This window comes from Micromonospora sp. DT15, from assembly GCF_049841475.1.
GTDB lineage: Bacteria > Actinomycetota > Actinomycetes > Mycobacteriales > Micromonosporaceae > Micromonospora.
Genome location: NZ_JBNCKJ010000011.1, coordinates 226,454 through 283,157, shown reverse-complemented (window position 1 = coordinate 283,157; position 56,704 = coordinate 226,454). Strand labels below are relative to the sequence as shown.

The following is a 56,704-nucleotide window of genomic DNA, read 5'->3' as shown; positions in this document are numbered from 1 at the left end:
GACCGCAGCGGTCGGCAAGCGCCTCGCCTGGGCCACTGCGGTCGGAGTGGGGCCGAACGTGCGCGCCATCGTCTCCGGCGACCGGGTGCTCTTCGACCCGGACGAGCGCTCCGAGGTCGAGCTGCACGGTCGCGGTTACGTGCTGCTGCGGGAGCGGGACGTGCACGCCGTGGCCGCCGAGCGGATCGAGAACGACTCGACCGGCCTCTACCTCTGACGCACCTCCCCCGGCCACCAGGCCCCGTCGCGCACCGTTTGCCCAGCCGCACGACGGGAAGCCATCCGGCGACCGTGGCCCTGGGGAGGGACGATGCCGGTATTCGTGAAGAAGCTGTTGACCTGGGGCAGTGTCGCGTTCCTGATCTACTTCATGGCCTTTCGGCCGGACGGCGCCGCGCAGATGTTCCGGGCGATCGGCGCCGCGCTGATCGCAATGTTCCAGGGCCTCGGCGACTTCCTAACCTCGCTGATGACCTGACGCCCAGCGAGGCCACGTCGACGCCACGCCACGCCGATCATGGAGTTGTGGTGCCGGACAAAGTCCACAAGTAGTGCCAAGCCAGGCACCACAACTCCATGATCGACCGGAGTCGGCCGCGATCTTGCACTTACTGTCGCGGCGTAGAGGGCATTCCACGCTTTTCGACGACCGAAACTGCAAGATCGGCGCGGGCGCGGGCGCGGGCGGGGGCGGGGGCGGGGGCGGGGGCTTGGCGGCGGTGTCAGGGGTGCGTTGGCGGCCAGGGGGAGGCCGGGCGCAGGCTGGGCCGGCCGGGCGGGGCGTAACCCATGGGAGCCGGGGCGGGAGCCAGCACCACCGGGATCGGCACCACCGGCTCGTCCGGCGCGTCCACCGCGCGCTCGGTGCCGTCCGGGAAGCGCAGGTGGTAGCGGCTGCCGTCCCAGACCCCCGCCGGGGCCTGCGGGTCCCGACCCACGAAGAACGACCGGTATCCGGTGATCGCGTCCAGCAGTTCCCGCTCCTCGCGGGCGGTCCGCTCCTGGTCGGCGGGTTTGCGGTCCAGGCCGCGCAGCGCCCCGTCGCGCAGCAGGGCCAGCCGGGTGGCGGCGGACTGGTAACCCCGCATCGCCCGCACCCCGGCGTCGCCGGCCACCCGCCGCGCCCAACTGCGGGCTGCGTGCCGCCGGCCGAGACTGCTCAGGGCGGCCACCTCGGGCGGGCTGAGCCAGCCGGCGCGTACGTAGTCGGGCAGGACCCGCTCGGTGAGTCGCCCCTCCCAGGCGCGCAGCCACAGCGCCAGCCCCACGGTGCCGAAGAAGACCGGCACCATGAGGCCCAGGAAGCCGTACAGCATGATCATGGCCTCGCCGGTGGCCTGGGTCAGCGTGGGCAGCAGGTTCCACGTGCCGTGCAGCATCATCGCCAGCAGCAGGCCGGCGATCGGGGCGAGCACCCGGATGCGCCGGTCCGCCGTCCGGGAGGCGATACCCAACCCGACACCGGTCATCGAGGTGAAAAGGGGATGGGCGAAACCGAACAGCAGGATCCGCAGGATGAAGATCGCGATGACCTGCTGGATGCCGGTGGCCGGGCCGTACCGGTCGGCGCCGGACGCGTAGCCCAAGCCGCCCAGGTAGAGGATGTTCTCCACCATCGCGAAGCCGACCGCGGCGAGCCCGCAGTAGACCAGGCCGTCGGTGATCCCCGACCACTCGCGGCGGCGGAACACCAGCAGCAGGATCGGGCCCAGCGCCTTGGTCAGCTCTTCGATGAACGGCGCCACCAGCACCCCGGTGAGCGCCGACGGCAGGCCCCAGTCGGCGAAGCGGTTGGCCGCGAAGTCGTTCACGGTGAGCGAGGCGGCGGTGGAGACGAACGCCCCCCAGGCGAAGCAGAAGATCAGATACTTCAGCGGCTCCGGTTCGTACCGGTCCAGCCAGAGGAAGCAGCCGACCAGCACCGGCACCGGCAGAATGGCGGCGACCACCCCGATCAGCAGGGCCTGCGCACCGAGCGACTGGCCGAGCGTGAAGACCATGAAGACCGCGCACGCCGCGATCAACAGCACCACCCCGGCCAGCACCAGGAACCGCCGCCAGCCCAGTCGGCGCAGCGGCATTCGCGGCGTCTCACCCATGGGCGGGCCGGCGGGCGCGGGCGGGGAGGCGGGCGCAGGCGGCAGCGGTGAACCGGGCGGGGTGTCGGCCATGCGGTCAGCGTAGCCATCCGCCGCCGGCTGGTTCGGTCGCATCGGCAGCCGCTATGCTGCCGGCAGGTCACGAGCGCCAGCGTCAAGCCCCGGCTTGCTGGCCGGCAACCCTCGTCGAGTTCGCGGTGGGGTGCCCCGGGTGATGACCGGGCCCAGCCCGATCGGTGTGCTGGGCAAGCGCGGACCCCGTCCCGATGTCGCACCCGGGGTCCCTGACCCCGGAGGTTCCGGCGTGTCCGTCACTCTCGTACCCTCGCTGCCCAGCCTGCCCACCGTGCCGTCCGCGTCGCTCGACGTCCTCGGTGTGCCCGGCGAGATCAACCTGGACTACGCGGCCAGTGCGCCGTGCGCGCGGGTCGCCGCCGACGCGGTGGCAGAGCTGCTGCCCTGGTACGCCAGCGTGCATCGCGGGGCGGGAGCGCTGTCGCGGCGCTGCACCCTCGCGTACGAGCAGGCCCGGCAGACGATCGGGGACTTCTTCGGCGCTCGCGCCGACGATCATGTGATCTTCACCCGCAACACCACCGACGCGCTCAACCTGCTGGCACGGGCCGTGCCGGCCGGCACCACAGTGGTCACGTTCGCTGGCGAACACCACGCCAACCTGCTGCCCTGGCCGCGCGGGTCGGTGCGGCTGCCGGTGCCCAGCGACCCCGACGGGGCGGTACGCGATCTCGCCGCCGCCCTCACCGAGCTGCGCCGGGGCAGCAGCCCGGCGTTGCCGGTGCTGGTAGCGGTTACCGGTGCGAGCAACGTGACGGGTGAGCGGTGGCCGGTCGCCGAACTGGCGCGGGTGGCGCACCGGCACGGTGCCCGGATCGTGCTCGACGCCGCGCAGCTCGCCCCGCACGCCCCGGTCGACCTGCTCGCGCTGGACGTCGACTACCTGGCCGTGTCCGGCCATAAGCTGTACGCGCCGTTCGGCGCGGGCGTGCTGATCGGTCGCGGCGACTGGCTGGACGCCGCCCCGCCCTACCTGGCCGGCGGTGGTGCCACCAGCCACGTCGGGCCGGCTACCCACGACGTGACCTGGGCGACCGGCCCGGCCCGACACGAGGGCGGCACCCCGAATCTGCTCGGAGCGGTCGCGCTGGCGGCGGTGTGCAGGGCGCTCGACGAGGCGGACCAGAGCGCGCTGGCCGCCCACGAGCAGGCCCTGCTGGCCCGGCTCCGGACCGGCCTCGCCGCCCTGCCGCACGTCGTCGAGCTGCGCACCTTCGGCCCGGACGCGCCCCGGGTCGGCATCGTCTCATTCGTGGTCGCCGGCTGGGACTCCACCGAGGTGGCCACCCGGCTGGCCGCCGAGCACCACATCGGCGTACGGGACGGGTTGTTCTGTGCCCACCCGCTGGCCCGGCGTCTGCTCGGCGAGGCGGCGGGGCGTACCGGCCGCCGGGACCTGCCGCCCACCGCGCTGCGGGCCAGCATCGGGTTGGGCAGCACGGCCGCCGAGGTGGACCGGCTGCTCGCGGCCCTGGCCGAGCTGGCCTGAGGTCCGCCCGGCGGTCGTTTCCGCTCAGCCGACCGGCGGGGCGGTGGGTGGCTTCGGCGTCTCGCCGGGCTCGGCGGGCTCACCGACCGGGCGCTCCTGCTCCCCGAAGGCGGTGCGGATCCACCGGTTCGCCTCCTCCTGCTCGATGCCGGAGGCGACAAGCAGGTCGCTCGCTGTCGTCCGGATCTGGGCGATCACCACGCTTCCGGAGAACCCCACCCCTGCGCCGTACGCCCGGCCGGCCTCGCTGACCGCCCGCAGCGACCGCTCCCGGGCCTCCTCCGGCTCCTCACCGGCGGCGAACTCGTGCTTGAGCAGCCGGACCGACTCGGCGAGGTGACCGATCGCGTCCGGCATCGGATCGGGTACCGGTTCCTCGTCCTCGACCAGCGTGACGGACCGGCGGATCAGGGTGCCGCTGTTGCGCATCGCCCGGTCGATCGGGTCGGCCGCCTCGGCGTAGTGGGTCAGTTCGTCGCGGCGGTGCCAGCGGGCCGGGGAGAGAGTGGCGGTCTCCTTCGCCCCCTCGATCGCCTCGCCCAGCGTGGCCAGCTCCTCCTTGTTGTTGCGCAGCCTCTCCAGTGCGGCCTGGATGGTGGCGCGGTCCCGGTTGCGCAGCCCGTCGGCGGTGGCGTCGAGCTGGGCGGCGAGCAGGTCCAGGGCGGGGCGGGCCGCCCGGTTGATCACCCGGAGTGGGTTCAGTGGCAGCAGCACCGCCGTGACCAGCAGCGCGATCCCACCGCCGAGGAACGCGTCGACGAAGCGGGGGATCTCCAGGTTCTGGGTCGACGGGCTCAGCGTCACGATCAGCACCGCCGTGGCCGCCGCCTGGATGACGATGGCCACGCTCGCTCCGGCGAAGATGGTGAGCAGGATCGCCACGGTGACCACCAGGCCGAGCTGCCACGCCCCGGTGCCGAGCAGGTAGATCAGGAGGTCGCCGACGAAAACCCCAACCCCCACCCCGACGATCAGCTCCACCGTCCGGCGGAACCGCTGACCGACCGACGCGGCCAGGGTGCCGACCGCGGAGATCGGGGCGAAGACCGGTTGCGGGTTGCCGAGCACCTTGTGCGAGATCAGGTACGCGAGCCCGGCGGCCAGCCCGGCCTGCACCGCGAGTCCGCCGGCCATCCGTACCCGGTGCAGCCGATCGTGCAGGGTGGCCCGGCTGCGGTGGCGCAGTTGCTCGGTGGCCTCGGCGATCCGTGCGCCGTCGATGTCCACCAAACCGTCGCGCAGCGCGGTACGTCGCACCATCGGCTGTCGCTTGTCCCGGGCCACGGCCATGGGCGCGACTACCCGTGGTGGCCCCGCTGAACCCTCCCTACCCGCGCGTCGCGGGCGGATGCGGCAGACTCGGGCGGTGGTTGATCTGTTGGACCGGTGGCGGGCGGCGGCCCGGGGTGCCGGCGCGAGGCCCGATCCGGAGACCACCAGGGCCGGCGAGCAGTTGATCGCCCGCTGGCGGGAGCCGCACCGGCACTACCACACGGTGGCCCACCTGACGGCGGTGCTCGATGTGGTGGACCAGCACGCCGACCTGGCCGCCCGGGCCGATGCGGTCCGGCTGGCGGCCTGGTTCCACGACGCGGTCTACGACCCCCGTGCCAGCGGCGACGCCAACGAACGGGACAGCGCCGCGCTGGCCGAGAGCGTGCTCACCGGGCTCGGGGTGCCGGAGCCCACGGTGGCCGAGGTGCGCCGGCTGGTGCTGCTCACCGCCGGGCACGCTCTGACGCCGGGCGACCGGGACGGCGTGCTGCTCTGCGACGCGGACCTGGCCGTGCTGGCCGCGCCGCCGGCCAGCTACGAGCGTTACGCGGCGGCGATCCGCCGGGAGTACGCCCACGTGCCGGAGCCGGCCTTCCGGGCTGGGCGGGCCGCCGTGCTGACCGGCCTGCTGTCGCTGCCGGCGCTGTTCCGGTCGCCACCGCTGGCGAGCCGGTGGGAAGAGCCCGCCCGGGACAATGTGCGCCGCGAGCTGGCCACCCTCACCGGGGCACCGGAGAACGCGGGTTGACCAGGTGCTTCGGCCGACGCAGGTCGGCGGCGCGGAGCAACCGGACCAGCTCCCGGCTCGGCACCACCTGGGCACCGAGCCACACCGCCGCCGCGAACCGGTCCGCGGGGATGTCGTAGTGGTCCCGGTCGAAGCCCCGCCGGGGCGCGCCGAGCGCCTCGGCGAAGGCGTGCAGCTCGGCGTACGAGACGTCACTGATCAGGTGCGACCAGAGCCGGCCGCGCCACGGCCAGGCCGGCCGGTCCAGGTAGAGCACGGTGCCACGTTAACCCGCTCAGTCGATCATGTTGATGATCGCCCGGTACCGCCCTAACCTCGGCTGCATGGCCCCCACCGCGCTCCTCGACGACCTGCGCGCCGCGCTCGGTGACGACGCCGTGCTCACCGACCCGGACCTGCTGCGCCTGCACCAGCGGGACGAGGCCGACCTGTGCGCCGCCGGCGTCCCGCTGGTGGTGACCCGCCCACGCGACACCGAACAGGTGGTCGCCGTGATCCAGGCGGCGGCGCGGCACGGCGTACCGGTGGTGCCGCAGGGCGCGCGGACCGGGCTGGCCGGCGCGGCGAACGCGGTGGACGGCGCGGTGGTGCTCAGCACCGTCGCGATGAACGAGATCCGGGAGATCGACCCGGTGAGCCGGATCGCCGTGGTCCAACCGGGGGTGGTCAACGCGGCCCTGGCCGGGGCGGTGGCGAAACAGGGCCTCTGGTACCCGCCGGACCCCGGCTCCTGGGAGTCGTCCACGATCGGCGGCAACGTGGCCACCAACGCGGGCGGCATGTGCTGTGTGAAGTACGGAGTGACCACCGAGTACGTGCTCGGCCTGGAGGTGGTGCTCGCCTCCGGTGAGGTGCTGCGCACCGGCCGGCGTACGGCCAAGGGGGTGGCCGGCTACGACCTGACCCGACTGTTCGTCGGTTCGGAGGGCACCCTCGGCGTGATCACCGAGGTGACAGTGGCGCTGCGCCCCGCCCCGGCCGACTCACTGACCCTGGTGGCGGTCTTCGGATCCACCGCCACGGCCGGCGCGGCGGTGGCCGAGATCGCGGCTCGCGGGCTCACCCCCAGCCTGCTGGAGTTGCTGGACCAGACCCACCTCCGGGCGATCGAGGCGTACCAACCGATGGGGTTGCGGACCGACGCGCAGGCCCTGTTGCTGGCCGCCGCCGACACCGGCTCCCGGGCGGCGGACGACCTGGCCGTGCTGGCGGAGGTGTGCGAGGCCGTCGGCGCCGACGAGGTCTACGCGGCCACCGACGCGGTGGAGGCGGCGGCGCTGCTCCAGGCTCGCCGGCTGGCCCACCCGGCCATGGAGAAGTTCGCGGCGGACGCCTACCCGGGCGGCATCGGTGGTCTGGTGATCGACGACGTGGCGGTGCCGCGCGGCGCGCTCGCCGCGCTCCTGGACGGGGTCGCCCGGATCGCGGCCGAGTGTGAGGTGCCGATCGGCGTGGTGGGGCACGCCGGGGACGGCAACATGCACCCGAACATCGTTGTCGACCGGGCCGACCCGGCGAGCGTGGAGCGGGGTCGGCGGGCCTTCGACGAGATCATGCGGCTCGGCCTGGACCTGGGCGGCACGTGTACCGGTGAGCACGGGGTGGGGCTGCTCAAGCGGGACTGGCTGGCCCGGGAGATCGGGCCGGTCGGTGTCCGGGTGCATCAGGCGATCAAGTCGGCGCTCGACCCGGCCGGTTTGCTCAACCCGGGCAAGGTGCTCTGAGCGGCTGCGGTCAGCCCTTGACCTCGGCCGGGGTCGCCTGGGTGAGCAGCAGCAGGATCTCCCCGGCGACCGGCGTGAGCTCCTCGCCCGGGCAGTCCTGCGAGGTGATCAGCCCGGCCGAAGTGATGAGGCTGGACGTCAGCGCGTCGATGCAGGTTGTCCGGTACCGCCGGGCCTGATCGGTCTCGTCGGCCAGCTTCGGGTTGGCGAGCAGCACCTGGAGCCGTTCGGTCAGCTCCGGTGCGAGGGTGCCCCGGGAGGTCACGCCGTCGCCGGCGCAGTCGACGCACTGCCACCCGCCGTTCCGTTCGACGCTCAGGGTGCGCATCGGCCCGTCCTCGCCGAGCCGCTGGAGCAGGCTGACCTGACCGGCGGCGACGGTGGTGGGGATCTCCAGCTGCGAGCCGCCACCCGCCGTGCCGGGGGTCGGCTGCGCCACCGGGGTGCTCGGCTTGTCTCCGTCGAACAGGGAGCACCCGGTCAGGGCACCGGCGAGCGCGACGGCGAGCAAGGGTAGGAGCAGACGAGGGCGCGCGCGGGCTAGCACGCGCGGAAACCTACCCCACCGTAGGTAGCGTCCGAAACCACCATCCGGGCCGGTATCGATGGTTACCCATCGGTAACGTCGCAATTCGTCATCGAGCGGACGAGCGCAGCTCCGCCTGGTTGTCGTCGCCCCGGTCGGCCGCGTAACCCCTGACGTCCGGAGCGCCGAGGCGGGCCGCGTCCGCCGCCGCGTCGTCCGGCATCAACTGGGACTGCCGCTCCGCCTCCACCCGAACCCGGTAGTGCTCGACCTCGCGCGCCCGGGTGGCCGCGTCCCAACCGAGCACCGCCCCCATCAACTCGGCGGTGTGCTCCGCCGACTCCAGCCCTCGGTGGCTGGTCTCGAACGAGATGCGGGTCCGCCGGGTCAGCACGTCCTCCAGGTGCAACGCGCCCTCGGCCCGCGCCGCGTACGCGACCTCGGCCGCCAGATACTCCGGAGCACCAGCCAGCGGGGACGCCAGCAGAGGATCGGCGTCGACCAGCGCCAGCAGGTCCAGGGTGAGGGTGCCGTACCGCTCCAGCAGGTGCTCCACCACGCCCACCGGCACGCCGTGCCGGCGGGCCAGGTCGGCCCGGTCCCGCCACATGGCCGGGTAGCCGTCGGCGCCGAGCAGCGGCAGGTCGGCGGTGCGCGACGAGCGAGCGCCACCGAGTCGGCGAGCGGCCCGGTCGACAACGTCGGACGCCATCACCCGGTACGTCGTGTACTTGCCGCCGGCGACCAGCAGCAGCCCGAGCATCGGCTCGAAGACCGCGTGCTCCCGGGAGAGCTTCGAGGTCGAGTCGGCCTCGCCGGCCAGCAGCGGGCGCAGCCCGGCGTACACCCCCTCGATGTCGGCGGTGGTCAGCGGCCGTTCCAGCACGGTGTTGACCTGCTGGAGGAGGTAGTCGATGTCGCGGGCCGAGGCGGCCGGGTGGGAACGGTCCAGCCGCCAGTCGGTGTCAGTGGTGCCGATGATCCAGTGCCCGCCCCACGGGATGACGAAGAGCACCGAACTCGCCGTACGCAGGATGAGCCCCGTCTCGCCGGTGATCGCCGAGCGGGGCACCACCAGGTGCACCCCCTTGGAGGCGCGCACCCGGATGCCGGGTCGCAGGCCGACGTCGTTCAGCATCCGGGACATGTCGTCGCTCCACACGCCGGTGGCGGCGATGACGGTGCGGGCCTGCACCTCGAACTCCGCGTCCGGCGAGCCCGGTGGCGCCTCCAGGTCCCGGACGCGGACGCCGGTCACCTCGCGGGCCTGCCGGATCAACCCGACGGCACGGGCACTGCTCACCACTGTGGCGCCGAGGCTGGCAGCGGTGCGGGCCAGTGTGACAACCAGCCGCGCGTCGTCGACCTGCCCGTCGTAGTAGCGGATCGCCCCGGCCAGCGCGTCGGCCCGCAGACTCGGGAAGATCCGCCGGGCGCCTTCCCGGGTCAGGTGACGGTGCAGGGGCATTCCCCGACCCCCGCCGAAAATCCCGGCGAAGGCGTCGTACGCGGCCACCCCGGCGCCGTAGTACGAGCGCCGGAAGACCCTGGCCGGCAGGTCCCGCAGGCCCCGGCCGGCCGGCAGCGGCACCATGATCGGCACCGGGCGTACCAGGTGCGGCGCGAGCCGGGTGGCCAGCAGGCCGCGCTCGGTGAGCGCCTCGTGGACCAGGTGGAACTCCAACTGCTCCAGATACCGCAGGCCACCGTGGATGAGTTTGCTGGACCGGCTGGAGGTCCCGGCGGCAAGGTCACGTGCCTCGACCAGCGCCACCTTCAGGCCACGGGACGCAGCGTCCAGGGCGGCACCGGCTCCGGTCACCCCGCCCCCGATGACCAGCACGTCGAAGCGTTCGGCACGCAGTCGACGCAGGTCGGACGCACGGCGGACCGGTGAGAGCTGACCGGCGACTGATCGGGAGACATTGGGGTCGCGCACCTGTCCACCGTAACCGTCGAGCCACCGTGTCGACATTCGCCGCCCGCCCCGCACCGCGCCTACCTGCTCCGGAGCGCACGACACGTTCCGCCACCCGATCCCGGCCGACCCATTGCAGATCTTGGACAGTTTCCGTCATCGCGTGACGGAAACTGTCCAAGATCTGCACGCTTCCTCGACGCCTCGGAACCCGACGGTCGGGTCGAAACCCTTCCTCGTAGTCGTAAGGTTCTCGGATGCAAGGTCAACCTGCGTACCAGGGCCCCAGCGGCCGCAGTTCCCCGTGGCCGGTGGTCGCGGCCGTGCTGGTCGGCTGCTGGACGGTTGCGGTCACCGTTGGCACCCAGACCGGGGGCTGGCTCACCGATCAGGTGCTGCTGGGCTTCGGACGGGACCGGCTCGGCTGGCTCTGGCCGGTGCTCGGCCTGGCCACCGTCGTGCTGGTCGGCACGCCCGCCCTCCTGCTTGCCGTCCTGCCCCGGTCGGGCGCGGTCCGGGCCACCGGGCGGGCCTGGTTGATCGGGGCGATCGCGCTCGGCGTGTTCACACTGCTGCGGGCCGTGCCACCGGTGCACCACGAGGCGTACCTCGCCGCGCTGGCCGGCGCCGCATTGCTCAGCGCGCTCGCCGTGCGCTGGTCGGCGCGCCGATGGGCGTACCCCGGGCTGGTCGGCTCGGTCGGCGGCCCGGCACCCACCGGAGGCGGCGACACCACGCGGCCCGAGGCCACCGCAGGCGGCGACGCCCGACGACCCGAAGGCGCCGGAGGCGGCGACGTCACGCCGCCCGAGGCCGCCAGAGACAGCGACGCCACGCCGCCCGAGGCCACCGGAGGCGCGGAGTCGGTCGGACGGCGCGTGCGCCGTGTCGGCCCGGTGCCGCTGCTCGCGATGGCCGCCGGGTTGGCGCTGCTGCTGCCGTGGGCGTGGCTTGGCGCGCTCGGTGGCCTCTTGGAGACCGCTCTCGCGCTGGTGGCGGCCGCCGCGCTCGGGGTGCTCGCCGCGACTCTGCTGGACGCCCCCTTCTGGGCCCAGTTCGCTGTTGGGCGACCACCCCGGCCGGCTCGGCTGGTGCTGGTCGGCGGTCTTGTCGCCGGGGTGGCGCTGCTGCTGCTCGCGGCCGGGACCGGGCAGTCCGGCGCGCAGTTGCCCGCGCTGCTGACCCTGCCGCCGGTGGGTTTCGCGCTGGCCGCGCTCTGGGCCGCGACCCGGCGGCCCACCGCCAACCCGGCCGAGGCCGAGCCCCGGGCCGCGACCCGGCGGCCCACCGCCAACCCGGCCGAGGCCGCGCTCTGGGCCGCGACCCGGCGGCCCACCGCCGACCCGGCCGAGGCCGTGCGCGCCGGCCGAGCGGCGACCGGTTGGCTCGTGGGCCTGGCCGCGCTCGGCCCGCTGGCCTTCACCGACCCGGAAGAGATCAGCCTGCTGCTGGTCGGCACCCGGGACATCCCGTTCTGGGTGGCGGCTGCCGCCGGCGTCGGGCTCGCCGTCGCGGTCCTGGTCGCCATCGGGTACGCGGTGCTGCTCGCCCGGCCGACGGCACGCACCCCGAGCAGGCGGATGGCAGCGGTGGCGGCCGTGGTGCTGCTGGTGGCGTTCGGGGCTGTCGACCTGGGCCCCGGCCAGCCGGGCCTGTACGGCGAGCGGCTGTTCGTGGTGCTGCGCACGCAGGCCGACCTGAGCGGTCTCCCGGCCGCCGCGCCGGGCCGGGCCGGACGGGACGCCCGCGCGGCGGAGGTCTACCGGCGGCTGGTGACGACCGCCGAGCAGAGCCAGGGCGACCTGCTCCGGGGGTTGAACCGGCTGCGGCTCGACCCGGTGTCGTACTACCTGGTCAACGCGGTCGAGGTGAACGGCGGCCCGGCGGTGCGGGCCTGGCTCGCCCGCCGGCCGGAGGTGGCGCGGGTGCTGGTCAGCCAGCGCCTGCGACCGTTGCCGGCCCCGGCCGGGCAGAGCCGCGGCACCCTGCCCAAGCCCAGCGGCCCGGAGTGGAACATCCGTCAGATCGGCGCCGACCGGGTGTGGTCCCAACTTCGGGTCACCGGCGCGGGCATCGTGGTCGGCAGCTCCGACTCGGGAGTGGACGGCGGCCATCCGGCGCTACGCGCCGGGTTCCGTGGTGGGGACGACTCCTGGTTCGACCCGTGGGACGACACCCGGAGCCCGACCGACCAGGGCGGGCACGGCACCCACACGGTGGGCAGCGCGGTCGGGCGGGACGGCATCGGGGTGGCCCCGGACGCGCAGTGGGTGGGCTGCGTCAACCTGGATCGCAACCTCGGCAGCCCCGCGCACTACCTGGACTGTCTCCAGTTCATGTTGGCGCCCTTCCCGGCCGGCGGCGACCCGTTCACCGACGGCCGTCCGGAGCGCGCCCCGCAGGTGCTGACCAACTCGTGGGGCTGCCCGCCCATCGAGGGTTGCGACCAACGCGTTCTGCGGCCGGCCACCGCCGCCCTCGACGCCGCCGGGATCTTCGTGGTCGCCGCGGCCGGGAACACCGGCCCGTGGTGCGCGTCGATCGACGATCCGCCCGCCCCCTACCCGGACGTGCTGACAGTGGGCGCGGTGGACGACCAGCGGCGCGTCGCCGAGTTCTCGTCGCGCGGACCGGTGCCGGGCGGCTCGGGTAAACCGGACGTGCTGGCACCGGGGGTGGGTGTGGTGTCGGCCATGCCGGGCGGCACCTACGCCAAGCTGGACGGCACGTCGATGGCGACCCCGCAGGTGGCCGGGGTGGTCGCGCTGATGTGGTCGGCGAACCCGGCGCTGGTCGGCGACGTGACCCGGACCCGGCAGATCCTGCGGGACACCGCCACTGAGGTGACGCCCACCTATCGCTCCGACAGTCCCTCCGACGCCTGCGGCGCTCCGGCGAACGTCACCGGCGCCGGCCAGGTCGACGCCTACGCCGCCGTTCGCGCCGCCCAGGGGTGATCGTCGCCCCACGGGCGGGGGGTGCGGCTCGACATCCGGTGATCTAGGGTCGGCGACCATGGACGCCGAGATCACCGTCACCGAGCTGACCGCCGACCTGGTCACCAGCGTCGTACAGCTCTGCCAGCAGGCGCTCGACCTGCCCGAGGACTCCGCCGAGGCGGCTTCCATAGTGGACGTGCTCTGGACCCGGGCCGCCGCCGCCGACCGGCCCGTGGTCGGGCTGGGCGCGTACCGAGGTGCGGACCTGGTGGGGGTGCTGATCTGCTCGGTGTCGTCAATCGAGACGGGGATCGGGCACGTCGACCTGGTCGCGGTCCTTGCGGATCAGCGGCGTCGGGGGGTCGGCCGGGCGCTGCTCCAGCGGGCCGAGCAGGTGCTCGCCGACCGTGGGGCGACCGAGGTGCTGCTGGCCGGGAACCCGCCGTACTACGCGTGGCCGGGGATCGACGTCCGCTACACGCCGGCGGTCTGCGCTGCCCTCGCACTCGGCTACCAGCAGGACCGGACCGCTTGGAACATGACCGCGGACCTGTCGTACGACGGGTCGCCGGCACTGCGGTCCACCGAGGCGACGGAGCGGCGGCTGGCCGACCAGGGCGTCACGGTACGCCGGGCGGAGCCGGCGGACCTTCCGGCGCTGACCGCGTTCGCCCGGTCCACCTTCGGCGGAACGTGGGACGGCGAGCTGGCCGGTTCGGTGGGGCGCCCCGACGCCGGTTGCCACCTGGCGGAGCGGGACGGCGAGGTGCTCGGCTTCGCCGCGTACGGGTCGTCCCGGCCGAGTTGGTTCGGGCCGATGGGCACCGCACCGGCCGCGGAGGGGTCGGGCATCGGTGGGGTGCTGTTGCGGCGCTGCCTGCGCGACCAGCGGGCGGCTGGGCTGGACCGGGCACAGATCGGCTGGGTAGGACCGGTGCCGTTCTACTCGGGCAGCGCGGGTGCGCGGATCGAGCGGGTCTTCTTCCTGTACCGGCGGACCCTGTCCGGGGGATAAACGGGCAAACAGGACATAGATCCATTCGCCCGCATCGGCCAACGACGCCCCCTACCGTTTCGGTAGAGGAGGCAGCCATGACCACGGATGACAACCAGACCGAGGACGGCCCGCCGATCACCTGGAAACCGGTGGGTGAACTCCCCGGCCAACTGCCGTTCGACAGGCTCGACTACGGCGACGCCGAGCAACTGGCCGAGATGACCACCGACGGCGAGCCGCCGGTGGCCGAGGAACCGCAGGAGATGGTGGACGCGCCGATCCAGCTGCTCCCGCCGTACAACCGGGCACAGAAACGGCGCAACCAGCGCCCACTGCCGACCTGACGACGAACGGGGCGGACCGCGTCAGCGGCCCGCCCCGTTCGGTGTCGGAACTGGACTCAGAAGTCCATGTCCCCGCCACCCGGGCCAGCCGGGGCAGCCGGGGTCTTCTCCGGCTTGTCCGCGACAACAGCCTCGGTGGTGAGGAAGAGCGCCGCGATGGAAGCGGCGTTCTGCAGCGCCGAACGCGTCACCTTGGCCGGGTCGATGATGCCCGCGGCCAGCAGGTCGACGTACTCGCCGTTGGCGGCGTTCAGACCGTGACCGGCCTCGATGTTGCGGACCTTCTCCACCACGACGCCGCCCTCAAGGCCGGCGTTGACGGCGATCTGCCGCAGCGGGGCGTCCAGCGCGACCTTGACGATGTTCGCACCGGTCGCCTCGTCGCCGACCAGGTCGAGCTTGTCGAAGGCGGTCTTGCCGGCCTGCACCAGCGCGACGCCACCACCCGGGACGATGCCCTCTTCGACGGCCGCCTTCGCGTTGCGAACGGCGTCCTCGATGCGGTGCTTGCGCTCCTTGAGCTCGACCTCGGTGGCCGCGCCGACCTTGATGACCGCGACGCCGCCGGCCAGCTTGGCCAGCCGCTCCTGCAGCTTCTCGCGGTCGTAGTCGGAGTCGCTCTTGTCGATCTCGGCCCGGATCTGGTTGACCCGGCCCTGGATCTGCTCGGCGTCACCGGCACCGTCGACGATGGTGGTCTCGTCCTTGGTCACCACGACCTTGCGGGCGCGGCCCAGCATGTCGACGCTGGCGGCGTCGAGCTTGAGGCCGACCTCCTCGCTGATGACCTGGCCACCGGCGAGGATGGCGATGTCGGTCAGCATGGCCTTGCGACGGTCACCGAAGCCCGGCGCCTTGACGGCGACCGACTTGAAGGTGCCACGGACCTTGTTGACCACCAGGGTGGCGAGAGCCTCGCCCTCCAGGTCCTCGGCGATGATCAGCAGCGGCTTGCCCGACTGCATGACCTTCTCCAGGATCGGGAGCAGGTCCTTCACCGACGAGATCTTGCTGTTGGCGATCAGGATGTACGGGTCGTCGAAGACGGCCTCCATACGCTCCGGGTCGGTCATGAAGTAGGCCGAGATGTAGCCCTTGTCGAAGCGCATACCCTCGGTGAGCTCCAGCTCCAGCCCGAAGGTGTTGCTCTCCTCGACGGTGATGACGCCTTCCTTGCCGACCTTGTCCATCGCCTCGGCGATGATCTCGCCGACGGTGCTGTCGCCAGCGGAGATGGAGGCGGTGGAGGCGATCTGCTCCTTGGTCTCGACGTCCTTGGCGAGCTTGGACAGCTCCTCCGAGACGCTCGCGACCGCGGCCTCGATGCCCCGCTTCAGGGCCATCGGGTTGGCACCGGCGGCCACGTTGCGCAGGCCCTCGCGAACCAGGGCCTGGGCCAGGACGGTCGCCGTCGTCGTGCCGTCACCGGCAACGTCGTCGGTCTTCTTGGCGACCTCCTTGACCAGCTCAGCGCCGATCTTCTCGTACGGGTCCTCGAGCTCGATCTCCTTGGCGATGCTCACACCATCGTTGGTGATGGTGGGGGCACCCCACTTCTTCTCGAGCACGACGTTGCGGCCCTTGGGGCCGAGGGTCACCTTTACGGCGTCGGCGAGCTGGTTCATGCCCCGCTCGAGGCCGCGGCGAGCCTCTTCGTCGAAAGCGATCATCTTGGCCATACGGCGTTGTCCTCCTGGACACTCACGGGCCACCCGAGATGTGTGCCCCGGATGGGCCGCCTGGTGTGCGCACCTAGGGACGTCGCCACCTGGCGACGACGACGTCCTTCGGCCGGGCCGGATAGCCCGCGACGACCGGCCATGTGCTGCCCCGGTGTCTCCACACCGGCACAACCTGGCCCCACCGTCCCGACCGTTGGCACTCACGGTATGCGAGTGCCAATGACTTGTTTAGCACTCTCCCCTGCCGAGTGCAAGCACGATGCCGCCGCTCAGCCGAGTTCCGCGGCCAGTCCAGCGCTGTTCACCGGCGCCTCATGGGCACGCTGCTCGACGTACGTCACCAGCAGACCGACCATCTGCGCGAGATGGGCCGGCAGGGCCAGCACGGCGGTGATCCCGATCACCACCACCGCCCCGGCTGCGGTACCCGCCGAGGAGAACGGGTCCGTTCCGAGCGCGCCGGTGCCGATCCCTTCCAGGGCACCGGGGATCAACGTGCCGACGATCACCGCCACGGCCACCAGGGCCACCCGTCCGAGCAGCAGGCCGAGTCGGTCGTGGAACATCCGGAACGATCGACCGATCGGGTTGTGCCGTTCGAAGAGATAGACCGGGCCGGCCATGCTCAGCGCGAAGGCCAGGTAGATGCCCGGCAGCACGCAGAAGCAGACACCGACCCCGATGAGCAGACTGACGAGCAGGGTCCAGGCCCACAGCCCGAGTGCCCGGCGCGAGCCGTAGCGCAACGCGGACTCCAGGCTGGCCGGCTGACCGGCCGCCTGCTGGGTGATCACCCAGGTGCCGGCGGCCCACCCGACGGCCTGCACCAACCCGACGACGAGGCTGCCGCCGAGCAACAGGACCAGGAGGCTCAGCAGTTCGGCGACGAAATTGTCCGGCAGCGCGGGGGTCGACGTCGATCCGGCCTGGGCGGACCACTTCGCCGACGGGTCCAGCCCGAGGGAGACCACCGAGAGCACCGCCGCGGGCAGCACCTGGGTGAGCAGCATGATCGGCACCAACTGCCGCCAGCCCCGGCGCAGCGCTCCCCCGCACCGGTTGAACCAGCCGCCGATACCCGCGCCGGGCGGCGTGACCAGGGCATCGTTCGGGTCAACCCCGTACCCCGGCGGATACCAGCCGACCGGCGGCCCCGGGTACCACGGCTGCCCGCCGTAGGGACCCGACCCGGGCGGGTAGCCCCCGGTGGGCGGGAACGCCCAGCCCTGCGGTGGCGGGGCCGCACCCCAGGCACCCTGCGCGGGATCCCAGCCGGGCTGCGGACCGGCGGGGCCGGAGGACGGGCCGGCCGGGGGCGTGCCCGGCCCCCAGCCGGGCGGCGGGCCGGCGTGACCGGGGCTGCCGGCGGGCGAGGACGGGTCCGGCTCCCCCGACCCGGAGGACGGAGTGTGCGGGGGTGGCTGGTCGGTCATGAACGCTCCTCAGCATCGGCTGGAACGGTTCACGATCTTCCCGGGTACGCGCCAGTGCCGCAGCCCCGACTCACGGGGCCGATCGGCCAGGAAGCTCAGTCGATGACGCGTACGTGCTCTGCCTGTGGGCCCTTCTGGCCCTGGGTGATCTCGAACTCGACCCGCTGACCGTCGTCCAGCGCCTTGTAACCGTCCATCTCGATCGCGGAGAAGTGGACAAAAACGTCCTGCCCGCCGTCGACGGCGATGAAGCCGTAGCCCTTTTCGGCGTTGAACCACTTCACGGAGCCCTGTGCCACTGTGCACTTCCCTCACTCTGCCCGGCGTTGCCTGACTCGGCGCACGGCACAGCCGGACGCCCCGGACCACCGACTCAGCGATCGATGACCGCCATTGAAGAAGGTGACCGAAATCGCACGCTACACGAGGACTGACGGCCGCGCACTGCCACAAAACAGACACACTCCGAGGCGCACCGGCCGCGCTGATCGGCCGGATTCCCGAGCCACCGGATTCGCCCGCGTCATTGCCGAAATGGAGGGACGGTCGCCGGGCGGCCCCGAGATGAGGGCGATCGGCCCCAGCTCGCGAAACGCCATCCCTGCCCTGTGGTAGGCATGCGGACATGACCACCGACATGGGCCCGCCGGCAGTGCGGCTCGCGGAGATCCGCCGGGTCCGGCCGGAGGACGCCGCCCGGATGCGGGCGCTGCGCCTGGAGATGCTGGCCGACGCGCCGTTGGCCTTCCTGGAGACCCTGGCGGACGCGGCGGCCCGACCGCACAACGAGTTCGCCGCCCGGGTCGCGTACACCTCGGCCGGTGCCGGTAACGCGCAGTTCGTCGCCGACCCGGGCGGCCGGCTGGTCGGGCACGCCGGTGGTACGACCCACCCGAACGAACCGGGACTGACCGTGATCTACGCCGTGTACGTCACGCCGACCTGGCGCGGCAGTGGCCTGCTCGGCGAGCTGATCGACGGGGTGGCCGCCTGGTCGCGGGCCTGTGGCCGGCCGGAACTGCTGCTGGAGGTGGTGGTCGGCAACGACCGCGCCTACCGCGCCTATCAGCGCCTGGGCTTCAAGGACACCGGGGTACGGGTCCCCCACCCGAACATCCCAGCCCTAACCGAGCTACAGATGCGCCGAACAGCCTAGAACCAAGACTCATCCCAAGGCAGAACCACTGAGATGCCCTAAAGAAGCCGGCAGCGACGCCACCGCCGTGCCCACAACGGGTTTCCGGGGCAGCCCGACCCGCGCAGGGATCAAGCCTGACCGCCCGAAGCGGGTCGGGCTGCCCCGGAAACCCCAACCGCAACCACCTACACGTGACGCCGCGACTGAACAATCCGGAACCGGTTCGCCACGTACGCCCCGTCGGTCAGCGCCGAGTTGGCCGCCGCGTTGGCTCCACTGCCATGGAAGTCGGAGAACGCCGCCGACTGGTTCACGAAGACACCGCCGGTGAGGTTGCAGGACAGGTGCACCCCGACCTCGACCGCCACCGCCTCGGTTGCGTCCAGCACTGCCTCGTCGGTCGAGTAGACACCGGCGGTGAGCGCGCCCTTCTCGCCGACCGTCCGGCGCAGCAGTTCCAGGCTGTGCGTGGTCGAGTCGGTAGCGATGGCGAACGAGATCGGCCCGAACCATTCCCGGCCGTACGTCTCCGAGTCGTCAGCGGTCAGCTTCACGATCATCGGGGTACGCACCACCGCGTCGGCGTACGACGGGTGGGCCACGGCCCGCGACTCCAGCACCGGCTCGCCGACCTTGGTCACCTCGGCCAGCCGCTCCAGAACCCCGTCGTTGACGATGGCGCCGGTCAGCTCCACACCCCGGGCCGGGTCGGCGGTGAGCTTGCCGACGGCGGCGGCGATCCCGCCGGCCACCTCGTCGAAGCTCTTGTGCCCCTGGTCGGTCTCGATGCCCCCGGCCGGGATGAGGATGTTCTGTGAGGTGGTGCACATCTGCCCGCTGTAGAGGGTCAGCGTGAACCCGAGGTTGCGGCACATGCCGGCGAAGTCGTCGGTGGAGTCGACGACGACGGTGTTGAGGCCGGCCTTCTCGGTGTAGACCGATGCCTGCCGGGCATGCGTCTCCAGCCAGTCGCCGTACTCGGTGGAGCCGGTGAAGTCGACGATCCGGATGGCCCGGTGCAGGGCCAGGTCACTGGCGAGCTTCTCACCGGGCGCCTCGGCCGCCAGCATGATCAGGTTCGGGTCGAACCCGGCCTCGGCGAGCACCTCCCGGGCGTACCTCACGGTGATGGCCAGCGGCAGCACCGCGCGCGGGTGCGGCTTGACGATCACCGGGTTGCCGGTGACCAGCGAGGCGAACAGCCCGGGGTACGAGTTCCAGGTCGGGAAGGTATTGCAGCCGATCACCAGCGCCACCCCACGCGGCACCACGTGGAACGTCTTGGTCATCCGCAGCGGGTCACCCTTGCCGGCGGCCTTCTCCCAGCCCGCCGTGCCCGGGTGCCGGGTCATCTCGGCGTACGCGTACGCCAGCGCCTCCAGCGCCCGGTCCAGCGCGTGCGCGCCACCGGCCTGGAAGGCCATCACGAACGCCTGCCCGCTGGTGAACTGCACAGCGTTGGCCAGCTCGAAGATGTGCTTGTGCAGCCGGTCGAGGATCTCCAGGCAGACGCCCACCCGGGCCTGCGGGCCGGCGTCGCGCCACGCCGGCAGCGCGGCGGAGGCCGCGTCGATCAGCTCACCGGGGCCGGCGTGTGGGTAACGCACCGCCAACTCCACCCCGAACGGGCTCGTCTCGGTGGCGACCCGAACGCCAGTGCCGGGCTGGTCGAGCGGGAAGTCACCGCCGAGGTACGCCTCGAAGGCGGCCTTACCGTCCGCGGCGGCGGTCTCGCCGTACACCCGGGGGCTGGGGGATTCGGGATAGGCGGACCAGTAGCCCCGCTCCGTGATCGCGGTCAGCGCACGGTTGAGGGTGTCGGCGTGCCTGTCGTACAGGGGATGCGGGGTCTCCGTCATGCCCGCCATCATGCCTGAGTCCCCACCGCGAGCAGTAGCGCGAATGCCCGGCAGCGGTTCGTGCCTGAGTCAGGTCCGCGAGCAGTAGCGCCGATACCCGTCAGAGGGTGAGCTGCCAGTCGGTCCACCGGTCCACCGCGCGGAAGCCGAGCTGTTCGTTGATCGCCACCATGTAGCTGTTGCTGGCCGCGTTGAAAGTGTCGATCACCTGTACCGCCGGCTCGTGGGTGAGCAGGTGGTGCAGGTTCTCGGCCTTGGCGATGAGGCCGAGCCGGTGCCCACGGTGGGCCGGGTCGACGATGGTGATCTGCTGGAACGCGTGCCAACCGGCGGCGGCGCCCACGTCCAGCAGGGTCCAGGCGACCAGCCGGCCGGACCCCTCGTGTCGCATCCCGAGGTGGTAGCGCCGCCGGCCCCGGGCGTCCAGCGCCCGTTCGTTGCCGCGGATCCGCTCGGCGTCCACCTGCTCCGGTTCCCACTGCACGTCGCCCATGGGCGCGTCCATCAGCAACCGGCCATCCAGGTAGGCGATGTCGGCGACGTACTCCGGTGGGGTGGAGCCCTGCCAGCAGACCGAGTGATAGCCCTTGGCTCGGGGTTGTGCCTCGGCGAGCGCCGCGCGCAGAGCGACCCGGTCGATGTCGCCGACGTCGAGCCGTCGGCGTACCTCGGCGAGAGCGGGCTGGGCTCCGGTCGCGGCGGCGAACGCGTCACCGGCCACGCTTCGGGCCGGCCCGCCGGGCAGCGCGGAGACGGTCATCGCCACCACCCGCTTACGGCCGTGCTCGCGGAGCAGGCGCAGCCCGTACTCGTGCAGGGCCCGGCCGACGCCCCGGCGCCGCAGCTGCGGATGCACCAGCAGCTCAGCGGTGGCGTTGTCGGTGTTGTCGAGCTGCGGCAGGTCCAGTTGGAGGTAGCCGGCCGGCACGCCGTCCAGACGGGCCAGCGCCCAGAGCGACCGGGTACCGGGCATCGGCGTGTGGAACAACGCGTCGAAGCGGCGCCGGCAGGAGGGCGGGAAGTCCGGCACATCGGCGTCGTTGGCCGCCGACCCGATCCGGTACGCCTCGTCGACCGAAGTCCGGTCAGCGCCGTCGAACGACGCGATGGTGATGCTCATGCCGGTGAGCGTGCACCGTACAAAAGCGATCGGGCCAGCGAATTACTCGCTGGCCCGATCGAACGTTGGTCGGGAGGGACACTCGCACAACGCCTCCGGCGTTGGGTCGCAAGAACTTCAAAAGTCTTCGGCGAAATGCCCTCCCGCACGGAGCATCTTGCGCCGTCCGGTTCCTGCCGTCAAGTCCGTAGGGGCGGGTTTTCCACACTCACAGCGAAAACCCAGTTACCGACTGATCCACCCGGCCCCGGTGCCGGGCGGGCCGTTCAGCCCAGGAGGCCGGCGTCGCGGGCCGCCCGCAGCGAGGGCTTGATGTGGTGGGTCGGCCCGACCTGGCCGGCCACCGCGTCGATGGTCTTCAGACCCTCACCGGTGTTGAACACGACGGTCTCGGCCGTCGGGTCGAGCCGACCGGACTCGACCAGTTTGCGCAGCACCGCCACTGTGACCCCACCGGCGGTTTCCGCGAAGACCCCGGTGGTACGGGCCAGATCGCGGATGCCCGCGCGGATCTCGTCGTCGTCGACGTACTCCATCCAGCCGCCGGTACGGCGGACCGCCTCCAGGGCGTAGAGGCCGGCCGCCGGGTCGCCGATGTTGAGTGACTTGGCGATGCCGGTGGGCTTGACCGGGACGATCGTGTCGGTCTCGGCGTGCAGTGCGACGGCGATCGGGTTGCAGCCGGCGGACTGCGCCCCGAAGACCTTCCAGCCGTCGGCGGGCGCCTCGACCAGGCCGATCTCCACCAGCTCGGAGAACGCCTTGTCAATCTTGGTGAGCAGCTCGCCGCTGGCCATCGGGATGACCACCTGCGCCGGGATCCGCCAGCCGAGCTGCTCGGCCACCTCGTAGCCGAGGGTCTTGGAGCCCTCCGCGTAGTACGGCCGGACGTTCACGTTGACGAACGCGGTGTCCTCGAATTCGTCGGTCTCCACCAGCTCACCGCAGAGCCGGTTGACATCGTCGTACGAGCCGTCGATGGCGACCAGCTCGCCGCCGTAGACGGCGGTGGTGATGACCTTGCCCTGTTCCAGGTCGCTGGGGATGAAGACCACCGAGGGCACCCCGGCGCGGGCCGCGTGGGCGGCCACCGAGTTGGCCAGGTTGCCGGTCGACGCGCAGGCGAACCGGCTGAAGCCGAGGGCCTTGGCGGCGGTGAGCGCCACCGAGACGACCCGGTCCTTGAACGAGTGGGTGGGGTTGGCGCTGTCGTCCTTGACCCAGAGCGGCGCGGTGATGCCCAGCTCGGCGGCGAGGTGCGGGGCCGCCACCAGTGGGGTCAGGCCCGGGTCGAGGGTGACCCGGGTGGCCGGGTCCTGACCGGCGGGGAGCAGGGCGGCGTACCGCCAGATGTTGTTCGGGCCGGCCTCGATCTGCTCGCGGGTGACCGTGGCCAGCGCGGCGGTGTCGTAGTCGACTTCCAGCGGGCCGAAACACTCGTAACAGGCGTGCTGGGCGGCGAGCGGGTAGCGGGCCGAACAGGCACGGCAGACCAGGGCGCGGGCGGGGCTGGCAGCGGTGTCGATGCCGGAGGCGACGAGCGTCGACGTCATGTCGAGAGTCCTCTCATCTTTCCCCGCATCGCACGGTGCGGCGGGGACGGAATTGGCACCTGCCCCGCGGGTCGCTCAGCGGTGAGCGCGCGGGGTGGTTGCCGGGGCGTCGTCGGGCCGTATCCCTCAGCCCCTCTGGATGAGGTATTCAGTTGTGCCGTCGAGTCTAGGACAACGCTGTCGGCCGCTGCTACCACTGATCCCAGGTATTGGGTCAGCGGAAACTCACCGCGACGGGGTCGGTCACCGCGATCGGGTCCGTCACCGCGCTCGGCCGGGGCAGCGCCGTGGCCCGGGGCCGGGCGGCGAGGTTCGCGGCGATCAGGGCGGCGATCGTGATGGCGGCCCCGACCAGCTCGACGGGCTCCGGGCGGTAGCCGCGGGCGATCTGCACCGCGAAGGTGGTCACCGGGACCAGGTTCATGAACAGCGCGGCGTTGGCGGCGCCGAGTCGCTGCACGCCGGTGTTCCAGGCCAGGACCGCGATCACGGCACCCACCAGCACGGCGTACGCCAGTTGCGGGGCGACCGCCACGAGGTCGGCGGCGGCCGGCGCGTGCTGCCAGCCGACGGCGTCGGCGCCGATGCTCAGGACGAGCATGGCGGCCGTGCCGGCGAGCGCGGTCAGTGTGGTGAAGCGCAGCGGCGACCACTCGCCGAACCGGCTGGCGCCGTGGGTGTAGATGCCCCAACCCAGCACCGCGCCGATCATCATGAGCCCACCGAGACCGAACTGGCCGAGCCCGGCCAGGCTCCCGCGCGTGATCACCAGACCGACGCCGACGAGCGCCACGAGGGAGAGGGCCAGCAGGAGCGGCTTCGGGCGTACGCCGTCGCGAGCCCAGCGGACCAGCTGGGTGATCACCGGGGTGGTGGCCACGAAGAGGGAGATCTGCTGCGGGGCGGCGTGTTCCAGCGCCAGGTTGGTGAGCAGGTTGAAGCCCGCGAAGCCGACCACTCCGAGCACCACCACCTCCAGCGCCCGGCCGCCGTGGCGGAGCGCGCCGGCACCCTCGCGGAGCAGCAGGATGGCGACCAGGACGACGGCGGCCAGCAGGTAGCGCGCGGTGGTCAGGTTGAGCGGGTCGACGCGGTGAAGCGCGCTGGCCAGGATCGGGAACATCACGCCCCAGCCGAGCACGGCGACCAGTGGGTACGCGGTGGCGCGGGATCGCATTGGCAACTCCAATGTTCGAGTATCGTCGAACCAACGACACTGACCATAGGGCGTCGTTCGATGGTTGTCGAACAAGGGTTACACTGGTCACATGGAGCCGCAGGAGCCCGACCTGACCGCCGTACCGGTCACCAACGTGTTGGCCGCACTCGCCGACGACGTGCGGCTGCAGATCGTCCGGGCGCTCGCCGAGGGCGGCGAGTCCGCCTGCGGCAGTTTCGACTTCGGCGTCTCCAAGGCGACCCGCAGCCACCACCTCAAGGTGCTGCGCGAGGCGGGGCTGACCCGGACCCGGGCGGCCGGCACCAGCCGACTGGTCCGGCTCCGCCGGGACGAGCTGGACAAGCTCTACCCCGGCCTGCTGGACGCGGTCCTCACCCAGCGCCCGCCGGCCTGACCCCGCCCCGCCTTCGCTCGCCGGCTGCGGTCCGCGTGGCCGCACCAACCGGTTGGCGGCGGCACGTGACCTCGGCGGTCGGGACATGTCCCCGACGCTCGCTGTGGAGCTGAGTCGTCTACGACATCAACGAAGAGGTGGCACCACGACCGGGAGTGTCGGGCGGCCCCGGGCCGGGGCACATCGGCCGACAGTGACCGGGCGCGCCGCCGAAGCCGCCTCGTCGAGGCTTCGGCGGCGCGCGGTTCGGGTCTGATCAGACGGACACCCTGCCGGGCTCGGCCGCCGAAGCCGAGACCGAAGGACTGTCGGCACGACGCCGGGCGAGCAGCGTGTCGAGGGCCCAGGCACCCGGGCCGAGCGCCGCGACCAGCAGGAACGCCCAGCAGAAGAGAGCCGCCAGCTCGCCTCCGTTGTGCAGCGGCAGCAGGGCATCCGGCTGGTGCACAACGAAGTAGGCGTACGCCATCGAGCCGGAGGCGAGCAGCGCGGCGGGTCGAGCGAAGAGCCCGACCAGCACCAGTACGCCGCAGACCAACTGGATCAGGGCGGCCCACCAGCCCGGCCAGGTGCCGAACGGTACCGCCTTGCCAGTCATCGGGTTGCCGCCGAACAACCCGAACACCGAGGACAGGCCGTGCAACGTGAACAGCAGACCGATCACGATGCGGAACAGGGACAGGGTCGGCCCGCCGAGCCGAGAGACGTTCATAGCACCTCCATCGAGGAGATTGAATGGGTCTCAATGATCCTGAGGCAGGCGGGCATCGAAAGTCATAACTTCCTTGCTGGTGGGAAAATCGACGGTGAAAAGGGTGTGAAAGAGGACGCTCGCACCTCCCCGGGTGATGTCACAAACGATTCAACTCCAAAGGCGCACCAGGAGAGGCTCCTCGCCAGCTCCCGTGTCGGCGCACGGCGAGCCGGCAAGGACCGAGGCCGGGCAGCGGTGCGCCGCGCACGTGGGCGAGGATCAACGGATGATCTCCCGCGACACGGCAGCACTGCGACGCATCGCCGCGACTGTTGCAACTGTCGCAACTGTCGCGACGACTCTCGTGCTCGGCGGCTGCACTCGTGACCATGAAGGCCAGGGTGGGGACCCGAGCGGACCGCCGCCCGCCGCGTCCAGGTCGGAAGCAGGCCCGACAGCCAGCACCGAGCCGCCGGCCGGGTGCCCGGCCAGCGGTGTCCGGATCCGGTCGACCGGCGGGGACGCCGCAATGGGCCTGCGCGCCCTCGGTCTGGAACTGGTCAACTGCGGCGAGCACCCCTACCAGCTCAACGGGTACCCGGTGCTGCACGTCTTCGACGAGGAGCGCGAGCCGGTCCTGCTGCGGGTGGTCAACGGTGCCAAGGAGATCACCTCGGGCTTCGACCAACCACCCCGGCAGGTCACCCTCGCCGCCGGGGAGCGGGCCACCGCCGTAATGCTCTGGCGCAACCTGGTCACCGACTCGACGGTGGTGGCCACCAACGGCGAGTTCCTGACTGTGGCGCCCGCCGCCGGGCAGCCGGCCGAGGAGGTCGACCCGGACGGGCCGATCGACCTCGGCAACACCGGCCGGATCGGCGTCAGCGCCTGGAAGAAGGCTACGACGTGATGTCCTTGCGGGTGAAGCGCCAGAACGCCAGCCCCCAGAACAGCGTCGCGTAGCTGACCGCCGATATGCAGCCGCGCACCACGTCGTCGGTCTGCACCGGCGTCGACAGCAGGCCCAGCCAGGCGGTGCTGAAGTGGGTCGGCAGGAAGTCACGCAGCGCGCCCAGGGCGGTGATCTGGTCCAGGATGCTGGACAGGATCCAGAGCAGGACCGCACCACCCACCGCGCCCAGCGCGGCGTCAGTGATCACCGACAGCAGGAACGCCAGACCGGCCACCACCAGCAGGACGACCGCCAGGTAGCCCAGCACGGCCAGCAGGCGGAGCAACCCCTCGGTCGGTTCCAGCTCGGCGGCGACAGTGCTGCGCAGCGGCGACCAGCCGTAGCGCAGGGTGCCGGCCAGCAACGCGGTGCCGGCCAACAGCAGCAGGGCCAGCCCCGAGTACGCGAGCGCGACCACCAGCTTCACCGTCAACAACCGCGCCCGGGGCACCGGGATCGCCAACAGATACCGCAGGCTGCCCCAGCTCGCCTCACTGGCCACCGTGTCGCCGCAGAACAGCGCGACGACCACCACCAGGAGGAACGACGCCGACACGAAGATCGAGAACAGGGTGAAGTTGAGACCGCCCGAGGTGGCCAGGTCGACCAGGCTGGCGAACTCGTTGTTGCCGTTGTCGTCGTCGCCACCGGAGTTGAACTGGAACGCGATCAGGATGATCAGCGGCAGCAGCACCATGAACCCGAGCGCCAACTGGGTCCGCCGCCGGGACGCCTGCCGGCGGAACTCCGCCCCGAACGGCATGGTGGCCGACGGCCGGTAGCCACGGGCCTCACCCGCGTCAGTAACAACCATCACCGGTCACCGCTTCCCCGAGAGTTCTCGCCCACCAGGGCGAGGAACGCGTCCTCCAGGCGTCGCCGGGGCACCACCCGGTCCACCCCGATGCCGGCGCGCACCAGCTCCGCCACCACCTCGCTGCGGGCCGTGCCGTTGGTGTCGACAACCAGTTGGCCGTCGCTCTCCGGCAACACGCGGACCCCGTGCAGCCGGTCCAGCACCGCCCGCGCCGCCACCGGGTCGGTGACGTCGAAGAGCACGCTCGGCGACTCGCCCACGATCTCCTCCACCGGCCCGGACGCCACGATCCGACCCTTGTTCACCACCACCGCGTGCGTGCACGTCTGCTCCACCTCGGCCAGCAGGTGACTGGAGACCAGCACCGCGCGGCCGTCCGTGGCGTACCGCTGGAGCACCCGGCGCATCTCGGCGATCTGCGGCGGGTCGAGCCCGTCGGTCGGCTCGTCCAACACCAGCAGTTCGGGGAGACCGAGCATGGCCTGGGCGATGGCGAGCCGCTGGCGCATACCGTGGCTGTAGTTCTTGATCCGCCGGTGCACCGAGTCACCCAGCCCGGCGATCTCCAGCGCCGCGTCGAACTGCGCGTCCTCCCACGGCCGCCCGGTGGCCCGCCAGTACGCCTTCAGGTTGTCCAGGCCCGACAGGTGCGGCAGGAAGCCCGGCCCCTCCACCAGCGCCCCGATCCGGGACAGCACCGGCGACCCGGGGACCAGCCGACGACCGAAGACGTAGATCTCCCCGGCGGTCGGCTGGGTCAGCCCCATCAACACCCGCAGGGTGGTGGTCTTACCGGCACCGTTCGGCCCGAGCAGACCAACAACCTGACCCGGGTGCACCTCGAAGTCCACGTTCGACACGGCGACGAAGCCGTCCGCGTACTCCTTGCGCAGTGCGCGCACGGCAAGCGGAGTGTCCGCGTACTCCGGGTGCACCGAGCGGTCCTGGCGGCGGTGCCGGCGGCGGACCAGGGCGACGACCACGACGAGCCCGATCACGATGGCGGCGAGCAGACCCGCGAGCACCCAGCGCCAGATCGTCGCCGCGGTGGGGATCGGCTCACCGCTGACCGTCGGCAGGCTGACCGCACCGTCCGCGGCAACCGTGTAGACGGTCGGCGCGGCCGGCGTGGTGTACGCCTGGTCGGAGGTGGCCACCACCAGCCGCAGCCGGTGCCCGGCCTCCACCCGGCGGACGATCCCGGGCAGCGTCACGGTGACCGGGCGGGCGTCCTGCACCTGCTGCGGCAGGCCGGTGAGCCGGATCGGGGCGACCAGGCCGTTCGGCAGGGTGGCCGCGCCGTCCTTGTCGACGTCGTAGAGCTTGACGAAGAGCACCGCCTCGCCGGTCGGCGACGCGGCCCGCAGGGTGACGGTGGGCGCACCGGCCACGTCCACGGCCTCGGTCAGCGGTGTGGACTCGAACTGGGCGTGCTGGCCGGGCACGTCACCGGCCACGCCGTCCAGCAGCGAGGCGAGCCCGCCCGCGAACGGAATCGACGAGATGGCGGCCGGGTTGCCGTTCGGCGGGTTCGCGATCGGCTGCGCCGGGCCGGCGACCGTCACCTCCCGGCGGGCGTTGCCGGCGAGGCCCGGGTAGTCGGCGCGGCGGAAACCGGTGGCGACGAGACCCCTGTCGAGCGCGTCGAAGCCGGCGATCCGCGACCAGGTGAAGTCGTCGCCTGGCGCGTCCCCCTCGCCCTTGACGTAGTGGTCGAGCCACTGGACGGTCAGGAACTTCACCCGGTCGGAGTCCGACCGGGGCCCGCTGCCACCGTCGTGCCCGCCGGTGAACCAGGCGACCCGTACCGGGGTGCCGGCGGCGGCGATGCCCCGCGCGTTCGCGTCCGCCTCACCGAGCGGGAAGAGGGTGTCCGCCTCGCCCTGCACCAGCAGGGTGGGGGCCTTGATCCGGTCCAGCACACCGGCCGGGCTGGAGCGGCGCAGCAGGTCCACGGCGGCCTGGTCGGCGCGGCCGGTGGTGGCGATCCGGAGGTACGCGGCGCAGACGTCGGCGGCGAACCGACCGCAGGACGGGTCGGCGGCACCCGCCGGGGCGCCACCGGGACCGGTGCCGGGGCCGGCACCCGGCCCGGGGCTGGGCGGTCCGGCCGACGCCGGTGCGCCCTGTGGCTGGGCGGCGACCGCTCCGGAGAGCCCCGCCGGGCCGGAGCCCACGTTGCCGCCCCCGCCGAAGAAGAGGCCGGCCCAGCCCTTCTTGAACACGCCCTCGGTCGGCGCTCCGCCGGTGCTCTCCGGCAGGAACGCGCGGGACAGGTCGTTCCAAGTGATCATGGGCACGATCGCGTCGACCCGTCGGTCCTGGGCGGCCAACAACAACGCCAACCCACCGCCGTACGAGCCGCCGACCACACCGACCTTCGGGTCGCCGGCCGCGTCGGTGCGCACCTCCGGCCGGGCGGCCAGCCAGTCCAGCAGTCGCTCGGCGTCGCGTACCTCGTAGTCCGGGTTGTCCAGGTGGATCTCACCGCCGCTGCGGCCGAAACCCCGCGCGGTCCAGGTGAGCACCGCGTAGCCGCGTCCGGCGAACTCCTCCGCGTCGGAGCGCACCGACTCCTTCGTGCCGCCGAACCCGTGCGCCAGCAGCACCGCCGGCACCTTCCGACCGGACGAGGCGTCGTCCGGCAGATAGAGGGTGGTGTCCAGGTTCACCGGTTCGTCACCGGACGGTCCGGAGCGGACGGTGAGCATCGCGCTCTCGGTGCGTACGCCCGGTCCCTGCGGCCACACCGCCCAGGTCACTGCGGCGGCCAACAGCACGACGACCACCGCGGCAGCGATCGCCCGTCGGCGGGTGGGCAGGGCACGCCGGAACCACGCGGCCGGCGACGGCGATGTCATGCGGCACACGGTACGGCCCACAGCCTGAGCGTTGGCTGAGATCCGCCGTACGTCCGTCCGGTTGCCCCGATCGGTGCCCGATGGGGTGCGAGCGCGCACCGTCCGACGCGGCACAGTGAGTTGAGTTCGGATCCCGTGAATTCCGATCTTCCGCAGATATCCACCTCGATCCCTCCATGTCACACCCACAGCGGACACGGAGCGTGGCGGTAACGCGGACAAATGGTGACATGACTCGAAGTGACGCGAACCTGACTCCCCGAGTGAGGTCTGACCCGGCGGCGGTTCGATTAGTTTTCCGGTCCGGTGCACGGGACTTGTCGGCCAGCCCGACGCCGCGCCGATCAGCGCCCCACGCCGGAGGAGACACACATGACAGTCCCCGCGCCGCGGGCCCGTCGACGGCCGTCCACGCTGGGCCGGCTGCTGCCCCTGCTGCTCATCGGAGCGCTGCTGGCACCGCTGGGCCTGCTCGTCACGTCGAACTGGCGGCAGATCACCGACCACCGGGACCTCGCCGCCCGGGAACGGCTCGGCGTGCAGTACCTCACCGCGCTGGCGGCGGTCACCGACGCCCTCGTGGAGGCACAGTCCAACGCGGTGAACGGTCGCCCCGTCGCCGGGGAGGCGTTGAACGAGGCCGTCGAGAAGGTCGCCGCGGTGGACGCCCGTATCGGCAAGGAGCTGCTCAGCCAGGAACGCTGGGCCGGCGTGCGGGCCAAGCTGGAGGCGCTGCGCGGCCGCAGCGCCACCGACCCCGAGGCCGCCTACACCGCGTACGGCGAGGTCTCCGACCTGCTGCTGGCCCTGCACCGGAAGGTCCGGGAGAGTTCCGGGCTGGTCCGTGACCCCGAGGCCGACTCGTTCTTCCTTCAGGACAGCGCCGGCCAGGAGCTTCCCGAGGCGGTGATCGGCGCCGGTCGGCTGGCCGACCTGTCCACGCTTGTCGCCCGCCGGCCCGCCGCCGAGCAACCGCGCGGCCTGCTGGAGCTGACCGGCCTGCGGGTGTCCGCCCTGACCCCCGCCGCGGACCTCGTCGACAACCTGCGCTCGGCAGTGGACGGTTCGGAGAGCACCGACCTCGGTGCCAACGTGCTGACCCCACTGGACACCTACCAGCGTTCGGTGGAGGCGCTCGCCGGGTACAGCCTGCCCGCCAAGGACACCGGCGTGGTCGACCCGGGCCAGTTGAGTGCCGCCGCGCTCAGCTCGCACCGCTCCGCCCGCCAGCTTCAGCCGGTCATCCTCACCGAACTGGACTCCCTGCTGGCCGAGCGAATCGATCGGCTCGACCGGGACCGCTGGCTGACCGCCGGGGCGGGTGTCGTCGCCGTCCTGCTGCTGGGCTGGCTCGCCGCGTTGCTGGTCGCCGCCGGTCGCCGGGCACAACGGCGGGCCGCCCTGGCCGCGACCCACGCGGAGAGCCCCGACGCCCCGCCCCAGCGCGACCTGTGGCAACCGCCGGCCGACGAGGCGCGTGCGCTGCAACCGGTCGGCGCGACCCGTGACCCGGAGACCGCACAGTGGGGGGCGTTCGATGCTGCTCGGTAGGCTCCGGATCCGCGGCAAGCTCGCGCTGCTCGTGGTGATTCCGCTGCTCAGCATGGTCGGTCTGGCCGTGCCGGTGATGCTCGACCGGGTCGCCGCGGCACAGCGGGCCGGCGACACCGCCGAACGGGTCCGGCTCGCCAGCCGGGTCGGCAGCCTGGTCCAGGACCTCCAGCAGGAACGCATCCTCTCCGTCGGCTTCCTGCTCGGCCGGGTCGAGCGCGGTGAGCTGGTCCGTAAGTCCGCGGACGTGGACGACCGGGTGGCCGACCTGCGGGCGGCGCGGAGCGACGCGCTGACCGAGCAGGTCGACCGCGCCCTCGACGGCGTGTCCCGCCTCGTCGAGCTGCGCACCGCCGTCCTGGCCGGGGCCGCCAAGCCGATGCAGGTGATGGACGCGTTCGGCCCGGTCAACAAGGGGATCATCGAGTCGCTGCGGCTGGTGGTCGGGGTGGACACCGACACGTTGCCGGGCCGTCAGGTACTCGCCCTCGACGGGCTGCTCCGCTCCGACGAGGGCCTGGGCAGCTGCGCCACCTTGAGCCTGTTGGTCAAGGCGATCGGCACCCCGGACACCACTGCCGGGTACGTGGCGTGCATCGCCGCGCTCATGGTCGACAACTCGCGCTTCCGCAGCCTGATCACGCCCGAGCAGCTCAAGGTCGCCCAGCTCAACGACGCCGCCGTGGCCGCGCGTACCAGCCCCGACTTCCTGGTCAGGAGCGCCCGGGATCCGGCCGCCGCTGTCCGCCCCGTGCCGATTGAGGCGCTCTTCCCGGCCGTCCGCACGATGATCCGGCTCGGTCAGTTCGTCGAGAAGAAGCTGATCGCCGACGTGCTCGCCGAGGTGACGGCCGAGCAGCGGCGCGCGCTGACCGCCGCGTACCTGGTCGGTGCCGCGGCGGCGTTGATCCTGACGCTGGTGGTACTGCTCAGCGTGGCGGTGGCGCGGACGGTGGCCCGACCACTGACCCGACTCACCCGCTCGGCCGAACGGGTCGCCCGGGTCGCCGAGGCGGAACTGGTCCGGGTCACCGACGACGAGGTGGAGAGACACCAGGCGGTCCGGCTGGAGCCGGTGGACATCCGCGCCAACGACGAGATCGGCGACCTGGCGCGGGCCTTCGACCGGGTGCAGAACACCGCGGCGCAGCTGGTCGAGCGGCAGGTCGCCGGCCGCCGCAACGTGGCGCAGATGTTCGGCCACGTCGGACGGCGTACCCAGAACCTGGTGGGTCGGCAGATCGCGCTGATCGACCGGCTGGAGGAGCAGGAGGCCGACCCGGGCCGCCTGGAGCACCTGTACCGACTCGACCACATCTCCAGCCGGTTGCGGCGAAACGCCGGCAGCCTCGTGGTGCTCTCCGGCTCGGCCGGGGCCGACGCGCACACCGCGCCGGTGCCGCTGGCCGACGTGGTCCGGTTGGCGCTCGGTGAGATCGAGGACTACACCCGGGTGGAGGTGCAGGTCCCGGCGGGCGTCTCGGCCGCGCCGGCGGTGGTCGGTGACCTCGTCCTGACGCTGGCCGAGCTGATGGAAAACGCCACCGTCTTCTCCCCGCCGCACACCCGGGTGCTGGTGGCCGCCGAGACGTCCGGCCTCGGCGTACGTCTCACAGTGGTGGACCACGGCATCGGCATGAGCGAGCAACGCCTGGCTGAGGAGAACGCCCGGTTGACCCGCCGGGAACGTCTCGACCTGGCCCCGACCGAGGTGCTCGGCCTCTTCGTCGTGGGCCGGTTGGCCCGTCGGCACGGCTGGCAGGTCGCCCTGGCCGCCACCGGCGGCGGAGGCGTGACAGCACAGCTGGAGATCCCGTCGACGTCGCTGGTGCTGCGCCGCGCCGACCGCGCCGGAGCCACTGTGGCCCGCGCCGTGGTGCCGAACCGGGACCGGCGTACGACGGCGACGCCCAACCCCGAGCACGAAGCACGGCCCAGCGCGGTGGCCATCGCCGCGCCGGCCCGCTTCGACTCGGACCTGCTGAGCCGGGCCACCCTCAGCCTGGACGCCGGCCCGTCCTGGAACGCGTTCGGTCGGGGCCAACCGGAGCAGGCCGCCCCGGAACCCCCGGACCCGGAGCCGGTGAGCAAGCCGGGCGGGCCACGGGTGCGGCAGCGGGTGCCCGGCGCCACGCTGCACGTCACCGCTCCGGCGACCCGGCCGGTGGACGCCACCAGCGCGGACCCCGCCGCCGTCCGCGCGCTGGTCGAGGCCTTCCAAGCCGGTGTACGCCGCGCCGAACTGCACGTGGCACCGGGCCTCGACCGCGCGTCGACGCGGACGGCCGGCGACCCGTCGGCCGGCACCGGGGCGGCCGTGGTGGACTTGGGCCCGACCGTCGACCTGCCCAGCACCCCGGGAGGCGCCGGCCCCACGGTGCCGCGTGGTGGTGGCTCGACCGATGCCGCACCGGAGCGGCCCCTGTTGAGCCGACGGGTGCCGGGAGCGAACCTCACGGCCATCCCGGTCTGCCAGCCGCCCAGCACCGACCTCGGTGACCCGGCCGAGGTCCGCGACCTCATCAGCGAGTTCGAGGCGGGCGTCGCCCGCGCTCTCCGCGAAGTCAGCCCCGACCACCGGAACGAAGAAGGATCATCACGGTGACCAGCCCCTTCCTGCACGACAACGTCGAACAGAGTCAGCCCAGCGCCACTGGGGACCTCAGCCCGGAGGCCCGTACGTTCAACTGGTTGCTGGACTCCTTCACCTCCAGCACCGCCGGGGTCCTGGAGGCGATCGCGGTCTCCTCGGACGGCCTGCTGATGGCCATGTCGGCGATCAAGGATCGGTCCAACGCGGAGCGGTTGGCCGCCGTCGTGTCCGGGATGACCAGCCTCGCCGGTGGGGCCGCCAGTTGGTACGCCCTCGGCGGCCTGAACCGGGTGATCGTCGACATGGCCGACGGCTACCTGCTGATCAGCGCGATCAGCAGCGGTTCCGTGCTCGGGGTGGTCGCCGACCGTTCGGCGAACCTGGGCACCGTCGCGTACGAGATGACGCTCTTCGCCGGGCGGGCCGGTGGCGCCCTGACCCCGCGACTGATCGTCGAGTTGAAGAACGCCGTTCAGCAGTGACCCCCGACGTCGCCGGTGAGGATCCGGATCCGGACCCGAGAGTTCGGATCCGGCCGTACCTGCGCACGTCACCCCCGACCGGGGTGGGCGCGGCGGCGACACCGGCGCTGCCCGAGCCGGAGCCGGACGCGGACCAGCCGAGCGGTCCCCGTCCGTTCGTGCTCACCTCCGGGCGGGTCGCGGGTGCCGACCCGGCGATCGGGTTGGAGACCCAGGTGACCGCCCGCATGGACAGCGGCTGGTGGGCCGGCCCACCGGGCGCGCTGCTGGCACCGGAACTTCAGACCATCATCGCGCTCTGCGCCGAGCCGATCTCGGTGGCCGAGATCTCGGCCCGCGCCCGACTGCACTTCGGCGTGACGCGGGTCCTGGTCGGCGATCTACGCGCCGCCGGGCACCTGGACGTGCACGTGACCGACACCGACGACGCTGTCGACCCCGATCTCATCCTGCGAGTGATTGATGGACTCCGTGCGATCTCCTGAATGGCCGGTCGCCCCGCTCGGCGGGGTCGCCGCGAACAGCGCCACCGCCCGTTACGGCATGTCCCCGGGCACCGGGCCGATAGTCGGGCGGGCCGGCCCACCGCCGACCGCACCTCCTCCGTACCGGCCCCCGTCCGGGGCGGGGTCCAGCCCTTCGACAGGTAAGCCGGCCGCACCGCCGATCCCGGTCAAGATCCTGGTCGCCGGCGGGTTCGGGGTGGGCAAGACCACCACGGTGGGTGCCATCTCCGAGATCGCGCCCCTGACCACCGAGGCCGAGATGACCACCGCCGGGATCGGGGTGGACGACCCGGGTACCCGGTCCACCAAGACCACCACCACTGTGGCGATGGATTTCGGCTGCGTGACGATCGACCGCAGTCTGAAGCTCTACCTGTTCGGCACGCCGGGGCAGACCCGGTTCGGCTTCATGTGGGACGACCTGGCCCGGGGAGCGCTCGGCGCGCTGGTGGTGGTGGACAGCGCCCGGCTGGACGACTGCTTCCCGGCCATCGACTTCTTCGAGCGGGCCGGTCTGCCGTTCGTCGTCGGGGTCAATGCCTTCGACGGGCGACTGGCCCTGGAGCTCGGCGAGATCCGTTGGGCGCTGGCCATCGGTGACCATGTGCCCCTGGTGCAGTTCGATGCCCGCGACCGGCTCTCGGTGCGGGACGCACTACTGGTCGTCCTGGACCGCGCGCTGGACCGCGCCACCCGGGACAGGAGGGCCTGAGCCGACCAGCTCCGGCCGTGGCGGGAAGAGGTGATCTGATGAGGGGCGACCTGGACGAGACGCTGGCCCGGCTGGCCCGACGTGAGGAGGCGTCGCGCCGTCGGGCCGCCGACCGTGACGACACCACCGCACCGTCGGGCCCGCCCGGCCTCGGCGGCGACACCCGCCACGCCCGGTCGGGCCGGCACGCGGGGGTGGAGACGCCGAGCGAGGTGGCCGGATGGGGGCCTGTCGAGGAGGTGGCCGAGGCGGTCCGCCAGGTCGTCGGGGCCTACCCCGGGCTGGCGGTGACGGTGCAGGTGGAGCACGCCGGTCGGACGTACCCGATGCGGGTCTCCTGGGACGGCCCTGCCGTCACTGTCGGACCGGTTCCCCCGCCGAGTCCAGTGGAACCCCCGCCGGTCTGGCCGCTCTCCGGCCGGACGGTGCCCGCCTGGGCGCCCGGTCCGGACGGGTTGACGCCGGACCCGGCGGCCCGGTTGGCCGAGCTGATCCGAAGCGACCCGACACTGCTGGACGAGCTGGATCCGCGGCGCTGACCGGCGGGGCTGGCTGCCGGCGGCTACGGTCGGGCAGTGGCGCAACCCGACCTGACCTTGACGGCGAGCCTGCGGCCGGCGGCGCTGGACGCCCGACGGGGCATCGTGCGCCTGCACCCGGAGGCACTGACAGCACTGGGGCTGCGCCCCGGCGACCCGGTCCGCCTTGTCGGCCGCCGGGAGACCGCCGGGATCGCGGCGGCGGCCGGGCCGGGCGCGAGCAGCGCCCTGCTGTACGCCGACGACCTGACGTTGGGCAACCTGGGTCTGCGCGACGGGGGTCAGGTGCGGGTGAGCCCGGTGCCGTTGGTCCCGGCGAGCCGGGTCGTCCTGGCCGGGCCGGTGGGGGTCGTCGCGGCGGTCAGCCCGGAGATGCTCCGGCTCGCCCTGCTGGGCAAGGTGCTCACCGCCGGGGACGACGTGTCGCTGCTGCCGCAGGACGTGCTGCCGGACGCCTCGGTCCGCAGCCTGGTCGAGGCGGCGCGACGCAGCCTCGCCAACACCGTCGGTTTCGCCTGGACCAGCACGCTGCTCAGCGTGGTCGAGGTCGAGCCGGCGGCCGGCGCGCTGGTCACCATGGGCACAGCGGTCGCGTGGGAGCACGGTGCGACGACCCACGGCGGACCTCCCCCGGCCGGCGCCGCGTCGGCCCGGCCGGTTGCGAGCGCCGACGCCGTTGCGGCGGACGACGCGCCCGACGTGGACGAGCTGCCCGGGCTGCGGGCCCAGGCCGAGGAGCTGACCGAGCTGCTGGACCTCGGCTTCCACCACCGGGAGGTGCTGGGTCGGCTCGGCACCACCATCTCGTTGGGGGTGTTGCTCGTCGGTCCGGCGGGCTCCGGGAAGTCGGCGCTGGTCCGGGCCGTGGCCGCCCGGGTCGGTGCCCGCGTCCACCCGCTCTGGGCGCCGGAGGTGGCCGCCTTGGCCAGCCAGGCCGCCGCGGAGCGGTTGCGCGTCGCGGCATCGGCGGCCCGGGCCGAAGGGCCCGCGGTACTGCTGGTCACCGACGTCGAGGCGCTCGCGCCGGCCGACGATCCGGGTCCGGTGGCGACGGTGTTCCGGCAGGTGCTCGCGGAGAGCATCCGCGCCGGCGTGGCGGTGGTCTGCACCACCGGCCGACCGGAGGCGGTCGACCCCGCACTGCGCGCGCCCGACCTGCTGTCGCTGCGGATCAGCGTCCCGCTCCCGGATCAGGCACTGCGCCGCGAACAGCTCACCGTGCTGACCCGGCAGGTGCCGCTGGCCGACGACGTCCGGCTGGACGAGGTGGCAGCGCGTACCCCCGGCTTCGTCGCGGCGGACCTGGCCGCGCTGGTCCGGGAGGCCGGGGTACGCGCGGCGCTGCGGCAGAAGTCCGCCGAGACGCCGACGGTGTCGATGGCCGATTTCACCGCCGCCCGGGAGGTGGTCCGGCCCACCACGATGGCGGCATCCACGCTGGATCTGGCCTCGGTGACCCTGGACGACGTGGGTGGCCTGGACGAGGTCAAGCAGACGCTGACCGAATCGGTGCTGTGGCCGCTGACCTACCCGGACACCTTCGCCCGGCTCGGCGTGCAGCCGCCTCGCGGTGTGCTGCTCTACGGGCCACCGGGCTGCGGCAAGACCTACCTGGTCACCGCGCTGGCCGGGTCGGGGCGGGCCAACGTGCTGTCGGTCAAGGGGGCCGAACTGCTCTCCAAGTGGGTCGGTGAGAGCGAACGCGCGGTCCGCGAACTGTTCCGTCGGGCCCGGGAGGCGGCCCCCACGCTGATCTTCCTGGACGAGGTGGACGCGCTGGCCCCGGTACGTGGCCAGGCCACCGACGGGGGCACCACGGACCGGGTGGTCGCCGCCCTGCTCACCGAGTTGGACGGGGTGGAGACACTGCGCAACGTGGTGGTGGTCGGTGCGACGAACCGGCCGGACCTGGTCGACCCGGCGCTGCTGCGGCCGGGCCGGTTGGAGCGGCTGGTCTACGTGCCACCGCCGGACGGGCCCGCCCGCGCGGAGATCCTGCGGGCCGCGTCCCGGCAGGTGCCGCTGGCACCGGACGTCGACCTGCCGGCTCTCGGCGACGAGCTGACCGGCTTCTCCGCCGCGGACTGCGCGGCGCTGATCCGCGAGGCGGCGCTCGCCGCGATGCGGGAGTCGCTCGCCGCCGCCACGGTCACCGCCGAGCACGTGTCGACCGCGCGGGCCCGCGTACGACCATCGCTGGACCCGGTCCAGGTCAAGTGGCTCGCCGACTACGCCGCCAACCGGGAGTGATCAGGCCGGCACAACCTTTTGCAGCGTAAGGGACGTTCCTAGTACGTCACATTCCTCAGTGGATTAGTCCACTGCGACGTCAGGTGGTGTTCCGTGCGCAAGCGGCTCTCTCTTCTCCTCGTACCCCTCCTGGCGGCGGCGACCCTGGTCTCGGTCGGCGCACCGGCGGCGGCCAGTCCGGCGAAGCCGTTCCCGGCCCGGATCGCGCTGCCGAACGGGTTCACCCCGGAAGGACTGACGATCGGTCGGGGCACCACCGTGTACGTGGGCTCCGTCCTGGACGGTGCGGTGTGGCGGGGTGACTTACGCACCGGACACGGCTCCGTGCTGATCCCCGGCACACCGGGAACCGCCAAGGCGGGCATGAAACTCGACAGGCAGGGCCGGCTCTGGACGGCCGACTTCTCCGGCGGCGGGGCCAGCGTGTACGACCCGGGCACCGGTGCGCGGCTGGCCCACTACCAGTTCACCACCGACCCGAACACCCTGGTCAACGACCTGGTGATCACCAAGCGGGCGATCTGGTTCACCGACTCCGCCCGGCCGGTGCTGTACGTGGTGCCGCTGGGCCCGGGTGGTCGTCTGCCGGCCTCCGACGCGTTCCGGGTGCTGCCACTCACCGGACCGGGGGCGACGCCGGACGCGTTCAACAACGGGATCGTGGCGCTGCCGGACGGTGATCTGCTGGTCGCGCAGATGCTCACCGGTCAGCTCGTGCGCGTCGACCCGCGTACCGGCGGCAGTCGCCTGTTCGACCTGGGCGGCTACTCGGTGGACCGGGCCGACGGGCTGGTCCTGCGCGGACGCACCCTCCACGTGATCCGGAACCTGACGAACGTCGTCGCGGTGGTCCGGCTGAACGCCGGCTACACCGCCGGAGTGGTGCAGCGGGAGATCACCGGCCCGCAGCTGCGTTCGCCGGCCACCGGCGACCTGCTCGGCTCGGCGTTGTACGTGGTGAACGGCCGGTTCGACGTGGAGTCCACGCCCAGCACCGACTACGACATCGTTCGGCTGCCGGCCTGACCGAGGCGGTCGGCGGCGACCCGTTGTGGTCGTCGCCGGCCCGACGGCCAGCTCAGAGGGCTGGCGGCGTCGAATCGAGGCAGATTTCGGCGTGCACCGTGTCACCGTCTTCGCGCAGTTTCGCACCGCATTTTTCGAGTACGGCGATTGCGCCGATGTTGTCCCTGCTCGCCTCTGCCATGACAACCCGCATACCAGCCCGCGCGGCGGAGTTCAGCAGCTCCCGCAGGGCGGCCGCGCCGATCCCCTGCCCCCGCGCCGAGCGCCCGAGCCACATCCCGGTCTCCACAGTGCCGGGCTCGTCACAGCGCGTCATCCGCACCATGCCCATCACCTCGCCGCCGACGAGGATGGCGTACATCTGCGAACCGGTCGGGCCGTCCAGCCCGCCGAAGCTAGCCCGGTGGAATTCGCGGAACGCCTCGCGACGGGCGAGCGACCAGCCCGCGGGTGCCTCGACCGGGGGCATCACGTCACCCGGCTCCGCCTCCGCAGCCGCTACGGAGAGCAACGGCTCCAGGTTGCTCTCGTCCACCGGCTCCAGCCGGACCGCACCCGCCACGTGCCGCAGTCTGCCGCCCTCATCGGCTGAAGTCCACCCCATTGGCCATCCACTGGCGGTCCGGACAGCGGTACCGGCCGGTCGGGCGGCCTCGGTGTTCCACATCACGCTCTGTTGTCACCCGACCGGGTGTCACACGCCCAAACGCCTACCCGAACTCGCAGAACACCACCGAGGCGTCGTCGCTGGACTTGTGTCGGCGCAGTCGGTCGGGGTGGTCGCGCTCGGCGTTGCGCACCCGGTCGATCAACGCCCCCGGACCGTCGGCGCTCAGCAGGTCGAGCAGACCGGCCCAGTCGGTCAGCGCGAACTGCTCCACCGCACTGGACGCGCCATCACTGAGCAGCGCCGCCCGCTGTAGCGCCCCGGGACCGTGCCGGGGCGCGGTCCCGGTGACAGCGTGGAAGGCAGCGTCCGGGTCGGAGGCCGCCACCCAGTAGCCGTGGGTGCGGTTCATCCGCTCCCGCTGGACGCTCACGGCGTGCCGGAACCGGGTGACCGGGTCCGCCGCACCGCCCGGCACCACGGCCACTGTCTCCCGCAGCTCCGCCATCGCCGCGTCCAACCTGTTGTCGGTGACCACGCTGACCTGCCCGCCGACGTCGAGGACCAGCGGGCTGTCGCAGAGCACCAGGTAGTCCGCCTGGTCGCCACAGTCCCGCAGGAGGCAGACCGTGCTGGACGGGGTGCCCGGGTGGTCGAGGTCGCACTGCCCGCCGTGGTCGGCGCGTACGGCGAGGATGGCCGCCGCCAGGTTGCTCGTCAGCCGGGCCGCCGGGCGCACCGCCTCGGCGACGCCGATCCGGGCCGCCAGGTGCCGGACGTACCACTCGGGCCCGTGCACGCAGCCGGTCTCGAAGCCGTCCGGCACCGTCGCGCCGTCCAGGACACCGACCAGCGGGCCGAACCGGAAGACCAGGTCCTCGTTGACCGGGCGGCCCGGGGCCGGAGCGGACGCGGAACGTACCCGCATCACCGGCGCCGGCCCCGGCACACCGGTCGGGTCAACGCTGTCGAAGGTCGTCGACGGCCGCATGCGTCTCCCCCTGCTGTCCCGTGCCGCTCTGGATCGTTGCCGTCATACCCCGCTCCCTTCCTGGGCCCGAGGTCGCGTGCGACCCCGGAACTCCTCCCGCGTACCCGCCGGGCCACCCGCCATGCGACCGCAACAGGCCCGCCCGGCCCGCCGACCACCGCCGCGATCTTGCACTTTCTGTCCCGACAAAGCCCCCAGAGGCCGCGAATCAACGACAGGAAGTGCAAGATCGCCGGGCAGGGGGGTGAGGGTGAGGGGGGTTAGCGGCGGCGGTTGCGGGCTCGGGAGGAGCGCAGGCGGCGGAGGCGGCTGATCAGCACCGGGTCGGCAGCGAGGGCTGCCGGATTGTCCAGCAGGCCGTTGAGCAGCTGGTAGTACCGGGTCGACGAGATTCCGAAGGTGTCCCGGACGGCCTGCTCCTTGGCACCGGCGTGCCGCCACCACTGCTGCTCGAAGGCGAGGATGGCCCGCTCCCGCTCGGTCAGCCCCGCCGCCGGATCGGCGGGCTGCGCCGCGTCGGCGGCGGGGGGCGCGTCGGCGGTCTCGATGGACGGCGCCGGTCGGGGGTTCGGGACTGTCGGCCCGGCAGCACCCGCAGGCTCACCCGGACGAGCGTCGGTGGACGGCTCGGGGGCGGCCGGGGAGGTGTCGGCGGACATGTCGTTCAGCCTAGTCAGCGGCGACCAGGGACGCAGCAGGCGGCGCGGCCGGTCCGTACCGCCGGGGAACCCCGACGGCCGGGCCGGCCGCGCCGCGTCACTTCGGTCCGGTCAGGTGATGTCGCGGCGGCGCATCGTCCAGAGCGCCGCCCCGAGGATCACCACCACCGAGACCGAGAGCAGAATCGAGGACTGCTGCCAGGTGATGTCCATGGTGGCCGGATTGCACTCCCCGTAGTAGGTCGCGTTGCAGGAGTTCCAGTCCTGCAACGTGACCGTCTTCGTCATCCAGGCCAGGATGTACGTGGGCAGCAGCCAGGCCTCGGCGAACCGCACGCCCGCCATTCCCAGCAGGATGCCCAGACCGAACTGGCCGACGACCATCACCGCCACCACTCCACCGAGGGCCATCGCGGTGTGCCGCCCCAACGAGGCGAGGGCGAACCCGATGGTGGTGAGCACCAGCACCAGCGCCACTCCGCGCAGACCGGTCAGCAGGAACGACTGCCAGACCCCGGAGGTCATCTTCTCGGTGCTGCCCCGGAACGTGGCGACCGCCCAGAACCCGGCGAACCACAGCACCGCGGCCGGGAGCGTCACCGCCAGGATGCCGGTGAGCAGCGCAGCCAGCTTGGTGAGCAGTACGGTGAGCCGCTTCGGCCGCCAGAGCAGCAGGTTCATCATGCCGCCGGTGCTCCACTCGGCCCCGACGAAGGACGCGCCGATGACGAACCCGACCAGGGCGAGGATCGCCGCGAACGGGATCAACGTCTCGTCGAACGTCTTCTTGAAGTCGAACGTCGAGGGCAGGAACCAGTCGGCCTGGATCTGGTCCCGGGACGGGGCGGTGATCACCGAGCAGTCGTCCGGGAAGGGGCGGTCGCTCGACGTACCGGCCGTCTTGGCCTTCTCGCACTCCGCGCGCTCCTGCTCGCTCCAGCGCACCTGCTCCTGGTACTGCTGGTCGGCCTGACGTTCGGCCCGGGCGAGCTGAGCGGCGTCGATCTTCTGGTTGGTGAAGAACACCCCGACCACCACCGCGACCAGCACCAGCAGGCCGAGTAGCGTCGAGTAGCGGGTGAAGCGCCGCTTGGTGAGCCGGCGCAGCTCCGTACGAAAGAGGCTCACGCGCCCCACCCTCCCCCGGCGGGACCGGGCTGACCCGTCCCGCCAACCTTCGTGGACTCGTCGACCTGCCGGTGCTGACCGGGTACCGGCGCGGTGGCGGTCAGTTCGAGGAAGACGCTCTCCAGATCGACGGCGATCGGCGCCAACTCGCTGACGTAGAGGTTCTTCTCGGCGAGCAGCCGCGTCACCGCAGCCGGCTTGTCGACGCCGGTCAGCATCAGGTGGTCCGGGTGACCGGTGACCCGGATTCCCGCCTGGGTCAGCGCCTCGGTGGCCACCGGCAGGTCGCTGACCGCCTCCAGCCGGATCCGGACCGCACCGGACGAGTGCTGCGCGAGCACCTCGTCGACGGGACCGAACGCGACCCGCCGGCCCAGCGAGATGATGGTGACCGAGTCGCAGATCAGCTGGATCTCACCGAGGATGTGGCTGGACAGCACCACTGTCATTCCGGACTCGGCGAGGGTGCGCATCAGCGTGCGCATCTCCCGGATGCCGCCCGGGTCGAGGCCGTTGGCCGGCTCGTCGAGGATGAGCAGCTTCGGGTTCTTCAGCAGGGCCGAGGCCACGGCGAGCCGCTGCTTCATGCCCAACGAGTACGTCTTGACCCGCTCGCCGGCCCGGTCGCGCAGCCCGACGAGTTCCAGGACCTCGTCGACGCGGACGGCCGGCACCTCGCCCGCACCGGCGAGCAGGGACAGCGTGTCCCGGGCCGTGAAGTGCGGGAAGAACTGCGGGCTCTCCACTATCGCGCCGACCTGGCCGGCGACCGCGGGCAGCGCGTCGGGAACCTCGTGCCCGAGCAGCGCCATCCGGCCGCCGTCGGGTCGGATCAGGCCGAGCAGGGTACGCAGCGTGGTGGTCTTGCCGGACCCGTTGGGACCCAGGAAGCCGTGCACCTGCCCCGCGTCGACCCGCATGTCGAAGCCGTCGAGCGCGTTGCGGGTGCCGCGTCGACGACTCTTGTACGTCTTACGTAGACCTTCGATCTCCAGGACAGCTGGCAAGCTGCACCTCCCCCGATGGGTGGGCGTGACAGCCGACACCATACGCGGTATGCAGGAGCGCGCAATACGCGGTATGCATCGACGCGCCGATCAGGCTAATTCATCGACGGAGCGTGACCCCTCAGGCGCAGATGACCTGTACGCCGGCAGCGCGGAACGCGTCCACCACCTCCGGGGCGGCACCGGAGTCGGTCACCAGCGTCTCCACCCGCTCGACCGGGCAGATCCGGGCGAAGGCGTGACCGCCCAGCTTGGACGAGTCCGCGATGATCACCACGCGCTTGGCGCGGGCCACCATCAGGTTGTTCATCGCCGCCTCCCCCTCGTGGTGGGCGGCGGCGCCGAGCTGCGGGTCGATCGCGTCCACGCCGAGCAGGGCGACGTCCAGGGTGACCTCGCGCAGCAGCGCCCCGCCCAGCGGGCCGACCAGTTCGAACGACTTCGGCCGCACCACGCCGCCGGCCACCACGACCTTCATCCGGGACCGGACCAGCAGCTCGTTGGCGATGTTCAGCGCGTTCGTCACCACGGTGAGCTGGGCACCCTCGGCGCTGGTGTTCAGATCCGGTCGGACGGCGAGCGCCCTCGCCACCTCGGTGCTGGTGGTGCCGCCGTTCAGGCCGACCACGGTGCCCGGCGTGACGAGCGCGGCGGCGGCAGCCCCGATCCGCTGCTTCTCGGCCGAGTGCTTGGCCGTCTTGTAGCGCAGCGGCAGGTCGTACGACACGCCGTTGGCGACCGCGCCGCCCCGGGTCCTCGTGATCATTTGTTGCTGCGCGAGCTGGTCGAAGTCACGCCGGATGGTGGCCTGGGAGACGTCCAGCCGCTCGGCTGCCGCCTCGACGCTGACCCGGCCGTTGTCGGTCAGCATTTCGAGCAGGGCGTTCCATCTGGCGTACCGGTCCACCGCGGGGGCCCTCCCAGCAACTGCACGGACGGTGATTGATTGCGTGCACACTAGTGCGCGAAACTAGGCTGGCGCAAAAGACTGACCTGCGCGATCGGCCGGCCGGTTGCCATGGTCACCCGCGTTCGCGCAGAATAACGCGCGAAATGCGGGTCTAACGAGCCGTATTGCGCACCGATCGGCCCTGCGAGGAGTTTCCCATGGCGTACGTGGACGCGGAGATCGCGAGCCAACCCGACTGCTGGCGGGACGCGGCCCTGCTGGCCGAGGTCGTGCGGGGTGACCTGCCGCGCCCCGGGGAGCGGGTCGCCGTCGTCGGTTGCGGCACGTCGTGGTTCATGGCAATGGCGTACGCGGCCCGCCGCGAGCAGGCCGGCCAGGGCGAGACCGACGCGTTCCAGGCGTCCGAGTTCCCCGCCGGCCGCCGCTACGACCGGCTGATCGCGATCACCCGCTCCGGCACCACCACCGAGGTGCTGGAGCTGCTCGCCGCGCTGCGCGGACAAACACCCACCACAGTGATCGTCGGCGACCCCGCGTCCCCAGCGGTCGAGCTGGCCACCGCCACCGTCGCCCTGCCCTTCGCCGACGAACGGTCGGTCGTGCAGACCCGCTTCGCGACCACCGCGCTGGCCCTGCTCCGGGCCCAGCTCGGCGACCCGGTGACAGCGCTCGCCGCCGACGCCGAGGTGGCGGTGCGATCACCGCTGCCGATCGACCCGGCCACCATCGAGCAGGTCACCTTCCTCGGTCGGGGATGGACGGTCGGGCTGGCCCAGGAGGCGGCGCTGAAGTGCCGCGAGGCGGCCACCTTCTGGGCCGAGGCGTACCCGGCGATGGACTACCGGCACGGTCCCATCTCGGTCGCCGCGCCGGGCCGGCTGGTCTGGGCGTTCGGTGAGCTGCCCGACGGGCTGCCCGAGGATGTGGCGGCCACCGGCGCTGCCTTCGTGCACAGCCGGACGCACGGCTGGCGCACGGTGCTGGGCAGTTGGTCTGCCGGCCGTACCCCGGTCGACCCGATGGCCGACCTGATCCTGGCCCAACGCTTCGCGGTCGCGCTGGCCACCAGCCGGGGCCTCGACCCGGACGCGCCCCGCCACCTGACCCGGTCCGTGGTGTTGGCGTGAGCGACGACCGCGTGGTCGTTGCGCTGGACGTCGGCGGCACCGGCATGAAATGCGCCCTGGTCCGGCCGGACGGCGTCGTGGTGAGCACCGAACGGCACCCCACCGACGCCGCACGCGGCCCGGCCGCCGTTGTCGGCACCATCCTGGACGTGGCCGGTGGGCTGGCCGACAAGGCCCGCGCCGACGGGCTCACCCCGATCGCGGTGGGCATCGCCGTGCCCGGGGTGGTGGACGAGGCACGCGGCGTCGCGGTCTGGTCGGCGAACGTGGGCTTCCGGGACGTACCCCTGCGGGACCTGAGCGTGCAGCGGCTCGGTCTGCCGACGGCGCTCGGCCACGACGTGCGTGCCGGTGGTCTCGCCGAGGCCCGACTCGGCGCCGGACGCGGCACCGGGCACGTGCTGTTCGTGGCCATCGGCACCGGCATCGCCGCCGCGCACGTCGTCGACGGCGCGGCCGCGGTGGGGGCCCACGGCGCCGCCGGGGAGATCGGCCACATCCTGGTCCGGCCCGACGGTCCGCGCTGCGGCTGCGGCCGCCCCGGCTGCCTGGAGGCGATCGCGTCGGCCGCCGCGATCGGCCGCCGCTACGCCGAACTCGCCGGCGACACCGCCGACGCCCCGGTGACCGCGGCCGAGGTGGCCGACCGGGCGGCGGCCGGCGAACCGCTCGCCGGCCAGGTCTGGCAGGAGGCGGTCGAAGCGCTCGCCGATGGCCTCGCCAGCGGGCAGGCGCTGTTCGACGTGGCGACGATAGTGCTCGGCGGCGGCCTGGCCCAGGCCGGGGACCGGCTGCTGACCCCGCTGCGGGTGGCGCTGCACGAACGGATGACCTTCCACCGGGAGCCGCAACTGGTCGCGGCAGCCCTCGGCGACGAGGCCGGTTGCCTCGGTGCCGCCCTGCTCGCCCTGGACGCCGTGGGTGTCCGTGACCAACAGGAGAAGCGATGACCGTACGGGTGAACGGCCGAGTGGTGACCCCGACCGGAGTCGTCCGACAGGGCTGCGTCGAGTGGGACGGTGATCGGATCACAGCGGTGGCCGAGTATCCGTCGGTGCGCGACGGGCACTGGATCGTGCCCGGCTTCGTCGACATGCACACGCACGGCGGTGGCGGGCACACCTTCACCACCGGTGACGCCGACGAGGCCCGCGCGGCGGCCGGCTTCCACCTCGCCCACGGCACCACCACGCTGCTGGCCAGCCTGGTCAGCTCGCCCTTTCCGCTGATGCGGACGGCCACCGAGGCGTTCGCCCCGTTGGTCGAGGAGGGCGTGTTGGCGGGAGTCCACTTCGAGGGGCCGTACCTGTCGGCCACCCGCTGCGGCGCACAGAACCCGGAGTACCTCCGCGACCCGTCGACCGACGAGCTGGCCGAGCTGATCGAACTGGGCCGGGGTGCGATCCGGATGGTCACCCTCGCCCCGGAGCGCGACGGCGCGCTGGAGGCGATCAAGCTGCTCACCGCGCAGCGGGTGGTGGCGGCGGTGGGTCACACCGACGCCACGTACGAGCAGACCCGCGCCGCGGTCGCCGCCGGCGCGAGCGTCGGCACCCACCTGTTCAACGGCATGCGGCCGGTGCACCACCGTGAGCCGGGGCCGGTGGTGGCCCTGCTCGACGCGCCCACAGTGATCTGCGAGCTGGTCGCCGACGGGATCCACCTGCACGACGGCATGCTGACCTTCGTCACCGCGACCGCCGGCCCGGACCGCGTCGCGCTGGTCACCGACGCGATGGCCGCCGCCGGCATGCCCGACGGCGAGTACGAGCTGGGCGGCCAGGCCGTCACCGTCGCTGACGGGGTGGCCCGACTCGCCCGCGACGGCGCGATCGCCGGCAGCACGCTGACCATGGACGCCGCGCTGCGGCACGCCGTGAACGCCGGAATCCCGATCGCCGACGCCGCACGGATGGTGGCCACCACCCCGGCGCGCGCCATCGGCCTGGGCGACCGGGTCGGGTCCCTCCAGGTGGGCCTCCGCGCCGACCTGGTGGTGCTCGACGACGACCTCAACGTGGTGCGGGTGCTGCGCGCAGGCTCCTGGGTGGAGTGAGGAGCGCCGCCGGCAGGTAGGCGGAATGGGCGGGACGCCGCACGCTCGGTGTCGGCACGTGACCGCAGGCTGCCCACCTGTGGCCGGCCCGACAGTGCACCTAGAGAGCCTTTGGAGCTGAATCGTTTGCGGCATCAGCCCACGAGCCCAGTCCACCCCGACCCGGGAGCCCAGACCACCCACCAGCCCAACCCAGCGGTCCAGCACGACCGAGCGGGGCTGAATCGTTTACGACATCAGCTCGAAAGGCAGCGGCTAGGCAAGTCCGGTCGCTGAGTTGACGAGCAACCGGGTGCGGGCCGGACCCCAGGCCCCGGACAACCAGGCCGCGAACAACGGGCCGCGGACAACCGGGCTGGTGCCCTAGCTGAGGCTGGGGACGTCGATGCCGAGGACGGCCTGCTCGTCGGGGCGGTGCACCAGCACGTCGGACAGGTACGACTGGACCGCGTGGCGCATCCCGACGTCCCGGCCGGCCTGCTCGGAGAGCAGCCACTTGTGCTCGATGATCTGGGCGAACAGTTCCTGCGGTTCCAGCTTGCGACGCAGGTGCGCGGGAACGGCCCGGACCACCGGCTCGAAGACCTCGGTGAGCCAGCGGTGGGCCGCCTGCTGCTCGTCGATCAGGTCGCTCTCGGCACGGTAGGCGTCCAGGTCGTTGAGCAGCTTGCGGGCCTGGTTCTCCTCGGCGTCCAGGCCGGTCAGCCGAAGCAGCCGCCGGGTGTGGTAGCCGGCATCGACGACCTTCGGCCGAACCAGGAAACGCCCACCGTCGATGGTCGACATGGCCACCTCGGCGACGTCGAAGCCCAGCTCGTTGAGGCGGCGGATCCGGCCCTCGATGTCGCGCCGGGCCTCCCGCTCGATCGCCTGCTCATAGGTGATCTCGTGCCAGAGCCGCTCGTAGCGCTGCACGACCTCCTCGCACACCACCTCCGGGTCGATGGACTCGTGCAGCAGGCCAGCGGCCTGCAGGTCCAGCGCCTCACCGAAGATGTTCACCCGGGCGATCTCCAGGTCCTCACCGCGCTGACCGTTGGAGAGCGCGTTGTGCAGGGCGCCTGTCTCCGCGTCCACCAGGTAGGCGGCGAAGGCACCCGCGTCCCGCCGGAACAGCGTGTTCGACAGCGAGCAGTCGCCCCAGAAGAAGCCGGTCAGATGCATCCGCACGATCAGGGCGGCGAGCGCATCGAGCAGTCGGCTCATCGTCTCCGGGCGGAGGGTGTGCGAGAAGAGCGCCCGGTACGGCAGCGAGAACTGCAGGTGCCGGGTGATCAGCACCGATTCGAGGGGCTCCCCGTCCTCGGTCTGCCGGTCGGCGACGACCGCGACCGCCTCGACGGAGGGGAAGTCGATCCGCTCCAGGGCCCGGAGCAGGTCGTACTCCCGCTCGGCGATCCGCTCGCGGGTCTCCTTGAACGCGTACACGTAGTCGCCCAACCGGACGAAACGGACGATGTGCCGGGAGATGCCCTGCGGCAGCGCCACCAGGTGCTGGGCAGGCCACTCCTCCAGCGGTGTCGACCAGGGCAGGTCGAGCAGCGCCGGGTCCACGAGAGCAGACGTGATCCGCACGGGCACAAGCATGACTGGTCGTCCCCCTCATCCGCCTCTGATCGTGGTTGGGCCCACAGCGCCGCACACCCCGGCCTCGCGCCGGGCCGGTAGCGTGGTCGCGTGCTCAAACCCACAGCGGTACGACGTGACCTGCGGCTACGGCCCGTTCGCCCGGCCGGCTGGTGGTTCGACGCGCTCCTGCTGGTCGGTCTGGTCGGGTTGACGGTGGCGCTCGCCGCCGATCAGCTCTTCGGATTGGACCGGGCGGTCGCCGACTGGGCCGACGGGCACCGGCCGACCGCCGCGTACTGGGTCGCCCGGGTGCTGAACTTCCTCGGCCAGGGCACCCCACTGACCCTGATCGGCGTCGGGCTGGGCGTGCTGCTGGCCGTCCGGCTGCGGTCGGTGCGGCCGATCCTGCTGCCGGTGGTCGGGTTCGTGATCACCACCTTCACGATCGGTCCGCTGAAGGTCTGGACCGCGCGGGCGGCACCGAGCGCCAGCGTCAAGGAGCCGTTCCTGACACCCGAGCAGACCCTGCCGCTGTTCCACGACGACCTGCCGGTGCGGTTCGCCCAGTCCTACCCGTCGGGCCACGTCGCCAACGCGATCGTCTGGTACGGGGTCATCGCGCTGCTGCTCGCCCCACTGGCCCGCACTTTCGGCCGGCAACTCCCGAGCCGGCTCGTCACCGTGATCCGCGTCGTACCGCCGCTGGTCGTCCTCACCACCACCACCTACCTCGGCTGGCACTGGCTGACCGACTCGGTCGCCGGGCTGCTGCTGGGCCTGCTCCTGGACCGGCTGCTGCACCGGGTGCCCTGGGACGATCTGCCGCTCCCCGGCCGGTTACGCGCGTGGGACCGGCCGTTCACCTCGTGCCCCTAGGTTCTGATTCGTGGATCAACTGGCGCGGCGGCTGGGCGTACCCGATGCGGTTGTCATCGGGTTGGGCTCGATGCTGGGCGCGGGCGTCTTCGTGGTCTTCGGCCCGGCGGTGGCGGCGGCCGGCGGTGCCGGCCTGCTGCCCGCGCTGGCGCTGGCCGGCTTCGTGGCCTTCTGCAACGCGACCAGTTCGGCGCGGCTGGCGGCCCGGTACCCGGAGTCCGGCGGCACCTACGTCTACGGCCGGGAGCGTCTCGGGCCGTTCGCCGGGTTCCTGGCCGGTTGGGGCTTCGTGGTCGGCAAGACGGCGAGCTGCGCGGCGATGGCGTTGACCGTCGGGGCGTACCTCTGGCCGGGCCAGGCCCGACTGGTAGCCGTCGGCGCGGTGCTCGCGGTGACCGCTGTGAACCTTCGCGGCATCGGCAAGACCGCCACCGTGACCAGGGCGTTGGTGGCGCTGGTGCTGGCGGTGCTGGCAGTGGTCACCGTCGTCGGCCTGGTCGGTGGGCCGGTGCATCTGGGCCGGCTCGGCGAGCCCGGCGGCTCTGCGCGGGGCGTGCTCACCGCCGCCGGGTTGCTGTTCTTCGCCTTCGCCGGGTACGCCCGGATCGCCACGCTGGGCGAGGAGGTCCGCGACCCGCAGCGGACCATCCCGCGCGCGGTGCCGCTGGCGCTCGGGGTGGTGCTCGTGATCTACCTGGTGCTGGCGGCGGTCACCCTCGGCGTGCTCGGCGCCGACCGGCTGGCCGGATCCGCCGCGCCCCTGGTCGACGTGGTGACCGCCGCCGGGCTGCCCGGCCTGGCGTGGGTGGTCCGCGCCGGTGCCACCATCGCGGTCGTCGGGGTGCTGCTGTCACTGGTCGCCGGGGTCGGGCGGACCACCCTCGCCATGGCCCGCCGCCGCGACCTGCCCGGTGCGCTGGCCGCCGTGCACCCGGTGCACCAGGTGCCGCACCGCGCCGAACTGGCGGTGGCCGCCGTGGTGACAGTGGTGGTGCTGCTCGGCGACGTACGCGACGCGATCGGCTTCTCCAGCTGCACGGTGCTGGTCTACTACGCGATCACCAACGCGTCTGCGCTCACCCTGGGGCGGGACCCGGACCGGCGGTTGCCGGTCCGGGTGCTCGCCGTTCTCGGGCTGGTCGGGTGCCTGCTGCTCGCTGTCAACCTGCCGCTGAGCAGCGTGATCGGCGGCTTCGGTGTGCTCGCCGTGGGTGCCGCCTTCCACGCCCTGCGGGCCCGCCGCTGACCCGGGCAGACGGTCGGAGTCAGCGGCTCAACCGTTGGTAGCGGCGCACGGCCAGCGGGGCGAACGTCGCGATCAGCAGCACCGGCCACAGCACCGCCAACAGCATCGCGTGCTCCGCCGGCCAGGAATCACCACCCAGGCCCGGGTTGCCGAACAGTTCGCGGATCGCCGCGACGGTGGCCGACAACGGATTCCACTCCGAGATCGTCCCGATGACCGACGGCATCAGCTCGGGTGACACGAAGACGTTGGAGATCGCGGTCAGCGGAAACGCCGCCGGAAAGACGATGACGCCGACGGTGTCCGGGTTGCGGACCAGAAGCGCCAGGTAGATCCCCATCCAGGTGATGGCGACTCGCAGCAGCAGGAGGAGCCCGACGGCGAGCAACGCCCTGCCCACACCCTCGCGCCACTGCCATCCGACGAGCAGGCCACACACCAGGAGGGTGGACATCTCCAGCAGGGCGCGCAGCAGGTCGGCCGCGCTGCGACCGGTCATCAGGGCGGACCGTGCCATCGGCATCGACCGGAACCGGTCGACCACACCCCGGCTGAGGTCCAGCGCCACGCCGGTCGCTGTGGCCCCCAACCCGTAGAGCATCGTCATCACGAAGACCCCGGGCAGCAGGAACTCGCGGTAGTCGCCGCCACCCGGCACCTGCATGCCGCTGCCGAACACGTACCCGAAGACCAGCACGAACATGATCGGCAGCGAGAAGTAGAGGATCAGCTCCTCCGGCGCGCGAACCACGTGCGTCATGTTCCGCCTGGTCATCGTCCAACCGTCGACGATCGCCGTGGTCATGCCATTTCCACAGTTCGTCCGGCCCCGACCGGCTCGCGGGCCTCATCCGGCCGGTGCCCGGTCAGGTGCAGGAATGCCTCGTCCAACGTCGCGCGCCGCAGGCCGATGTCCTCGACAGCGATCCCGGCGTCGTCCAGCGCGCGAACCACGTCGACCAGGCCGGCGACGCGATCGACCACCGGCACGCTGAGCCGCCGAACCTCCGGGTCGAGTTCGGGCTCCGCGCCGCAGATCCGCGCGACGAGGCGGACCGCCTGGCTCAGCTCGGCCGCGTCGCGGACCACCACCTCGATCCGGTCGCCCCCAGTCATCGCCTTCAGCTGGTCCGGTGATCCCTCGGCCACCACCCGACCGGCGTCGATCACCGAGATCCGGTCGGCGAGCTGATCGGCCTCCTCCAGGTACTGCGTGGTGAGCACGACCGTGGTCCCGTCCGCCACGAGACCTCGGACCAGGTCCCACACCTGGTTGCGGCTGCGCGGGTCCAGGCCGGTCGTCGGCTCGTCCAGGAACAACACCCGCGGCGTACGGATCAGACTGGCGGCGAGGTCCAACCGGCGACGCATCCCACCCGAGTACTCACCGGCGGACCGGCCCGCCGCCTCGTCCAGCCCGAACCGCTCCAGCAGTTCATCGGCGCGTCGGCGGGCCTCCCGCCTGCCGAGCCGGAACAGCCGGCCGAACAGCTCCAGGTTCTGCCGGCCGCTGAGGATCTCGTCGACCGCGGCGTACTGCCCGGTCAGCCCGATCCGGGCGCGCACTTCGTCCGGCTGGCGCAGCACGTCGTACCCGGCCACCGTGGCCCTTCCCGTGTCGAAGCGCAGCAGGGTGGTGAGGATCCGTACGGCAGTCGTCTTGCCCGCGCCGTTCGGTCCCAGCAGTCCGTGGACCGTGCCGGGCGGCACGGTCAGGTCGAACGTGTCGAGCGCCCTGGTCGGGCCGTACCGCTTGCCCAGACCCTCGGCGACCACCTCGAATGTCGTCATGCCCCCACGGTGCGGCCCGACGCTGACGGGTCACGCACCGCCCGCTGACGGCGGCGCATCGGCCTTCTCCGCCTCGGTGATCTCCTTCAGGACGAGAATGATCTCCGCACGGGCGGCCTCGCCGACGTACCAGCCGGTGAGCCCGCCGGTCAGCGCCTCCTCGCAGAACCGCCTCGCGGCGGCCAGGTCCCCGCGCACCCGGGCCACCTGGGCGAGGCCGAGCCGGGCGCTGGCCACGAACTCAGGCGCACCGCTGCGCTGCGCGAGGAGCAGCGCGCCGGCGAAGTCCTCGTGCGCCCCCGCGAGGTCACCGGCGCGCAGCCTTATCTCGCCCCGGGTACGCAGCATGTCGGCCTGGTCGACAGCCGACCCGAGCGCCTCGACCAGTCCCATGGCCTCATCCATGTGGGCGCCCGCGGTCTCCGGATCGCCCTGCCAGGCGGCCAGTTCGCCGAGCGCACCGAGCGTGATCATGGTGCCCCACCGGTCCCCGGTGCCGCGGAAGCCGTCGAGCGCTGTGGCCAGCGCGGCCCGGGCGCGGTCCCGTTGGTCGCTCCACATCAGCGCCGAGCCGCTGCCCATCGCGCCGAGCGCGTTGATCCACGGGTCCGGGCCGACCAGCCGTCGCAGCTCCCCCATCAGCTCGTCGACATCCTCGGCACCGCCGGAGGGCGGTCCCGTCGAGATCCCCGACAGGTACAGCAGGAAGGGCTGTCGCGGCGGCCGGTCGAGGCTGCGGATCACGGACCGCTGCGTCCCGAGCGACGGCAGAGAGCCGGAGCCAGCGAGCGAGGCGTTGTAGACGCAGAGGGCGAACTCCTCGCCCAGCCCCGGCGGCGCCTCGGTGCCGAGCAGTTCGAGGACGTCCGCGGCGAGCCGCGCCCCTTCCCCGCGCATGCCGCGCAGCCACCAGTAGAACGACAGGGCCGCGACCATTCCAGCCGCGTCGGACGCGTCACCGGCCGCGGTGGCCCGACGCAACGCCGCGTGCAGGTTGTCCCGCTCCGCGTCGAGGCGTCGCAGCCAGTGCAGCTGCTCCGCGCAGCGGAGGTGGTCGCTGGCGGTCCAGGCGAACTCCAGGAAGTACGCGGTGTGCGCGCGACGCAGTTGGTCGGCCTCGCCGGCCTCGGCGAGACGCTCCGCACAGAAGGCCCGCACCGTTTCGAGCATCCGGTACCGGCCACCCGTCATCTCCACGAAGGACTTGTCGACCAGACCGGTGAGCGCGTCGACGAACTCGGCGGTGGGCAGGCCACAGACCCGCTCGGCCGCCTCCAGCGTGGCCCCACCGGCGAAGACGGTCAGCCGTCGGGCCACGTGCCGTTCGGCGTCGTCGAGCAGATCCCAACTCCACTCGACCACGGCCCGCAGGGTGCGGTGTCGCGGCGACGCGGCCCGGTTGCCCGTCGACAACAGCCGGAACCGGTCGTCGAGACGGGCGGCCACTTCGGCGACGGGCAACGCCCGCAGCCGCGCGGCGGCCAACTCGATCGCCAGCGGCAGGCCGTCCAGGCTGCGGCAGATCCGCAGCACCATCTCGACGTTGGCCGGCGTGACGGTGAAGTCGGGCGCGACGTCGGCGGCCCGTTGGGCGAAGAGGCCGACCGCCGCGTAGTCGTCGGCGTCCAGCACGGACGCGCCGAGCGGTGGCAGGCTGAGCCCGGACAGCGGGCACAGCGCCTCACCGGCCAACCCCAGCGGCTCCCGACTGGTGGCCAGGACGCGCAACGCCGGGCAGGCGCTCAGCAACCGGGCCGCCAGCTGGGCCGCGTCGACGAGGACGTGCTCGCAGTTGTCGAGGACCAGCAGCAGCCGCCGCTCGGCCAGCGCCTCGACCAACCGGTCGGTGGTCTGCCAGCCCGGCTCGGCCGGGGCACGCAGGCCCGCGTCGCGTAGGCCGAGCGCGCTCAGCACCGCCTGCGGAACGTCCGAACCGTCAGCCAGCCCGGCCAACTCGACGAAACGGGCCTCCCCGTCGACCCGGCCAGCGGCCTCGATCGCCAGGCGCGTCTTGCCCGCGCCCCCGGGACCGGTGAGGGTGACCAGCCGCCGCTCTCCGAGCAGGTCGCCGACGCGCTTGAGCTCCTCCTCGCGCCCGACGAAGGTGGTGAGTTGACTCGGCAGCACCGGTTCGGCCGACCCGCGTTCCGCCCCACGCAGCACCGCCAGGTGGACCGCGGCCAAATCCGCCGACGGGTCGACGCCGAGCTGATCGGCCAACGTGTGCCGGGCATCCTCGAACTCGGCCAGCGCCTCGGCCGGCCGGCCCAGCGCCGCCAGGGCGCGCATGAGCTGACCACGTAGCCGCTCCCGCAGCGGATGCGCGACGACCGACTCCCGCAGCTCCGCGATCAACGTGCCGTGTGCGCCCAACGCCAGATCCGCCTCGACCCGATTCTCGATGGCGGCCAACCGCAGCTCGTCCAGCCGGGCCGCCTGGGCGGGCACGCCGGCTGCGCCGATGGCATCGGCCAGGGCGGGACCACGCCACAGCTCCAGCGCCTCACGCAACAGCCCCGCCGCGCGGGGCCAGTCGCCGCCGACGAGCGCGCAGCGTCCCGCCTCGGCGAGCCGTTCAAAGCGGTACGCGTCGACGTCGTCGGGATCCACCGCCAGGCGGTAACCGGCCGGGTGGAACTCGACCGGGTCGTGCCCGGCGGGCAGTGCCTGGCGCAGTCGCGACACCTGGGACTGGAGCGCGTTGGCCGCACCTCGGGGCGGGTGCTCGCCGTACAGGCCGTCGATCAGTCGGTCGGCGGAGACGACCCGTCCCGCGTTGAGCAGAAGCAGCGCCAGCAGGGCACGCAGCCGAGGCCCGCCCACGGGGACCTCTCGCCCGTCGGCCAGCACGACCTGGGTCGGACCCAGGATGCGGAAACGCATGCCATGGATTGTCGCTCAGTGCCGCCCGGTTCCTGCTGCGTCGGGTGCTGTCAGCTCACCTCGCCGGGCCCGTCATGCCGGCGGGTCAGCTCACGTTCGTCAGGTTGAACACCGTTGGTCGTCGAGGGCGCATCTCCACCCGGAGGGACGGGATGTGCCGCGCCGACCCCCGGGCCCGTCTGCCCCGGCACGGGGGGAGACGCCGCCGCCGGGGTGTGCGCTCCGCCGTGGACCGACCCGGCCGGTCGGGTGACCGGCTCCGGGTGGGCCGGCGGGGCGCACTGGCGCGTCAGCCAGTCCAGCCCGCGCCGCCGGGCGACGACGGTCAGCCGGTCGCCGGCGAAGATCACCTGGCGGGGGTCGAGGTCCTTCCACCAG

50 protein-coding genes and 2 riboswitches (2 of these 52 cut by a window edge) are annotated in these 56,704 nt (G+C 72.5%); of the genes, 24 read left to right on the top strand and 26 right to left on the bottom strand.

Features of this window, described 5'->3' with window-relative positions:
- A protein-coding gene (locus ACLQ3F_RS24485) for a GroES family chaperonin (RefSeq protein WP_091402887.1) crosses the window boundary here: on the top strand, positions 1-217 show its 3' portion. The gene continues 122 nt to the left of window position 1, outside the view; 217 of the gene's 339 nt are visible here — the last part of the coding sequence; its start codon lies off the left edge, out of view; the stop codon is at positions 215-217.
- A 93-nt stretch (positions 218-310) separates the two neighbouring features.
- Complete coding sequence (locus tag ACLQ3F_RS24480; protein WP_167337262.1) at positions 311-478, top strand: hypothetical protein; 168 nt, start codon at positions 311-313, stop codon at positions 476-478.
- 244 nt (positions 479-722) lie between these two features.
- Here ACLQ3F_RS24480 and ACLQ3F_RS24475 read toward each other — a convergent pair whose 3' ends face one another.
- Positions 723-2,213: a PrsW family intramembrane metalloprotease gene (locus ACLQ3F_RS24475; protein ID WP_425851631.1), complete on the bottom strand. Its 1,491-nt coding sequence runs from the start codon at positions 2,211-2,213 to the stop codon at positions 723-725.
- A 23-nt stretch (positions 2,214-2,236) separates the two neighbouring features.
- A riboswitch (SAM riboswitch) is annotated at positions 2,237-2,357 on the top strand.
- Positions 2,358-2,403: 46 nt separating this feature from the next.
- Here ACLQ3F_RS24475 and ACLQ3F_RS24470 point away from each other — a divergent pair.
- Positions 2,404-3,663: an aminotransferase class V-fold PLP-dependent enzyme gene (locus ACLQ3F_RS24470; protein WP_425851629.1), complete on the top strand. Its 1,260-nt coding sequence runs from the start codon at positions 2,404-2,406 to the stop codon at positions 3,661-3,663.
- A 24-nt stretch (positions 3,664-3,687) separates the two neighbouring features.
- On the opposite strand, the gene ACLQ3F_RS24465 is transcribed toward ACLQ3F_RS24470, so the two are convergent.
- Positions 3,688-4,923 carry an FUSC family protein gene (locus ACLQ3F_RS24465; protein WP_425851627.1) on the bottom strand — a complete coding sequence of 412 codons (1,236 nt, stop codon included), beginning with the start codon at positions 4,921-4,923 and terminating at the stop codon, positions 3,688-3,690.
- 106 nt (positions 4,924-5,029) lie between these two features.
- Between ACLQ3F_RS24465 and ACLQ3F_RS24460 the strand changes: the two genes are divergently transcribed.
- The gene (locus tag ACLQ3F_RS24460) at positions 5,030-5,686 is read left to right on the top strand and encodes an HD domain-containing protein (protein ID WP_425851626.1); all 657 of its coding nucleotides are present in this window, start codon (positions 5,030-5,032) and stop codon (positions 5,684-5,686) included.
- Here ACLQ3F_RS24460 and ACLQ3F_RS24455 read toward each other — a convergent pair.
- On the bottom strand, positions 5,658-5,942 hold the full coding sequence (locus ACLQ3F_RS24455) for a DUF4031 domain-containing protein (RefSeq protein ID WP_357194030.1): 285 nt from the start codon (positions 5,940-5,942) through the stop codon (positions 5,658-5,660). The two genes, ACLQ3F_RS24460 and ACLQ3F_RS24455, sit on opposite strands and share 29 nt — an antisense overlap.
- Positions 5,943-6,009: 67 nt before the next feature.
- Here ACLQ3F_RS24455 and ACLQ3F_RS24450 point away from each other — a divergent pair, with 67 nt between their 5' ends.
- Positions 6,010-7,410 carry an FAD-binding oxidoreductase gene (locus ACLQ3F_RS24450; RefSeq protein ID WP_425851624.1) on the top strand — a complete coding sequence of 467 codons (1,401 nt, stop codon included), beginning with the start codon at positions 6,010-6,012 and terminating at the stop codon, positions 7,408-7,410.
- Positions 7,411-7,420: 10 nt separating this feature from the next.
- Here the strand turns inward: ACLQ3F_RS24450 and ACLQ3F_RS24445 are convergent, their stop codons facing one another.
- Together ACLQ3F_RS24445 and ACLQ3F_RS24440 are read right to left on the bottom strand one after the other, a co-directional pair.
- On the bottom strand, positions 7,421-7,921 hold the full coding sequence (locus ACLQ3F_RS24445; protein WP_425851622.1) for a hypothetical protein: 501 nt from the start codon (positions 7,919-7,921) through the stop codon (positions 7,421-7,423).
- 124 nt (positions 7,922-8,045) lie between these two features.
- Positions 8,046-9,911, bottom strand: coding sequence for a glycerol-3-phosphate dehydrogenase/oxidase (locus ACLQ3F_RS24440; protein WP_357257329.1), 1,866 nt, complete (start codon positions 9,909-9,911; stop codon positions 8,046-8,048).
- Positions 9,912-10,111: 200 nt separating this feature from the next.
- On the opposite strand from ACLQ3F_RS24440, the gene ACLQ3F_RS24435 reads away from it, so the two are divergent.
- The 3 genes from ACLQ3F_RS24435 (at position 10,112) to ACLQ3F_RS24425 (ending at position 14,134) form a co-directional block, all read left to right on the top strand.
- Positions 10,112-12,811 (top strand): S8 family serine peptidase, encoded by a 2,700-nt coding sequence (locus tag ACLQ3F_RS24435; protein ID WP_425851620.1) that lies wholly within the window; start codon positions 10,112-10,114, stop codon positions 12,809-12,811.
- A gap of 58 nt (positions 12,812-12,869) precedes the next feature.
- Entirely contained in the window at positions 12,870-13,808 is a 939-nt protein-coding gene (locus ACLQ3F_RS24430) for a GNAT family N-acetyltransferase (protein ID WP_425851618.1), read from the top strand.
- Between the two features lie 77 nt (positions 13,809-13,885).
- A complete protein-coding gene (locus ACLQ3F_RS24425) occupies positions 13,886-14,134 on the top strand; it encodes a hypothetical protein (protein ID WP_425851617.1) in 249 nt (82 codons plus the stop codon).
- Positions 14,135-14,190: 56 nt separating this feature from the next.
- Here ACLQ3F_RS24425 and groL read toward each other — a convergent pair whose 3' ends face one another.
- The 3 genes from groL to ACLQ3F_RS24410 all read right to left on the bottom strand — a co-directional run bounded on the left by groL (position 14,191) and on the right by ACLQ3F_RS24410 (position 17,548).
- A complete protein-coding gene (gene groL, locus ACLQ3F_RS24420) occupies positions 14,191-15,813 on the bottom strand; it encodes a chaperonin GroEL (protein ID WP_354882257.1) in 1,623 nt (540 codons plus the stop codon).
- A 272-nt stretch (positions 15,814-16,085) separates the two neighbouring features.
- The gene (locus ACLQ3F_RS24415; protein ID WP_425851615.1) at positions 16,086-17,249 is read right to left on the bottom strand and encodes a hypothetical protein; all 1,164 of its coding nucleotides are present in this window, start codon (positions 17,247-17,249) and stop codon (positions 16,086-16,088) included.
- A 95-nt stretch (positions 17,250-17,344) separates the two neighbouring features.
- The gene (locus tag ACLQ3F_RS24410; protein WP_355005844.1) at positions 17,345-17,548 is read right to left on the bottom strand and encodes a cold-shock protein; all 204 of its coding nucleotides are present in this window, start codon (positions 17,546-17,548) and stop codon (positions 17,345-17,347) included.
- A gap of 326 nt (positions 17,549-17,874) precedes the next feature.
- On the opposite strand from ACLQ3F_RS24410, the gene ACLQ3F_RS24405 reads away from it, so the two are divergent.
- Positions 17,875-18,405, top strand: coding sequence for a GNAT family N-acetyltransferase (locus ACLQ3F_RS24405; RefSeq protein WP_357194005.1), 531 nt, complete (start codon positions 17,875-17,877; stop codon positions 18,403-18,405).
- A gap of 167 nt (positions 18,406-18,572) precedes the next feature.
- Here ACLQ3F_RS24405 and paaN read toward each other — a convergent pair whose 3' ends face one another.
- From paaN to ACLQ3F_RS24385, 4 genes are all read right to left on the bottom strand, one after another.
- Positions 18,573-20,246 (bottom strand): phenylacetic acid degradation protein PaaN, encoded by a 1,674-nt coding sequence (gene paaN, locus ACLQ3F_RS24400; RefSeq protein ID WP_425851613.1) that lies wholly within the window; start codon positions 20,244-20,246, stop codon positions 18,573-18,575.
- A 100-nt stretch (positions 20,247-20,346) separates the two neighbouring features.
- Positions 20,347-21,366, bottom strand: coding sequence for a GNAT family N-acetyltransferase (locus tag ACLQ3F_RS24395; RefSeq protein ID WP_425851611.1), 1,020 nt, complete (start codon positions 21,364-21,366; stop codon positions 20,347-20,349).
- Positions 21,367-21,632: 266 nt separating this feature from the next.
- On the bottom strand, positions 21,633-22,919 hold the full coding sequence (gene thrC, locus ACLQ3F_RS24390) for a threonine synthase (RefSeq protein WP_387352118.1): 1,287 nt from the start codon (positions 22,917-22,919) through the stop codon (positions 21,633-21,635).
- A gap of 10 nt (positions 22,920-22,929) precedes the next feature.
- A riboswitch (SAM riboswitch) is annotated at positions 22,930-23,065 on the bottom strand.
- 68 nt (positions 23,066-23,133) lie between these two features.
- Positions 23,134-24,096 (bottom strand): DMT family transporter, encoded by a 963-nt coding sequence (locus ACLQ3F_RS24385; protein ID WP_425851608.1) that lies wholly within the window; start codon positions 24,094-24,096, stop codon positions 23,134-23,136.
- Between the two features lie 91 nt (positions 24,097-24,187).
- On the opposite strand from ACLQ3F_RS24385, the gene ACLQ3F_RS24380 reads away from it, so the two are divergent.
- Positions 24,188-24,493 (top strand): ArsR/SmtB family transcription factor, encoded by a 306-nt coding sequence (locus tag ACLQ3F_RS24380; RefSeq protein ID WP_425851606.1) that lies wholly within the window; start codon positions 24,188-24,190, stop codon positions 24,491-24,493.
- 256 nt (positions 24,494-24,749) lie between these two features.
- Here the strand turns inward: ACLQ3F_RS24380 and ACLQ3F_RS24375 are convergent, their stop codons facing one another.
- The gene (locus tag ACLQ3F_RS24375; protein ID WP_425851604.1) at positions 24,750-25,205 is read right to left on the bottom strand and encodes a DoxX family protein; all 456 of its coding nucleotides are present in this window, start codon (positions 25,203-25,205) and stop codon (positions 24,750-24,752) included.
- Positions 25,206-25,341: 136 nt separating this feature from the next.
- Here ACLQ3F_RS24375 and ACLQ3F_RS24370 point away from each other — a divergent pair, with 136 nt between their 5' ends.
- Positions 25,342-26,097, top strand: coding sequence for a DUF4232 domain-containing protein (locus ACLQ3F_RS24370; protein WP_425851602.1), 756 nt, complete (start codon positions 25,342-25,344; stop codon positions 26,095-26,097).
- Here the strand turns inward: ACLQ3F_RS24370 and ACLQ3F_RS24365 are convergent.
- Both ACLQ3F_RS24365 and ACLQ3F_RS24360 read right to left on the bottom strand, forming a co-directional pair.
- Positions 26,087-26,953, bottom strand: coding sequence for an ABC transporter permease (locus ACLQ3F_RS24365; RefSeq protein ID WP_425851600.1), 867 nt, complete (start codon positions 26,951-26,953; stop codon positions 26,087-26,089). The genes ACLQ3F_RS24370 and ACLQ3F_RS24365 overlap by 11 nt on opposite strands.
- Positions 26,953-29,817 carry an alpha/beta fold hydrolase gene (locus ACLQ3F_RS24360; protein ID WP_425851598.1) on the bottom strand — a complete coding sequence of 955 codons (2,865 nt, stop codon included), beginning with the start codon at positions 29,815-29,817 and terminating at the stop codon, positions 26,953-26,955. The genes ACLQ3F_RS24365 and ACLQ3F_RS24360 overlap by 1 nt, the downstream gene beginning before the upstream one ends.
- 372 nt (positions 29,818-30,189) lie before the next feature.
- Here ACLQ3F_RS24360 and ACLQ3F_RS24355 point away from each other — a divergent pair, with 372 nt between their 5' ends.
- From ACLQ3F_RS24355 to ACLQ3F_RS24320, 8 genes are all read left to right on the top strand, one after another.
- On the top strand, positions 30,190-31,368 hold the full coding sequence (locus tag ACLQ3F_RS24355) for a hypothetical protein (RefSeq protein ID WP_425851596.1): 1,179 nt from the start codon (positions 30,190-30,192) through the stop codon (positions 31,366-31,368).
- On the top strand, positions 31,355-33,973 hold the full coding sequence (locus tag ACLQ3F_RS24350) for a nitrate- and nitrite sensing domain-containing protein (RefSeq protein WP_425851594.1): 2,619 nt from the start codon (positions 31,355-31,357) through the stop codon (positions 33,971-33,973). Before ACLQ3F_RS24355 ends, ACLQ3F_RS24350 begins: the two co-directional genes overlap by 14 nt.
- Positions 33,970-34,443, top strand: a complete 474-nt coding sequence (locus ACLQ3F_RS24345; RefSeq protein WP_357257300.1) for a roadblock/LC7 domain-containing protein — start codon at positions 33,970-33,972, stop codon at positions 34,441-34,443. Before ACLQ3F_RS24350 ends, ACLQ3F_RS24345 begins: the two co-directional genes overlap by 4 nt.
- Entirely contained in the window at positions 34,440-34,928 is a 489-nt protein-coding gene (locus tag ACLQ3F_RS24340) for a DUF742 domain-containing protein (RefSeq protein WP_355005865.1), read from the top strand. The genes ACLQ3F_RS24345 and ACLQ3F_RS24340 overlap by 4 nt, the downstream gene beginning before the upstream one ends.
- A complete protein-coding gene (locus ACLQ3F_RS24335; protein WP_425851592.1) occupies positions 34,906-35,661 on the top strand; it encodes a GTP-binding protein in 756 nt (251 codons plus the stop codon). The genes ACLQ3F_RS24340 and ACLQ3F_RS24335 overlap by 23 nt, the downstream gene beginning before the upstream one ends.
- Before the next feature lie 38 nt (positions 35,662-35,699).
- A complete protein-coding gene (locus ACLQ3F_RS24330; RefSeq protein WP_425851590.1) occupies positions 35,700-36,200 on the top strand; it encodes a hypothetical protein in 501 nt (166 codons plus the stop codon).
- Between the two features lie 36 nt (positions 36,201-36,236).
- Entirely contained in the window at positions 36,237-38,450 is a 2,214-nt protein-coding gene (locus ACLQ3F_RS24325) for an AAA family ATPase (RefSeq protein WP_425851589.1), read from the top strand.
- Positions 38,451-38,543: 93 nt separating this feature from the next.
- On the top strand, positions 38,544-39,476 hold the full coding sequence (locus ACLQ3F_RS24320; protein ID WP_425851587.1) for a superoxide dismutase: 933 nt from the start codon (positions 38,544-38,546) through the stop codon (positions 39,474-39,476).
- 52 nt (positions 39,477-39,528) lie between these two features.
- Here ACLQ3F_RS24320 and ACLQ3F_RS24315 read toward each other — a convergent pair whose 3' ends face one another.
- The 6 genes from ACLQ3F_RS24315 to ACLQ3F_RS24290 form a co-directional block, all read right to left on the bottom strand.
- Positions 39,529-40,038 carry a GNAT family N-acetyltransferase gene (locus ACLQ3F_RS24315; protein ID WP_425851585.1) on the bottom strand — a complete coding sequence of 170 codons (510 nt, stop codon included), beginning with the start codon at positions 40,036-40,038 and terminating at the stop codon, positions 39,529-39,531.
- A gap of 148 nt (positions 40,039-40,186) precedes the next feature.
- Positions 40,187-41,074, bottom strand: coding sequence for a hypothetical protein (locus ACLQ3F_RS24310; protein ID WP_425851583.1), 888 nt, complete (start codon positions 41,072-41,074; stop codon positions 40,187-40,189).
- 260 nt (positions 41,075-41,334) lie between these two features.
- On the bottom strand, positions 41,335-41,733 hold the full coding sequence (locus tag ACLQ3F_RS24305) for a DUF3263 domain-containing protein (RefSeq protein WP_357193943.1): 399 nt from the start codon (positions 41,731-41,733) through the stop codon (positions 41,335-41,337).
- A gap of 111 nt (positions 41,734-41,844) precedes the next feature.
- On the bottom strand, positions 41,845-42,861 hold the full coding sequence (locus ACLQ3F_RS24300) for an ABC transporter permease subunit (protein ID WP_425851580.1): 1,017 nt from the start codon (positions 42,859-42,861) through the stop codon (positions 41,845-41,847).
- On the bottom strand, positions 42,858-43,868 hold the full coding sequence (locus tag ACLQ3F_RS24295) for an ABC transporter ATP-binding protein (RefSeq protein ID WP_355005877.1): 1,011 nt from the start codon (positions 43,866-43,868) through the stop codon (positions 42,858-42,860). The genes ACLQ3F_RS24300 and ACLQ3F_RS24295 overlap by 4 nt, the downstream gene beginning before the upstream one ends.
- A 121-nt stretch (positions 43,869-43,989) precedes the next feature.
- Positions 43,990-44,775, bottom strand: coding sequence for a DeoR/GlpR family DNA-binding transcription regulator (locus ACLQ3F_RS24290; protein ID WP_091403015.1), 786 nt, complete (start codon positions 44,773-44,775; stop codon positions 43,990-43,992).
- A gap of 200 nt (positions 44,776-44,975) precedes the next feature.
- Between ACLQ3F_RS24290 and ACLQ3F_RS24285 the strand changes: the two genes are divergently transcribed.
- The 3 genes from ACLQ3F_RS24285 to nagA are packed head-to-tail and all read left to right on the top strand — an operon-like array spanning position 44,976 to position 47,961.
- Positions 44,976-45,905, top strand: coding sequence for an SIS domain-containing protein (locus tag ACLQ3F_RS24285; RefSeq protein ID WP_425851578.1), 930 nt, complete (start codon positions 44,976-44,978; stop codon positions 45,903-45,905).
- Positions 45,902-46,855 carry an ROK family protein gene (locus ACLQ3F_RS24280; protein ID WP_357257271.1) on the top strand — a complete coding sequence of 318 codons (954 nt, stop codon included), beginning with the start codon at positions 45,902-45,904 and terminating at the stop codon, positions 46,853-46,855. The genes ACLQ3F_RS24285 and ACLQ3F_RS24280 overlap by 4 nt, the downstream gene beginning before the upstream one ends.
- Positions 46,852-47,961, top strand: coding sequence for an N-acetylglucosamine-6-phosphate deacetylase (gene nagA / locus ACLQ3F_RS24275; protein WP_425851576.1), 1,110 nt, complete (start codon positions 46,852-46,854; stop codon positions 47,959-47,961). Before ACLQ3F_RS24280 ends, nagA begins: the two co-directional genes overlap by 4 nt.
- A gap of 363 nt (positions 47,962-48,324) precedes the next feature.
- Here nagA and ACLQ3F_RS24270 read toward each other — a convergent pair whose 3' ends face one another.
- The gene (locus ACLQ3F_RS24270; RefSeq protein ID WP_425851574.1) at positions 48,325-49,536 is read right to left on the bottom strand and encodes a DUF4032 domain-containing protein; all 1,212 of its coding nucleotides are present in this window, start codon (positions 49,534-49,536) and stop codon (positions 48,325-48,327) included.
- Positions 49,537-49,668: 132 nt separating this feature from the next.
- Between ACLQ3F_RS24270 and ACLQ3F_RS24265 the strand changes: the two genes are divergently transcribed.
- Both ACLQ3F_RS24265 and ACLQ3F_RS24260 read left to right on the top strand, forming a co-directional pair.
- A complete protein-coding gene (locus ACLQ3F_RS24265) occupies positions 49,669-50,406 on the top strand; it encodes a phosphatase PAP2 family protein (protein ID WP_425851672.1) in 738 nt (245 codons plus the stop codon).
- Between the two features lie 10 nt (positions 50,407-50,416).
- On the top strand, positions 50,417-51,652 hold the full coding sequence (locus ACLQ3F_RS24260; protein WP_425851573.1) for an APC family permease: 1,236 nt from the start codon (positions 50,417-50,419) through the stop codon (positions 51,650-51,652).
- A 19-nt stretch (positions 51,653-51,671) separates the two neighbouring features.
- Here ACLQ3F_RS24260 and ACLQ3F_RS24255 read toward each other — a convergent pair whose 3' ends face one another.
- The 4 genes in view from ACLQ3F_RS24255 to ACLQ3F_RS24240 are tightly spaced (at most 50 nt apart) and all read right to left on the bottom strand, a layout consistent with a single transcriptional unit that may run on beyond the window.
- On the bottom strand, positions 51,672-52,457 hold the full coding sequence (locus ACLQ3F_RS24255; protein ID WP_355005883.1) for an ABC transporter permease: 786 nt from the start codon (positions 52,455-52,457) through the stop codon (positions 51,672-51,674).
- The gene (locus ACLQ3F_RS24250) at positions 52,454-53,443 is read right to left on the bottom strand and encodes an ATP-binding cassette domain-containing protein (RefSeq protein ID WP_425851571.1); all 990 of its coding nucleotides are present in this window, start codon (positions 53,441-53,443) and stop codon (positions 52,454-52,456) included. The genes ACLQ3F_RS24255 and ACLQ3F_RS24250 overlap by 4 nt, the downstream gene beginning before the upstream one ends.
- Positions 53,444-53,473: 30 nt before the next feature.
- Entirely contained in the window at positions 53,474-56,326 is a 2,853-nt protein-coding gene (locus ACLQ3F_RS24245) for a BTAD domain-containing putative transcriptional regulator (RefSeq protein WP_425851570.1), read from the bottom strand.
- Between the two features lie 50 nt (positions 56,327-56,376).
- Positions 56,377-56,704 carry the final stretch of a potassium channel family protein gene (locus ACLQ3F_RS24240; protein WP_425851568.1) on the bottom strand. The gene runs 1,643 nt beyond the window's last position, so 328 of the gene's 1,971 nt are visible here — the last part of the coding sequence; its start codon lies off the right edge, out of view — the gene reads right to left on this strand; the stop codon is at positions 56,377-56,379.

Excerpts from the sequence above, each read along its gene's own strand:
- ACLQ3F_RS24415 (WP_425851615.1), bottom strand. The coding sequence starts at position 17,249 with ATGACCGACCAGCCACCCCCGCACACTCCGTCCTCCGGGTCGGGGGAG.
- paaN (WP_425851613.1), bottom strand. The coding sequence starts at position 20,246 with ATGACGGAGACCCCGCATCCCCTGTACGACAGGCACGCCGACACCCTC.
- ACLQ3F_RS24475 (WP_425851631.1), bottom strand. The coding sequence starts at position 2,213 with ATGCGACCGAACCAGCCGGCGGCGGATGGCTACGCTGACCGCATGGCC.
- ACLQ3F_RS24305 (WP_357193943.1), bottom strand. The coding sequence starts at position 41,733 with ATGTCCGCCGACACCTCCCCGGCCGCCCCCGAGCCGTCCACCGACGCT.
- ACLQ3F_RS24375 (WP_425851604.1), bottom strand. The coding sequence starts at position 25,205 with ATGAACGTCTCTCGGCTCGGCGGGCCGACCCTGTCCCTGTTCCGCATC.
- ACLQ3F_RS24395 (WP_425851611.1), bottom strand. The coding sequence starts at position 21,366 with ATGAGCATCACCATCGCGTCGTTCGACGGCGCTGACCGGACTTCGGTC.
- ACLQ3F_RS24450 (WP_425851624.1), top strand. The coding sequence starts at position 6,010 with ATGGCCCCCACCGCGCTCCTCGACGACCTGCGCGCCGCGCTCGGTGAC.
- ACLQ3F_RS24430 (WP_425851618.1), top strand. The coding sequence starts at position 12,870 with ATGGACGCCGAGATCACCGTCACCGAGCTGACCGCCGACCTGGTCACC.
- ACLQ3F_RS24335 (WP_425851592.1), top strand. The coding sequence starts at position 34,906 with ATGGACTCCGTGCGATCTCCTGAATGGCCGGTCGCCCCGCTCGGCGGG.
- ACLQ3F_RS24285 (WP_425851578.1), top strand. The coding sequence starts at position 44,976 with ATGGCGTACGTGGACGCGGAGATCGCGAGCCAACCCGACTGCTGGCGG.
- ACLQ3F_RS24360 (WP_425851598.1), bottom strand. The coding sequence starts at position 29,817 with ATGACATCGCCGTCGCCGGCCGCGTGGTTCCGGCGTGCCCTGCCCACC.
- ACLQ3F_RS24385 (WP_425851608.1), bottom strand. The coding sequence starts at position 24,096 with ATGCGATCCCGCGCCACCGCGTACCCACTGGTCGCCGTGCTCGGCTGG.
- groL (WP_354882257.1), bottom strand. The coding sequence starts at position 15,813 with ATGGCCAAGATGATCGCTTTCGACGAAGAGGCTCGCCGCGGCCTCGAG.
- ACLQ3F_RS24350 (WP_425851594.1), top strand. The coding sequence starts at position 31,355 with ATGCTGCTCGGTAGGCTCCGGATCCGCGGCAAGCTCGCGCTGCTCGTG.
- ACLQ3F_RS24480 (WP_167337262.1), top strand. The coding sequence starts at position 311 with ATGCCGGTATTCGTGAAGAAGCTGTTGACCTGGGGCAGTGTCGCGTTC.
- ACLQ3F_RS24370 (WP_425851602.1), top strand. The coding sequence starts at position 25,342 with ATGTCACAAACGATTCAACTCCAAAGGCGCACCAGGAGAGGCTCCTCG.
- ACLQ3F_RS24435 (WP_425851620.1), top strand. The coding sequence starts at position 10,112 with ATGCAAGGTCAACCTGCGTACCAGGGCCCCAGCGGCCGCAGTTCCCCG.
- thrC (WP_387352118.1), bottom strand. The coding sequence starts at position 22,919 with ATGACGTCGACGCTCGTCGCCTCCGGCATCGACACCGCTGCCAGCCCC.
- ACLQ3F_RS24440 (WP_357257329.1), bottom strand. The coding sequence starts at position 9,911 with ATGTCGACACGGTGGCTCGACGGTTACGGTGGACAGGTGCGCGACCCC.
- ACLQ3F_RS24255 (WP_355005883.1), bottom strand. The coding sequence starts at position 52,457 with ATGACCACGGCGATCGTCGACGGTTGGACGATGACCAGGCGGAACATG.
- ACLQ3F_RS24365 (WP_425851600.1), bottom strand. The coding sequence starts at position 26,953 with ATGGTTGTTACTGACGCGGGTGAGGCCCGTGGCTACCGGCCGTCGGCC.
- ACLQ3F_RS24355 (WP_425851596.1), top strand. The coding sequence starts at position 30,190 with ATGACAGTCCCCGCGCCGCGGGCCCGTCGACGGCCGTCCACGCTGGGC.
- ACLQ3F_RS24405 (WP_357194005.1), top strand. The coding sequence starts at position 17,875 with ATGACCACCGACATGGGCCCGCCGGCAGTGCGGCTCGCGGAGATCCGC.
- ACLQ3F_RS24245 (WP_425851570.1), bottom strand. The coding sequence starts at position 56,326 with ATGCGTTTCCGCATCCTGGGTCCGACCCAGGTCGTGCTGGCCGACGGG.
- ACLQ3F_RS24250 (WP_425851571.1), bottom strand. The coding sequence starts at position 53,443 with ATGACGACATTCGAGGTGGTCGCCGAGGGTCTGGGCAAGCGGTACGGC.
- ACLQ3F_RS24465 (WP_425851627.1), bottom strand. The coding sequence starts at position 4,923 with ATGGTGCGACGTACCGCGCTGCGCGACGGTTTGGTGGACATCGACGGC.
- ACLQ3F_RS24380 (WP_425851606.1), top strand. The coding sequence starts at position 24,188 with ATGGAGCCGCAGGAGCCCGACCTGACCGCCGTACCGGTCACCAACGTG.
- ACLQ3F_RS24310 (WP_425851583.1), bottom strand. The coding sequence starts at position 41,074 with ATGCGGCCGTCGACGACCTTCGACAGCGTTGACCCGACCGGTGTGCCG.
- nagA (WP_425851576.1), top strand. The coding sequence starts at position 46,852 with ATGACCGTACGGGTGAACGGCCGAGTGGTGACCCCGACCGGAGTCGTC.
- ACLQ3F_RS24330 (WP_425851590.1), top strand. The coding sequence starts at position 35,700 with ATGAGGGGCGACCTGGACGAGACGCTGGCCCGGCTGGCCCGACGTGAG.
- ACLQ3F_RS24425 (WP_425851617.1), top strand. The coding sequence starts at position 13,886 with ATGACCACGGATGACAACCAGACCGAGGACGGCCCGCCGATCACCTGG.